This window comes from Streptomyces sp. NPDC042364 (assembly GCF_056437585.1).
On sequence record NZ_JBWKAJ010000037.1, the window covers coordinates 1 to 44,046 of the forward strand.

Genomic DNA, 44,046 nt, shown 5'->3' on the forward strand with positions numbered 1-44,046 from the left:
CGGGGGGCCCGGGCGGGCCGGCGCCCCGGGCGGCGCCGCCCCGCCGGGGGGGGGGGGGGGGGGGGGGGGGGGGGGGGGGGGGGGGGGGGGGGGGGGGGGGGTGGGGGGGGGGGGGGGGGGGGGGGGCCCCCCCCCCCCACGACCCGTCGCGCGCGGGCCCGCGGCCTCGTACCGCGGACGGCACGACGTGTGGGCGATCGCGGGGACGGCCCTCAGCGTTCGCAGCCGTCCTTCAGGTCGCCGTTGTCCCCCGTGCAGGTGTCGGTGCCGGCGTCGCCGAAGGAACGGTCGTTGCCCACGGAGAAGTCACCGGCGTCCAGTCGGTCGTCGCCGTTCCTGCCGAACATGACGTCGTCCCCGGCGCCACCGGTGATGTGGTCGACCCCGCCGCCGCCGAAGATGCTGTCGTGCCCGCCCTGGCCGTTCAGGAAGGTCCTCGCGGTGGCGGTGTGGTCGAGGGTGATGATGTCGTCGCCCGAGCCACCGCTGACGTCGGCGGGCAGGCTGCCGGTCACCAGGACGATGTCCCCGAGGTCCCCCGTGTCGAGCGTGAGGGTGCGGTTGGCGTACGGGCAGGTGACGGTGTCGCGGTCGATCTGCGTGCAGCCCGGGCCGGCGGTGACGGCGTCACCGCCGTCACTGATGGTCACGGTGTTGCCGGAGCGGGTGATGGCGAGGTCGTTCGCCTTTCCGGCCGCGGCGTTGACATGGATGCGAACCGTGTCCGCCCGCACACCGGTGGCAGCATGCGCCTGCCCTGCCGACAGCACCGTGGCCGCGCCCACCGCCACGGCCGTCACACCTGCCTGTACCGCGCCGCGCATGGAGATCTTCAATGCTCCTCCTGTTCCCCCTGATGAAACCGGCTGGTCTTGCCGCGATCCATCCTGGGCCGGGGCGGAGCCGCGGACATGGGGGCCTGGCCCCCAATTACCGCCTGCGCGCCGAGCGGGCACGGGGCGCCGTACGCCTTGCCGGGATCAGTTGGGGGCCGGGGTGAGCAGCACGAAGTCCGCGTTCGACGGGTCGAGGCAGACGGCGAGCCTGCCCACGCCTTCCGCGTCCACGGGCCCCATCTGCACGCTGCCGCCGCTCCCGGTGACCTTGGCGACCGCCGCGTCGCAGTCGGCCACGGCGAAGACCGGGTGCCAGTAGGGCCGCCCGTCCGCCAGAGCGAGATCCTCCTCGGCGACCTCCATGAGGCCGCCCTGCATGCGTTCGTCGGGAAGCCCGGCGGGCGTGATGAGGATGTACGTGCCGTCGCCGCCCGGCATCTCCATCTCGCCGAACCGCCAGTCGAAGACCTCGCCGTAGAACGTCTTGGCGGCCGTGGCGTCGCTCGTGTACAGCTCGGTCCACGACAGCGAGCCGATCTCGTCCGCCAGTTCGAAGCCCGCGTCGTTCCCTGGCTGCCAGACGGCGAACTGGCCCCCCAGCGGGTCGCTGTACTGGGCCATCCGCCCCCAGTCGCCGAGGTCCCTCGGCGCCACCCGCACCGTGCCGCCCGCGCGCTCCACCGTCCGGGTCGTGGCGTCCGCGTCGGTCACGGCGTAGTAGATCATCCAGGCGGAGCGGGCGCCCTCCTCGGTGAGTTTGCCGAGTCCGGCGACGACCTTGCCGTCCTTGCGGAACATGCCGCCCTCCATGTCCTCCCCTTCCGCCTCCTCCATGGGCTCGTACTCCCAGCCGAGCACCGCCTTGTAGAAGGCCGCGGCGGCCCGGACGTCGGGGGCACCGAGGTCGAGCCAGCAGGGGGAGCCCGGGGTGAGGTCGGTGGTGATCACGGCAAGTCCCTTTCTCAAGTTCTTGCGACTCACCCTGACACCCGGCACCGACGTGCGCGCGTCGACGGCCGCCGCGGCCCGCCGGCCGCCGCGGAGGGACCGCAAGGGCCTCCGGCACCCCCGCGGTCCCACCTGGGGTTCGGGGCCGGGGGGAGCCGGTCGACGGCGTCCGGGGCACCCGGCACCCGCCTGCTCGGCGTTGTGCGGGTGCCGGGCCCCCGACGTTCCGCTCGTGTGGTGCCGGCGCGCGTCAGTCCACGGTGACCCCCGTCGCCACTGCCGGGGCCGGTCCGGCGAGGCCGCCGCCGAAGTTCTCCTCGACTTCCGCCTTCTCCGCGGCGTTCGGGTACGGGTTCGTACAGGCGGTGCCCGCGCTGGATCCGGACATCAGGCTCGAGCACGGACCGGGCTTGCGATCGGGGAGGCCCATGATGTGCCCGAGTTCATGGGCGGAGATGCGGATCGTGTTGTAACCCTGTTCGACGGCCTGACGCCCCATGTAGACGGTTCCGTTGCCCAGGGAGGTGGTCAGGGCGCGCGGCCAGCCGTTGTCCGCGACGACCCGGATGTTGGCGCGTTGCCCGGCGGCGGCCGGACGCAGTTCGACGGCGTCGACGCTCTCGTTCCAGATCGCCGCACCCCGGTCGACCGCGCTCCTGAACTCGGCGGATCCGCCGGCGTCATAGGTGAGGACGCGGGCGGCCGTGCGGACTTCCGTCGCGGCGGGGGGAGCGGCCACGGCCTGGCCGCCTGCGAGGGACAGGGACACCATCATGGCCGCGGCGAGGCCGCCGGCCAGCGTACGGATGTGCATGTTCGACCTCCTTGTGGGGGAAGGTAGTCGTGCTCATGACATTCTGAGGGTCACTGCCCGGCGACGATGGCGGTGAATCCGTCAATCCGGGGCGGCATGCGGCAGGATGCGTCCGCACCCCGCCGCCCGCCTTGATCCGGGATGACCTGGGCTGCCGCCGCGCTGATGCACGGCGACCCGGTGGACGGACGGTCACTCACGGCTTCCCCCGTCCCCGGGCGCCACGGCTCCGTGGAGCGCCCCGGCCTTCCTCCGGCCGACGGACCCGGCCCCAGAGGCCGGCCACCTCGGCCGGCCAACCGGCCACCCTCAGCCGAACATTCGGCCCACCCTCGGCCGGGCATTCCGCTATCCGGCTACCCGACCCGTCGAGGCGACTTCCCACGGACGAGGCCCGGTGCCGTCGGTCCAGGTCCGCAGAGCCTCCCGGTCCACGCACACGATCCCGCACCGGTCGGCGTACTCCACCGCCGGCGCAGTGAAGTCGCTGGTCGTGACCAGCACGGCGACATCGGCCTCGTGGACCGTGAAGCACGTGCCGCCGAATCGCTGCAGGTCCTGCGAGCCGACCCGGTTCGATTTGCCGTAGTACTTGCACTGGATGACGACGCGACGCCCGTCCGGGGTGGCCGCCACGACATCGGCGCCCAAGTCACCGGCCCCTCCGACGACTTCGACGTCGGAGCAACCGTCACGCTCGCAGAGCGCGGCGATCGCCTCCTCGAACTCCTCCGGTGTCAGGGACTCGTAGCCGGGATCGACCTCGACAGGCGGGCGCTGGCGGGGAATCATGCCGGCCTCCAGCTCGTCGGCCGCCTCCCGCGCCGCCTCGTCGAGTGCCGCTGCGGCCCGGCGCGCCGCCCGCGCCACATGCAGCCGGCGCCGCAGGCCCATGAGGCCCGCGACGCCCACGACCACCAGCACGAACACCCAGCCGGGCCGCCGTTCGACGGCACCGGCCACCATGCGGGCCGCCAGCCCCAGAACGCCCAGGAACACGGCGAGGATGACGAAGAACAAGGCGGTCGAGCGAAGGTCGAACCGGTGCCGGCCGCGCGCAGCCGAAGTACGACGCGCAGGTACGGTCACGCCATGCCCCCTTGGGAACCGATGGGAAAGATCACTCCCCACCGTCTGCCCAAGATCGGGACCTTCATCGTCCGGTGTGGACCCGGCAGTCGGAGCACCGGGAAAGCCCCACGCAGCGGTCGAACATGGAGGACCCGGGCGGGTGGTGGCGGTACTGGTCCGAACCGACCGCCGGTCAGGGGCTCTTACGGGCCGCCGGCTCGGCGAGAGGACTCGGGTGCAGTCCGATGGCGAGTGGGGCGGCGGTGAAGACGGAGGAGTAGGTGCCGACCGCCAGGCCGATGAGCAGGGCGAGGGCGAAGTCGGTGAGGGCGTCGTCGGCGAGGACGGCGAGGGCGGTGAGGATCAGGGCCGCGCCGGTGCCGGTGTTGACCGTGCGGGGCAGGGTCTGCAGGATCGCCCGGTTGGTCAGGCGGGCCAGGGGTGCGGTGCGGTCGCGGCCGAGGAGTTCGCGGATGCGGTCGAAGAGGACGACGGAGTCGTTGACCGAGTAGCCGATGACGGTGAGCAGGGCGGCCAGGAAGATGCCGTCGACGGGTTTGCCGAGCCAGGCGAACACACCGGTGAGGATCAGCACGTCGTGGCCGAGTGCGCCGACGGCGGCGGTGGCGAACCTCCAGCGGAAGCGGATCGCGAGATAGACCAGTTGGGCGCCGAGGGCGAGGCAGAGGGCGATGAGGGCGTTGCGGCGCAGTTCTTCCCCCAGTGTGGGGCCGATCAGTTCGTCGCGGATCTTCTCCGTGTCGCCGCCGAGCCCGGCGATGGTCTCGGTGACGGTGGTCGTCTCGGAGTCGGTCAGGTCCTCGGCGCGGACCGTGAGTTGGACGTCGCCGGAGGACTGGACGAGTGCGCGGGGGAATCCGGCGTCGGCGAGGGCGGTGCGCGCCCGGTCGGGGTCGACGGGGGTGCTGGTGGTGTATTCGACGAGGCGGCCGCCGGTGAACTCGATGCCGAAGTCGAGGCCGCGCACGAGGATGCCCGAGGCGGTCACGACGAGGAGGGCGGCGGAGACGGCCAGCCAGCGGCGCGGGTGCCGCATCAGGTGCGGGCCGCGGCGCAGCAGACGGTCGCGGACCCAGCCGGTGTGCGCGATGCCGGTGACGCGGGGGCGGTGGTGGACGGCGGGGCGGCTCGCGGCGTACTCGGCGAGCACACGGGTGATCAGCAGGGCGCTGATCACGGAGGCGAGGACGCCGATACCGAGGGTGACGCCGAAGCCGCGCACCGGGCCGGAGGCGAGGGCGAACAGCAGGCCGGCGGCGATCAGGGTGGTGATGTTGGAGTCGGCGATGGCGCTCAGCGCCCCGCGGAACCCGGCGGCCAGTGCCGAGCGGGTGCTGGGGCGGCTGCGGGTGGCGTGCTCTTCGCGGGCACGCTCGAAGACCAGGATGTTGGCGTCGACGGCCATGCCGATGGCGAGGACGAACCCGGCGAGACCGGGCAGGGTCAGGGTCGCTCCGAGGGCGGCCAGCGCGGCGTAGGAGATCAGTCCGTAGCAGGTCAGAGCGAGGGTGGCGAGCAGGCCCATGAGCCGGTAGACGGCGATGACGAACAGCGCGGTCAGCACGGTGCCGATGGCGGCGGCCCAGGCGGCCGCGGTGACGGCCGCGTCGCCGAGGGTGGCGCCGACGGTGCGCTGCTCGATCACCTCGACCGGTACGGGGAGGGCGCCGCCGGAGATGAGCAGGGCCAGTTCGCGGGCCTCGGTGTCGTCGAAGGAGCCGGTGATCCGGGTGGTGCCGCCGGCGATGCCGGCACCGCAGGTCACTTCGGAGGCGACCTGCGGCGAGGAGATGATCTTGTCGTCGAGGACGATGGCGATACGGCGTTGCGGGTCGCCGACGGGGTGGCAGGCGGCCTGGGCGGTGATCCCGGTCCAGCGGTCGCGGCCGGTCTCGGTGAAGTCGACGGTGACGTGCCACCCGGCGCCGGTCTGCTGGTCGAGGCGGGCGTCGGCCCTCTTGACGTCCTGACCGGTCAGGGCCGCCGCCCGCAGGCGAAGGGGCTGCCCGGTCTCGTCCGGCAGCACACGTTCGGCGGTGGGTTCCGCGGAGGACGCCGCCGTGTCGGGGGCCTTGGCCCGGCCGAGGACCGCGTGAACGGTGAGCTGCGCGGTGCGGCCCAGCACGTCGGTGGCCCTCTTGGGGTCCTGCACGCCGGGCAGTTCCACGAGGATGCGGTGGTCGCCGGAGCGGACGAGGGTGGGTTCGGCGACGCCGAGCGCGTCGATGCGGCCGCGCAGTACCTCAACGGTCCGGTCGGTGGCCTCGCGGTTCGCCTCGGCGGCGTGGGTGGAACGGGTCTCCAGCACGATCTGGCTGCCTCCGCGCAGGTCGAGTCCGAGGCGGACCGGCACGGTCAGCGCGATGGCCAGCGATCCGGCGATCACCGCGAGGGCGAGCAGCGCACGGGTGCGCAGCGAATGGGTGTGGCGTTTCAAGACGAGCCTCCGGCGGGCATGCCGCGGCAGCCGTTGCGCGGGCCGCGACGGAAGAAGAAGGAAGGGGTTCGGTCAGATGCCGTCGGTCGCCGGAGGTGCCCGTCCCCGGTCGTGTGCCGACCGGCCGGGGGAAGAGGCCGGGTGTGGGGACGGGGCGGGCGCGTACGTCGCGTCGTCGGTCGGGGGGAGGGCGGGACCGCGGGGGTCCGTGGCGTGGTGGTCCGGGAGTGAGGGGCGCTCGCCTGGATGGTGCTGCCGGGCCCTTGCCTGGACCGCGCAGTCGAGGGCACACGCGGCGTCCGCGCGGGGGTCGATGTGCTGATGCGCGGCGGCCGGGCGGGGCGCGGTGCCGGGACCGGTGTCCGCGGCAGAGACTGCGGGCGCGGGTATCGCCGTCAGCAGGGCGGCGAGGAGCAGCACGAGTGCCGCCGCGAACCTGCCCGGGGCCGGGACGGCGCGGAGTGCCGGGCGCATGCGCCGTCCCTTTCTGGCTGGTCGAAGTCGGGTGACGGTCCGGGGCCTGCTCCCCCGGCGGCCGCGGCGGGCCACCCACGGCGGGCCACCCCGCCCGGCCGTCGTCAGCGCTCCCGTGGCTGAGCGGGTGTCGGCCTCCGTGGCTGAGCAGGTGCCGGTAGGCGGGCCGTCAGGGTTCGATGAGTCCGGCGCGAATGGCGTACCGGGTCAGCTCCAGCCGGTCGCGCAGGCCGAGCTTCTGCAGCAGGTTGGCCCGGTGGCGGTGCACGGTCTTGATGCTGATGACGAGGATGCCGGCGATCTCCTTGGAGGAATGGCCCTCGGCGACGAGCTTGAGCACCTCCTCCTCGCGGGGGGTGAGGAGCTGCTCGGCGTTCTCCTCCCCGTGGCGGACCCGGTCGAGGTAGTTGCGGATCAGTGCCGTGACCGCGCCGGGGTAGAGGAACGGCTCGTCGCGCATCGCGGCGCGGCAGGCGGCGACCAGATCACGGTCGGCGACGGATTTCAGCACGTATCCGCAGGCGCCCGCCTTGAGGGCCTGGAACAGGTACTGCTCGTTGTCGTGCATGGTCAGCATCAGGATGCGCAGGCCCGGCTTGAACGTGGCCAGCGCGCGGGTGGCCTGCAGGCCGGTCATCCGCGGCATGGCGATGTCCAGGACGGCGAGGTCGATGTCCTGGCCGCGGGCCGCCTCGACGGCCTCCGCGCCGTCCCCGGCCTCGGCGACGACCCGCAGGTCCGGTTCCCGTTCCAGGATCAGGCGTACGCCGCGGCGGACGAGGGCGTGGTCGTCGGCGAGCAGGATGCGGATCGGCGTGGCCGCGGCCGTGCGGGGTGCCGATGCCTCGGTGGGCTCAGGAGGCGGGGCCGGGACGGACATGGTCACCGCTTTCTGGGGACGGGGTGGTGAGGCGGATCCTGGTGCCGGTGCCGGGCGTGGAGGTGAGGTCCAGGGCGGCGCCCGCCAGCAGGGCCCGTTCGCGCATGCCGCGGATGCCGGCGCCCTCGCACGGAGCCTCGATGCCGCGGCCGTCGTCGGCGATCTCCAGCACCACCGCCTCGCCCGCGCGGCACAGGCCGACCTCGACGCGACGGGCGTCGGCGTGGCGGGCCGCGTTCGTCAGGCTCTCCTGCGCCACCCGGTACAGGACCAGTTCGGTCTCCGGCCGCAGGGCGGGCAGGTCGGTGTCGAAGCGGCGTACGACGTGCAGCCCGGTGTGGGTGGCGAAGTCCTGTGTGAGGGACGTCAGGGCGCTGACCAGGCCGAGGTCGTCCAGAACGCCCGGGCGCAGGCGGCGCACCAAACGGCGGACTTCGTCCAGGCCGTCCCGGGTGATCTCCTGCGCCTGCCGCAGCTCGTCGCGCAGCGGTTCGTCGGCGTCGTCTGCGGCCCGTTTGAGGACCAGCAGGATCGCGGTCATGCTCTGTCCGACCTCGTCGTGCAGTTCCTGGGCGATGCGGCGGCGTTCCGCCTCCTGGGCGAGCAGCACCCGGGCGCTCGCCGTGGCGCGCTCGTGCTCCAGCCGGTCGAGCATGGCGTTGAAGGTGCGGATCAGCTTGCTCACCTCGCCGCCGGCGCCGGGCACGGGCAGCCGCTGCCCGGGCCGCAGCAGGTCGACGGTGGCCATCAGCCGGGTCAGCCGGTCCAGCGGGGCCAGGCCCAGACGCAGCAGGGCGGCGTTGGCGACCAGCATGACGGCGAGTCCGCCCAGCAGGATGAGCGCCTCGGTCAGCAGCACCGGCACGGAGACGGTCACCGGAGCCCACAGCAGCAGCGCCGTCGCGGTGCCCAGCACCAGGGCGTTGAGCCCGAAGATCCGCCAGAACAACGACACCCGGTAAACGCCTCCCTCCGCGGCCCGGCCTCTTCCCCTCCACTGTCGGTCATCACAGGCCCCGGGCAAAACTCGAAGCCTCTGATTGTGACCACTCCCCACCCACTCTGCCTTGTTTTCCAGGAGGAGGGGAGGGGGAACGGTACCCATATCGGAGGTCAGCAGATACCCATACACATGGATACCGCGGCCCCGGGGAAATGGGTCCGGCGCCCGATGGGCTTCCGGTGGGCGAACGACCAGAGTCGAAGGTGACCGAGCCGCCCGGACGGCCGGCCCGTACGGCGCCACACCGGGCGGCCACTGCTGCGCCCGGCCCCCCTTTCGGAAAGGAACCTTCCCGTGCCTCTGGACACCTCCCGGACCGACCCCCGCCCCGGACGGCTGACCGCCCACGACGCTCGCCAGCGACTCGAGCACGCCCGCAACAGCCGGATCGCCCAGCTCCGGGCGCTCCGCGACGGCGGGCAGAGCGCGGAGGACCCCCTGATGTCCGCGCAGGCCGATGCGATCGGCAAGGTCCTCAAGGAGATCGACGCGGCGTTCGCCCGCATCGACGAGGGCTCCTACGGCACGTGTGTGGGCTGCTCCGCGCCTGTTCCGGTGGAACGCCTGGAGATCCTCCCCTACACCCGGTACTGCGTCGCCTGCCAGCGCCGTGCCGCCGCCTGATCCACCGCGCCGTCCCGCGCGTTACTGTCTCCCGCCCTGCTCACAAGGGGTGAAGTGGTGAACCGTCAGACCGTCCGCGACCGGGCCACGCACCTGTCGCCCGAGGACCTCGCCGCGCTGCAGGAGAACCTGCGCGAACAACTTCTGTTCCGCCGGGAACAGCTGCGGCAGATCGCCGCGGCGTCCCGTGCCGAGGATCTGCTCCGGCGCCGCTGCCCGGCGCAGGACGAGGTCCACGTCAAGCTCGCCGCCTCCGCGCGCATGGTCCTCGCCGATGTCGAGGCCGCGCTGCGGCGTATCGCCGAGGGCCGCTACGGCATCTGCCATCTGTGCCGGCGCCCCGTCGAACGCGAGCGTCTGGTGGTCGTACCGCAGGCCCGCTACTGCGCACGATGCCAGCAGGTACGGGAGGCGGGACGATGACCGTCATCCGCCGCGCCCGCGGCTCCTCCCCGGCCGGGCACCGGCCCTGGCCGCTGTGCCGGCGGTGCTGCGGCCTCGCCCTCGACCTGGGCAGCCTGCGCACCCGCGCCTGGGTCGCCGGCCGCGGCCCGATCCTCGACGTCCCGACCGTCACCCGTCCGGGCGCCGACGCGGTGTACCCGATCCAGCGCGGCACGATCGTGGACGTCCCCGGAACGGCCCGCATGCTCGACCGGCTGCTCGGCCACCGCCTCCCCCGCATCATCCGCCCCCTGGTGGTGGTCACGACGCCCGTGCTGGACGGCCCCGCCTACCGGGAGCGGGCCCGCACCGCCGTACAGGTTCTGCGTCCACGCGCGGTGCTGACCGTCCCCACGGCGCGGGCCGTAGCCCTGGCCGCACGAGCCGACCTGTCGCGCCCGCTGCTGGTCGTGGACATCGGCGCCCATCTCACCGAGGCCGTGCTCCTGTGCGACGGCCTGGTCTTCGACGCCCGCCGTACGGCCCTGGGCACCGCCGACGTCTCCGGTGCCGGTGCCGGTGCCCCCGAGGAGATCGTCGAAGGGGTCACCGCCATGATCATCTCGATGCTCCGGCAGGATCGCACGACCCTCACCGCCGACGCCCTGAGCCGGGGCCCGCTCCTGGCCGGCGGGGGCGCGCTGCGCCCGGACATCACCTATCGGCTCGGTGGCAGCCTGCACACGTCGATGCGAGTGGTCCCCGCACCGCACACGGCCGCCCTGCGCGGTGCCGCGGCTTTCCTGCGGTCCGCGCACGCCCACCCCTCGGCCGGCAGCGCATAGGAACACGGCGGCGGTCTCCCCCTCGTCCAGGGAGAAGGAGACCCAGGGAGAAGGAGACATCGTCGAGGCGCACAGCGGACCGTGCCGTGATCGACGTCCTCGTGGCGATCGCTCCGGCCACGTCTCTGCGTCGGTGCGAGCCGCCCCGCGTCCTCCGGGCGTCGCCGTCCGGGCGCCCGGAGCGGGAGAGGGGGGGCGGTTGCCTGACGTGGCGCGGGTGCCACTTTCGGAGGATCCGGTTCCGGCCTGTCGGCGGGGGTCGTACCGCTGCTCGGCGGAGTGCCTGCCCGTGGGAGCCGGGATGGGATGGACACGCAGGCCAGGACCCCGAGGAGCGCCTGATGGCCCATCCGTCGCAGCGCCTGTCCCGCCTGACGCATTGTCAACGTCCTCGTCCGACCGTACGCAGGAGACACCAGTGAGATACCGGAAGACTCTGCCCTGGCTTGCCGCCGTGGCCTGCCTCGCGACCGCTTGCAGCAGCCCGTCCGCCGACCGCTCGGCCTCGACGTCCGCCGCGGCCGGCCCGTCATCGGACTCCCCCGAGAAGCGGAACAAAGCGCTCGTGCTGCGCCTGTACTCGGAGGGGTTCGACAGGAACAGGACCGACGTGGTGAAGGAGCTCACCGCCCCCGGCTACGTGCAGCACGAGAAGTCGGTGCCGGGCGGAGCCGACGGACTGGTCGAGCAGTTCAAGGATCTGAAGGCGAGAATTCCCGGTGCGGTGGCCACCGTCAAGCACGTGGCGGCCGACCGCGACCTGGTGGCGGTGCACTGGCACGCGTCGGCCACCCCGGAGAACGAGGCGACCGGCGAGGCGAGGGTGGACCTGTACCGGATCGGCAACGGCAAGCTGGCCGAGCACTGGGGCATCACGCAGACCGTCCCGGCGAAGACGGCCAGTGGGAACTCACTGTTCAGCGACAGGTACCGGTACCCGCGGGGGGCACCGGCCCTGTCCGAGGAACAGGAGGAGCGGAACCGGAGGTTCGCAGTCTCCGCGTACCGCAGGCTCTCCGACGGCGACGTGAAGGTGATCGACGAGAGTTGGGATCCGCGGTACTACCAGCACAACCCGGCGGTCACCAGCGGAACGGCCCCCAGTCGCCGACGGGCGGTAGCAGTCCCGCGCAGGGGCCGTGACCGGGGCCGGGCCGGGACCGCTGGGGAGCGGTCGGCCCGGCCGGCGGAGGTGGTTCACCAGGTGTGGGCCACGTCCACCACGAGGCGCCCGTCAAACTGCAGCACCCGGAAGGGGAGACGGGCACGTACCCCGAGTCCGAACTGCGTCTGGCCCTCGAAGGAGCCGCCGAACTTGGCGTCCCGGAACGTGCGGTATCCGGTGAGGTTCACGCCCGGCAGCGGCTTGCCGACCTTGCCGGGGTACGTGGGAGCGCCGGAGTCGTACGCGGGTGCCCTCACGATCACCTCCAGGATGGCGCCGCCGGTGACGGGGATGGGCTCGCCGGTCGGGTCCTGGATCAGCCGGTCGACGTAGTGCACGGTGTACCCGAGCTGGTCGGCCGAGGCGCCCGGAACGTCGACGACGAACCGGTCGTAGCAGTCGTGGCGACCGGTCCTGGCGTTCGTGATGTACTCGCCCGACGTGCTGGACCAGTCCGTCTTGGCGAGACTGCCCCATCCGGTCGGGCACGCGGCCGCAGCTCGGGGAGCGGCGGCCGGAGCGGCCGCGCTCGGCATGGCGGCCGCACCCAGTGCGGCGGTCACCAGGACCGCGGTCACGCAGACCGTCCTGCTTCTAGTCATCCTGTCCCCCCAAGGGTGCGAATGTCCGACATCAGGGGAGACATTCGGACGGGCCGGAAGGTTGCACTCCGCTCACTGGAAAATGGGGAGATCCAAGCCGGCGCTTCCCGGCGCCCGGTGTCTCCTTGCGCCCTACTCCTGTTGACGGCCGTTCCCGCGCCGGGCGAGGAGCAGTGCCACGTCGTCGTCCGGCTCGGGGGTGAGGGCCGCGAGCAGCAGGTCGCAGGTCTCCTCCAGGGGGAGACGGGTGTCGTCCAGGACGCGCAGCACGTTGCGCAGTCCCTCGTCGACGGACATCGCGTGGCTCTCGACCAGGCCGTCCGTGAACAGTGCGAGCAGGGCCCCTTCGGCGAGTTCGTGCTCGCCGACGGTGAAAGGGACACCGCCCACCCCGAGGGGGACTCCGCCGGCGATGTCGAGGAGTTCCGCTCTCCCGTGCGGGCCCACCAGGACCGGCGGCAGATGGCCCGCACGGGAGAGTTCGCAGCGGCCTCGGCGGGGGTCGCAGACGACGTAGAGGCAGGTGGCCAGTGTGTCGGAGTCGCCGAGCGAGGCGGTGAGGCCGTCGAGGTGGTGCAGCAGCTCGGCCGGGGGCAGGTCGAGCCGGGCGAGGGCGCGGGTGGCCGTGCGGAGCTGGCCCATGATCGCCGCCGCGTGCACACCCTTGCCCATCACGTCGCCGACCACCAGTCCGACCCTGCCGTCCCTGAGCGGCAGCACGTCGAACCAGTCCCCGCCCACCTCGCTCATGGCGGGCAGATAGCGCGAGGCCACCTCCATGCCACTGTGCCGCGGGGGTGTCTGGGAGAGCAGGCTGCGCTGGAGGGTGAGCGCGATGTCCCGTTCACGTCCGTACAGCCGCGCGTTGTCGATGGAGATGGCGGCGCGTGCGGCCAGCTCGACGGCGAGGGTGAGGTCCTGGTCGTCGAAGGGCCTGGGGTTGGCGGTGCGGCTCAGGCTGAGGGTGCCCAGCACCTCGCCGCGGGCCATCAGGGGGACGGCCAGATAGGAGTGGACACCGGCCCGCCGCAGGGTCCCGGCGGCGGAGTCGTCCCGCGCGATACACAGTAGCGCCGGATCGTCCACGTGTGCGAGCAGGATCGGCCGTGCCTCCCGTACGCACCGGGTGACCACCCGGGACGGGCTGTACAGGGCGGGGCGGCCGACGGGGTCGGCGGCCTCGGTCGCGCCGGTGGGACGGCTCGCCTTGAGGGCGAGCGCCCAGAAGTCGAGGGAGCCGTCCGTCCGCGGCGCGGCCGTGCCGCCGGGGTTGACCACGGTGTCCAGTGCGTCCACGGCCGCGACGTCGGCGAGCTGGGGCACGGCCACGTCCGCCAGCTCCCGTGCCGTCCGGCGCAGGTCGAGAGTCGTACCGATGCGGACGCCGGCGTCGGCGATCACCGCCAGCCGCTCCCGGGCCCGGGCGACCTCGGCGGCCGCCCGCTGCCGCTCGGTGACGTCCAGTACGGAGATCGCGAGGCCCAGCACCCGCCCGTTCGCGTCCTCGATCCGGTGGTACGACTCCGAGTAGGCGCGGTCCTCGTCGTCGGCGGCCGTGCGGCCCTCGGTCTGCTGGTCCATCAGCGGCTCACCGGTCCGCAGGACGTACCGCATCCGTGACTCGATGGCCTCCACGTCGAGGGCGGGCAGCACCTCGCCGACGCGGCGGCCCAGCACGGCCTCCTCCGGGACGCCGTTGAGGCGTTCCAGCGACGGGTTGACCCGCAGCCATCGCAGGTCCGTGTCGAAGACCGCGATCCCGACCGGGGACTGGCTGACCAGGATGTGGGAGAGCGCCAGGTCGCGCTCCAGGTTGCGGACGGTCTCGGCGTCGGTGCCGAGGCCCAGGGCGAAGATGTCGCCGTCGGCATCACGCAGCTGCATGGTGCGGAACTCGACCCGGCGGGTGGAGCCGTCCTTGTGCCGCACCGGGAAGACCCCCGCCCAGCGCGCCCCCGTGCGTACGCTCCTGAACAGCTCGCGCGCCCGCGTCTGGTTCTCCGGGGCGACGAGCAGGGCGCCCGCGTCCCGGCCCAGTGCTTCAGCGGCGGAGAATCCGAGCAGTGACTCCGCTTCAGGGCTCCACAGCGCGATCCGGCCGTCGCCACCCAGGACGAGTGCCGCCACGCGCAGCACGTCGAGCAGCCCGCCGGGCGCGGCAGTGATGCCGTCCGGCGAGCCGCTCCCGGCCCGGGACTCTGGCTCGGGCATACCGGACGCTCCTTCCGGCGGCAGCTCGGGAAACCGGTCCCCTGCTGCCGGGCCCCCTGTCAGTCATACCTCTGACCCCGCGCCACCGCACGCCATCACCGTCCACGTCAGGCGGGTCGGTCCGGCTCCCCGAGCCGTCACTCACACGGGAGCCGGCAACCGGAGGGGTGCACCATGACCGGGTGTGACGATGCCCCGCGGGCCGCGGGCCCCGGAGACGGTCCGCGCCTCGTCGGCACGCGGGGCGCGAGCGAGGCGGCCGAGGCGGAGACTCGCGCGGCCGGCACAGGGGCGGCAGAACCACAGGGTCCTGTCACACGACGGACGTCCGACCGGTGAGCGGGTCGAAGCCGACGTGGTGGGGGCGACGGCAGGGGCTCCCCCAGGGGCGCGCGCCGTGCTCGACCGGCGCCGCCCGCGTCGCCGCAGGCGGAGAGGGCCGGGCATGGCCCGTCGTCTGCGGTGCCCACCCGCAGGTCGACGCCGGGGCCGGTCACCCGCAGGGGTGCACGGGACGTGATGTTCTCCAGCGTCAGCACGCGGTCCGGCCGTCGGACGTTGCGGACGGTCCGTACGGGCGTCCGGTCGGACGGCCGGCGCGACCGGTGAGTCACCGATGCGGTGGTCGCGGACCAGCGGATCGGTGACGCCGAGGTGGCCGGAAGCCGCTCATGTGCGGAGGTCGAACCGCTCGGTGGCCTTGACCAGGCCGTTCACCTGAATGTCGACGGCGTGCTCCCCGGCGTAGTAGCGGCGGGTCTGTACCTCCTTGACGGGGTGGGACTTCTGCACGGCCCGCCGCTCGCCGGCGGCGAGTCGCAGCGTCGTCAGTTTGAAGACCTTGGGGATGCTGCGGCCGTTCCTGCGCACGTGGTGGACGACGTAGTCGACGGTCACACTGTGCGGCCTGTCGTCGCCGTTCTCCACGGTGAAGTCGATGAGGAGGGTGTCCCCGACGGTCACCGCCCCGGGCGTGACGCGCAGTCCGGACACCTGGACGAGCTCGCCGCCCGTCGCCCCGAGGATGGCCAGGGCCTGCTGGTCGCCCTTCTTCACCAGGGTGCGCAAGGCGTGCTTCACGATCCGGTCGGTCTCGGGGGTGGGGCTCTCCTCCAACCAGCGCAGCGCGGTGGCGAGCGCGATGTCGGGGTTGTCCTTGGAGATGTCGTTGAGGTTGTTGGCGACGGACCTGCGAACGTACTCGGAAGGGTCGCTGCGCAGGGGTTCGAGGATCTCCAGGACGGGCCGGGGGTCCTTCACGAAGAGGTCGAGGGTGCGGGCCCAGGGCAGGCGCGGGCGGATCCCCTCGCTGGCGAGGCGCCGTACGTTGTGGCTCGGGCTGCGGGCCCACCGCGCGACCCGCTTCATCGTCAGCTCGTGGTGGTCCTCGACGAAGGGCCTGACGGCGTACTCCCCGGTGTGGCGCCGGGTGATCTCCTCGATGGCGTCCAGGGACACCTCGGGGTGGTCCCGGCCGTACTCCTCCACGAACCTGGCCACCGGCATGAGGAACCAGCTGGTGTTGAACATGCCCTCGCCCTCGGCGAGTTCGTCACCGAGGATCGACACCAGCACGGCCACGGCCGTGGGGTAGTCCTCGGGGAGCCGGCCGCGCAGTCCCTCGGTCAGGACGAGGACCCGGTCCTTCAGTTCCTTGCCGGGGATGCGCTGTTCGACCTCGGCGGCGTACCCCTCGACGTCGAAGTCGGGGTGTACGGCCCGGACCTTGCCGCCGACGAGGCGCGCGGCCTCGCCGTTGAAGTGTCGCTTCAGTCCGTAGTCGCCGGCCATGGTGCTCGGGCCTCTTCGTCTCGTACGAGTGATGGCTGTCGGTGGTGATCATGGGTGCGGGCCCTGGACATCGGGCGCGCCGGGGTGTCCCTGGGGTCGATGACCAACGCCCCGCCGGCCCGAAACTCCCGTACCGGGCCGTCGCCTCCCGTCCGCGGATGCCCGGCACCCGGCCTTCGGAGGCGATCACATCGGTCCCCCGACGGGGACCCGGCGTCGAGACATGCCAGGAGCATGGCGACCGGTGAGCCGCGCACAGCGGTCGCCCGCAAAAACGGCGTCGTACACGCGATCCCCCGTGTTTCAGTTCAGGCACCCGAAGGGTGATCGGGGCCGGTTCCGGTGCTCGTGGCCGACGGCGCCGATATCGAAGTGAAGGCTATGAGTATCAGTCGACAAAGGTCAAGAGATGGTTAGCGAGGCGCCCATTGAGCAGCACGGCGACATGGCGCAGGAATTCTTTACTCCGAATGTCACGACGGAACATACACGCCCCAAAATCAGCCGACACGCCCGCTTCAGACGGGGAGTTACCGCCCGAGCAATGCTCACGTCACACCCGAGAACGCCGACACCGCAAGCACGCCCGGCGAGCAATCCGGCCCCTTGGAATGAATGTCGCCGGCAAAGGGGTGGATTCCGGGGATACGACCGCTCCCCTCCTTCCGGATCAAATTACCCGGTTGACGTGAACCGAGAAGTCAGAGAATCGAATCGCGCCACACGGTGGCCGAATTCCGCAGGGCGGCTCCGGTCCCGCCGGAAGATCCGCGACACCGGCTGACCGTGTTGCGGTCGGGCGCGGCGTCGGCCGGCCGGCGCGGCGGGAGCCGGTACCCGGACTGCCGCCGGTCTGCCCGGACGGCCGGACGGCTCTGATCAGGACCGTTCGCGAGCACGTGCCGCGATGCGGTCGGCCAGCACGGACAGGGGCACGCTGGCAGCCCAGCTGTAGATGGCGGCGAGGGGCGAGATGCGCGCGATGGGTACCGAGGCCAGGAACACCATCGCCTGGGCGGGGAGCGGGACGGTGCGCCAGTTGGCGCCCGACGGACGGATCACGTGCAGTTCGAGCCCGTACAGCACCAGTGCGGCCGCGCCGATGACAGCACCGTACAGGCCGGGACCGAGGAAGCGGTCGCCGTACGTCTCCAGGACGTGGGTGGGAAACGGGATCAGAGACACCAGCACCAGGAACGCCACATGGAGCCAGAACGCGTACAGGTCGATCCCCTCCGCGTTCCGCACCGCCGCGTGATGGGCCCGCCAGAACAGCGCGATCACCACCGCGCTCAGCACGAAGGCGCCCACCTGTGACTGGACGTCGTCGAGCGCCTCGCGCAGTTCGGCACCCTCGAGCCCGTCGGGCAGATCGATGTCCAGCACGAGCAGCGTCATGGCGATGGCCGTCACACCGTCGGTGAGGGCGAGCATCCTGTCCCTCGGCATGAGATCCGCTGGGGGCCGGGCTCTGCGCCGCTCGGGGCTTGCGTTCATGGCACCTGTGTTAGCAGCCCCGCCCCCGCGCGGGCGGTCAACGACGCGCGGGAAAGTCGAGTCGCCCGCCGGAGGATGCGGGCGTCAGCGGGACACGCCGAGGCCGGGGGTTCGATACGTCCGGCGGACGCATGGAAACCGTCGAAAGCGGCGTCAGCCGCCACTGCCGCCTTGTCGCCAAAGTCAGCGTCAGGTCAGCACCGGTGACGCCGAGTCGGCCTACGATCGCCAGGAAGCGCCAGGACCGACCACGAACCGAGCCCGGACCGGTCTGCGAGGCCGCAGGCCGGGAGGACGGCTGCTCTCTCATCAGGAGGTATCCATGAAAATGCTCATCAACGTCGCGGAGACCGTCGTCGCGGACGCGTTGCGGGGTATGGCTGCTGCTCATCCTGAGTTGACGGTGGACGTGGAGAACCGGGTGGTCGTGCGGCGGGACGCGCCGGTGGCCGGCAAGGTGGCGCTGGTCTCCGGGGGCGGTTCGGGGCATGAGCCGCTGCACGGCGGCTTCGTGGGACCGGGGATGCTGTCGGCGGCCTGCCCGGGTGAGGTGTTCACGTCGCCGGTGCCGGACCAGATGGTGCGGGCGGCGGCTGCCGTGGACAGCGGGGCCGGCGTGTTGTTCATCGTGAAGAACTACACCGGTGACGTGCTGAACTTCGACATGGCGGCGGAACTCGCGGAGGACGAGGGCATCCAGGTCGCCAAGGTGCTCGTCAACGACGACGTCGCGGTCACCGACAGCCTCTACACCGCCGGGCGGCGCGGCACCGGTGCCACCCTGTTCGTGGAGAAGATCGCCGGCGCCGCCGCCGAGGAAGGGCAGCCCCTGGAGCGTGTGGCGACACTGGCCCGGCAGGTCAACGAGAGCTCCCGCAGTTTCGGTGTGGCGCTCAGCGCCTGTACGACCCCGGCCAAGGGCAGCCCGACCTTCGATCTTCCCGCAGGGGAGCTGGAGTTGGGGATCGGCATCCATGGCGAACCGGGGCGTGAGCGCCGTCCCATGATGACCTCCCGCGAGATCGCCGACTTCGCGGTGAACGCCCTGCTGGACGACATGAACCCCCGCAACCCCGTGCTGCTCCTCGTCAACGGCATGGGCGCCACTCCCCTGCTGGAGCTGTACGGCTTCAACGCCGAGGTGCAGCGAGCGCTCACCGAGCGGGGTGTGGCCGTCGCCCGTACGCTCGTCGGCAACTACGTCACCTCCCTCGACATGGCGGGCGCCTCGGTGACGCTGTGCCAGATCGACGAGGAGACGCTCCGGTTGTACGACGCGCCCGTGAGGACGCCCGGGCTGCGCTGGGGGATGTGACCCTCGGACCCAGCACGATGCGTACGGTACGTGCCGTGGGCACGGCCCGTATGGCTCTGTCTGCCGACTCTCTTACCAGGCAAGGAGATTCCGTGCTCGACGCCGACTTCTTCCATCGCTGGATGGTGACCACGGCGGCTTCCGTGGAACGCGAGGCCGAGCGGCTCACGGCGCTCGACTCGCCGATCGGGGACGCCGACCACGGCAGCAATCTGCGCCGCGGGTTCACCGCCGTGGTGTCCGTACTGGAGAAAGAGGCCCCGGACACGCCCGGTGCCGTGCTCGTGCTGGCCGGGCGTCAGCTGATCTCGACGGTGGGCGGTGCGTCCGGCCCGCTGTACGGAACGCTCCTGCGGCGCACCGGCAAGGCGCTCGGGGACGCGGCCGAGGTGAGCGACGCCGAGCTCACGACCGCGCTGCGGGCGGGAGTGGACGCCGTGATGACGCTCGGCGGGGCGGCACCGGGCGACAAGACGATGATCGACGCGCTGGTCCCGGCCGTCGAGGCGCTCGACCGGTCCTTCGCCGCGGCGCGGGCCGCCGCCGAGGAGGGCGCCCTGGCGACCACGCCGCTGCAGGCCCGCAAGGGGCGTGCCAGCTATCTCGGTGAGCGGAGCATCGGGCACCAGGACCCCGGCGCCACGTCCGCGGCGCTGCTCGTCGCCGCGCTCGCCGACACCGCGGAGGCCTCCCATGGATGACGAGAAGCTGGTCGGTGTGGTGCTGGTCTCGCACAGCGCCGCCGTCGCCTCCTCGGTCGCCGAGTTGGCACGGGGGCTCGCGGGCGCGGGCGCCCGGGTGCCGGTCGCCCCGGCGGGCGGCACCGAGGACGGCGGGCTCGGCACCAGCGCCGAGTTGATCTCGGCGGCGGCCGCGGCCGTGGACCGGGGCGCGGGGGTCGCCGTCCTCACGGACCTCGGCAGTGCCGTCCTCACCGTGAAGGCCCTGCTCGCCGAGGGCGACGAACTCCCCGAGGGCACCCGTCTGGTCGACGCGCCGTTCGTCGAAGGCGCCGTCGCGGCGGTCGTCACCGCCTCCACCGGGGCCGATCTCGCGGCGGTCGCCGCCGCCGCTTCGGAGGCGTACGCGTACCGGAAGGGGTGACGACGACGGGGCCTGCCTCCACGCTCCTGGGGACAGGCCCCGCGCCGTGCACTCACCCGTCCGCCAAGAGCTCCGAACAGAAGTGGAGCCCGGCTCGCGACGCCTGGCACGCACGCTCGCCGCGTTGCCGAAAGCCCCTGGTAGCCCCGCTACAAGGAGCTTCCGGCGCCTTGCGATCGCACGCACCAGACGCCGCGAGCCGATCGGACTCCACCTTTGTTCGGAGCTCTAAGGCCGCGCCCTGACCTCGCCCTCCCGGCCCACGAACCGGCGTGCCAGCGCCTCCCCCTGTTCCACCGCCGCCTCGTGGTCCTCGATCGGGAGGACGCGGGTGTCCTCGAAGACGATGTACGTGACTCCGGAGGTGGTGCCGCCGGTGCTCGGGTCGGGGCGGATGCCCAGGCCCTTGGCCGTGGCGTACGAGGCCTCGCCGATGATGTGCTGCGGGCCGGTGTCGCCCACGACGCCGTACTGGACGCGGTCGCCGTGGACGACGGCGGCCACCGAGCCGCCCCTGATGCCGTGGTCGCGGTAGTCCCAGATGCGGCTCGGGGCCGGGAGGACGATGAACGGCAGGTCCGCGGCGTCGAGGTGACGGCCGTCGCGCTGCTGGTAGGAGGTCGTGGGCTGGAACCACGGGTCCGCGCTCCGGTTGCAGCGCGCGCTGGGGCGGCCGTCGCAGTCGATGTCCATGTCGGCCTTCCAGAACACCGCGCCGTCGGTGCCGCAGACCGGGATGACGGCGGGGGCGTCGGCGTCCTTGCGGTAGAACCCGTCGGACACCCGGTCGCAGTCGCGGACCTTCGCCAGCAGTTCGGCGGCCGTCACGGCCCCCTGACGCTGTATGGACTGTTGCTGCTGAGCCAGGGCGGGCAGGGTGGCGGGGGCCAGCAGGGCGGCGCCGGCGGCGGCCAGCGTCAAGGACCGGACATGCACGATAAGGGACCCTCTCCTGGGGGACACTGACGGTCACTCATCACCCCAACGTGAAGGGGGCTGGAGAGAAGGGCCACTGGTAGGGGGCCGGACGGTGCACACCGTGCTTCTCACGAGGACGCGGCCGAGGGCCCGGGCCGGCCTCGGCCCCGGCCGCTCGGCCGCCCTGGTCGGCGCGGGGTGGGCGACGACAGCGGCCCGCACCGTACGACGCGAACCGAGCGCTCTCGCACGCGAGTTCACGCCGCGTCATAGCCTCAGCATACGTAGCCGCGGGCCGGGCCGTGAACCGAGCGGCCACGCCTTCGTCCTGCCCGCACCCTCTTGATGTGCGCGCGTCAGCGTGGCATACATACAGGGGATAGGTACAGACCAATCGCCGATGAGGGCTCCCGCACCAGCGGTCCCACCCGTAATCCGGGAGCCCGTGATGAGGGGGCTGGATCGTGCGACGCGTTCCCGAGCCGGTGCCGTGGCCGGCGTTCCTGGTCTGCGGCGCGTTGCTCCTCGCCGTCTCCTGCGGGCCGCCGCAGAGCCCCGGTCGCCGGCCGCCCCCGGCTCCCCAGGGGGTCACCGCCGCCGCGGGCAGCGCGACCAGCGTGCACGTCATGTGGAACCGGGTGACCGGCGAGCCGGAGGTCGCCGGGTACGAGGTCTACCGCGGCGAGACGAAGGTGGAGGACGTGCCCGGCGACGAGCACATGGTGGACGTCACCCGGCTGCGCCCCTCCACCACGTATGTGTTCACCGTCCGGGCCCGCAGCGCCGCCGGTGACCTCGGCCCGCCCAGCCGGGAGGTCCGGGCCACCACCTCCGCGGGTGGCGCCGCCGACCGCCGGGCCCCCACCCGTCCCGCTCACCTCGAAGGCCGGGTGATCGGCAGCAAGGCGGTGCGGCTGTCCTGGCGGCGGGCCACCGACGACCGGGGCGTGGTGTCGTACGACATCCTCCAGGGCGGCTCGAAGATCCACGGGGTGGGCGGGGAGCAGACGACGGCCGTGGTCACGGGGTTGCGGCCCGGCACCCGGTACTCGTTCTCCGTGCGGGCACGGGACGCGGCGGACAATCTCTCGCCGGCGAGTCGATCCGTGCGGCTCACCACCGAGCGGACCGGGCGGGGGACGGACGACGGGACGGGCGGCGGGGCAGGCACGGCACCCACCGCCTTCCGCGCGAGCACGCGCCTCGCGGACGGCGCCTACTCCCTCGAACTGTCCTGGGTGCCGCCGAGCGCCGACGGGGTGATCACGGAGTACGAGATCCAGCTCGACGGGCGGACGGCGACGACGCTCGTCTGGGGCGGGACCCCGCCGCGAGGGCGGGCTTCGTACGGCTTCTACGCGGGACGGGAGGCCGGCGTGACGTACCGGGTGCGGATCCGGGCCAAGCTGCCGGACGGCACCTGGGGCCGGTTCTCGGCGGAGCGGACGGTGACCACCGGTCCGTGAGTACGTCCCCCGGACGGCGCAATCCGTCACCTGCCCGGGGGCGGTCCGCATGCGGGCGGGGCGTGCGGCACGTTGGCTCGCCCTGAGGCAGCACGGGTCCTCCGATCCTCGGCGGCGCAAGGGATGTGCCGCCGACCGTGCCGCCGGAGGGCAGACCCATGCGTACGTCTCAGCTACTCCTCCGCTCCGGCCTGACCATGGCGGCCGCCGCGCTGCCGATCGCCCTGGCCACGCCGTCGGTCGCCGTCCCCACGGGGATCTCGGTGAGCACCACGGGGTCCTCGGTCACCGTCACCACGAGCGATTGCCCCACCAGCGTCAACGGCACGTTCGGTACGGCCTCGCTGCTCTCCAGCGGGCAGGCCGGCTTCTCCCAGGGGCGTCAGGCGAACCTCGTCGGCACGAGCACCAGCCAGTCGGCCTCCTGGACCAACGTGACCCCGGGCACCTACACCGTGATCGTGGTGTGCCGGGACGGGACCTCGGCGGGCAGCCAGTCCGTCATCGTCACCGCCGCCACGCCCACGATCTCCACGACCGCCTCGCCCTCCCGGGGCGTCATGGGCGGTGTGGGCGGGGCCACCGAGGACTACGGCACCCTCACCCTGGTGGGCGGTGGCGCGCTGGTCGCCACCGGCACGGTGGCAGCGGTCTGGTACCTGCGCCGCCGGGCCAAGCCGCACCGCCTGTGAGCACCGGGCGGGCGGTCGCCGCATGACGCGGTCGGCCGCCTGCTCGCGCCCGCACCTCCGGGCTACTCCCGCTCCCCCGCCGTTCCCCCGCCACTGTCCGGCACCCGGCCTTCGGGCAGTCGTCCTTCGCCGGGTCGGTCTTCCGGCAGGCGCTCGAACTCCGTCAGAGCGTCGCGCAGCCACCGGGTCCAGAAGGTCTCCAGGTCGATGCCGGCCCGCAGGATCAGATGCTGAAGACGGTCCTGGGGGGTGTCCTTTCCGGGCCCGAAGTCCCGCTTCTCGATCTCCTCGTACTCTGCCAACTGCCGCTCGTGCAGGGTGAGATGGCGACGCAGATCGTCCTCCAGGCCGGTGGTGCCGACGACCGCCGCGGCGCGCAGCCGCACGAACAGGGCGTCACGCCACGGCTTGGGTTCCTGGGGTGCGGAGGTCCAGCGGGCCAGTTCCTCGCGGCCCGCCGGGAGGACCTCGTAGCTCTTCTTCTGCCCTCGGGCGGGCCGTTCGGCGGGCAGGGCACGGATGTAGCCCTCGCCCTCCAGCTTTCCCAGCTCGCGATAGATCTGCTGGTGTGTCGCCGACCAGAAGTAGCCGATCGACCTGTCGAACCGCCGGGTCAGCTCCAGGCCCGACGAGGGCTTCTCGAGCAGGGCGGTGAGGATCGCGTGCGGGAGTGACATGGGCTCATCCTAGGAAGGGCCGTTCGACCGGCGGCCCCCGCACGCTCCGCGCGGGTCACCGCCCGGCCCGTCCGCTCTCCTACAGCTCCGCCGCCAGCTCGGTCCCCTGCTTGATCGCGCGCTTGGCGTCCAGTTCGGCCGCCACGTCGGCGCCGCCGATGAGGTGCGCGGTCCGTCCGGCGGCGACGAGGGTGTCGTAGAGGTCGCGGCGCGGCTCCTGGCCGGTGCAGAGCACGACCGTGTCGACCTCCAGGACCTGGCGGACGCCGCCGACGGTGACGTGCAGTCCGGCGTCGTCGATCAGGTCGTACTGGACGCCGGGCACCATGACGACGCCGCGGTGCTTGAGTTCGGTGCGGTGGATCCAGCCGGTGGTCTTGCCGAGGCCCGCGCCGACCTTGGAGGTCTTGCGCTGGAGGAGGTGGACCGAGCGGGGCGGGGCGGGCCGCTCGGGAGCGGCGAGGCCGCCGGGGGCGCGGTAGTCCAGGTCGACGCCCCACTGCCGGAAGTACGCCGCGGGGTCCTCGCTGGTCTTCTCCCCGCCGTCGGTCAGGTACTCGGCGACGTCGAAGCCGATGCCGCCGGCGCCCAGGATGGCGACCCGGTCGCCCACGGGGGCGCCGTCGCGCAGGACGTCGAGGTAGCCGACGACCTTGGGGTGGTCGACGCCCGGCAGGTCGGGGGTGCGGGGGGTGACGCCGGTGGCGACCACGACCTCGTCGTAGGCCGTGAGGTCGTCGGCCGTGACGGGGGTGTCCAGCCGTACGTCGACGCCGTGGGTGTCGAGCTGGTGGCGGAAGTAGCGCAGGGTCTCGTCGAACTCCTGCTTGCCGGGGACCTTGCGGGCGACGTTGAGCTGGCCGCCGATCTCGCTCGCGGCGTCGAAGAGGGTGACCTCGTGGCCGCGCTCGGCGGCGCTCACGGCGCAGGCGAGGCCCGCGGGTCCCGCGCCCACGACCGCGATCCGCTTGCGCAGCCGGGTCGGCGAGAGCACCAGTTCGGTCTCGTGGCAGGCGCGCGGGTTCACCAGACAGGAGGTGATCTTGCCGCTGAAGGTGTGGTCGAGGCAGGCCTGGTTGCAGCCGATGCAGGTGTTGATGGCCTCCGGACGACCCTCGCGGGCCTTGGCGACGAAGTCCGGGTCGGCGAGCATCGGGCGGGCCATGGACACCATGTCGGCGTGGCCGTCGGCCAGCAACTCCTCGGCCAGTTCCGGGGTGTTGATGCGGTTGGTGGTGACGAGCGGGACGGAGACCTCGCCCATGAGCTTCTTGGTGACCCAGGTGTACGCGCCGCGCGGCACCGAGGTCGCGATGGTGGGGATGCGGGCCTCGTGCCAGCCGATGCCGGTGTTGATGATGGTGGCCCCGGCCGCCTCTACCGCCTTGGCCAGCGTGACGACCTCGTCGAGGGTGGAGCCGCCGGGCACCAGGTCGAGCATCGACAGCCGGTAGACGACGATGAAGTCCTCGCCGACCGCCTCGCGCACCCGGCGCACGATCTCCACGGGGAAGCGCATGCGGTTCTCGTAGGAGCCGCCCCAGCGGTCGTCGCGGTGGTTGGTGCCGGCGGCGATGAACTCGTTGATCAGGTAGCCCTCGGAGCCCATGATCTCGACGCCGTCGTACCCGGCCTGCCGGGCGAGCCGGGCGGCCCGTGCGTAGTCGTCGATGGTCTGCTCGACCTCGGCGTCGGTGAGGGCGTGCGGGACGAAGGGGCTGATCGGGGCCTGGAGGGCGCTCGGGGCGACGAGGTCGCGGTGGTAGGCGTACCGCCCGAAGTGCAGGATCTGCATCGCGATACGGCCGCCCTCGCGGTGGACGGCGTCGGTGATCTCGCGGTGCTGCGCGGCCTCGGCCTCGGTGGTGAGCTTGGCACCGCCCTCGGCCGGGCGTCCGGCCTCGTTGGGCGCGATGCCACCGGTGACGATGAGGCCCACTCCCCCGCGGGCCCGGGCCGCGTAGAACTCCGCCATCCGCTCGAAGCCGCGCTCCGCCTCCTCCAGGCCGACGTGCATGGAGCCCATGAGCACGCGGTTGGGGAGCGTGGTGAAGCCCAGGTCCAGCGGGCTCAGCAGGTGGGGGTAACGGCTCATCGGGGCCTCCATGCGTGGCGTCGTCACCAAGGTTGTAGACGACGCCACGCCGTTTTTGCAACTAGTTGCACAATGGCTGAGGGCAAGGCCACACCACGAAGGGTCCTGAGAGCTGCCGGGGGCGAGCCCTGGCGGGTGTGCGCGGTCAGCTGCCGGAGGGTCTGGCTCCGGTCACCACATGGGCGTATCTCTCCTCCGAGACGGCCGTCCCGGCGATGAGCCCGGCGCCGCGGAGGACCTCCACGGCGTGGGGTTCCTGGCGTTCGCTGGTCTCCACGAGGAGGCACCCGCCGGGGGCGAGCCACCGGGGGGCCTCGGCGGCGACCCGGCGCAGGACATCGAGCCCGTCCGCGCCGCCGTCGAGGGCGACCAGGGGTTCGTGGTCACGGGCCTCGCTCGGCAGGAGCGGCACCTCGCCGGTGGGGACGTACGGCACGTTCGCCGCAAGGATGTCGACGCGCCCCCGCAACCCGGCGGGGAGCGCCGCGAACAGGTCGCCCTCGTGGGCGTGGCCGCCGTACGGGGCGATGTTGCGGCGGGCGCAGCGCACCGCCGCCGGGTCGATGTCGGCGGCGTGCAGTTCGGTGCCGTCGAGCGACGCGGCGAGGGCCGCGCCCAGCGCACCGGAACCGCAGCACAGGTCGACGACGACCGAGGCGTGCGGCACGGCGGCGAGCGCCTGCTCGACGAGGAACTCGGTGCGGCGGCGGGGCACGAACACACCGGGGTCCACGGTGATGCGCAGCCCCGCGAACTCGGCCCAGCCGAGGACGACTTCGAGGGGTTCACCGGCGACGCGGCGGCCGACCATGGCGGAGACGTCGTCCGGGGTTCGTGCGGTGGTGAGAATCAACTCCGCCTCGTCTTCGGCGAAGACGCAGCCCGCGGCGCGAAGTGCCGTGACGACGGAGGCGGTGGAGAGAGGTGGCATGACAGCCGAGAGCCTTTCGGTGGGCCGAAGGGCGCTCCCGCGGTGGCCTACCGGCCGTGCACCGCGCGGTGTTGAGGTGAGAGCACCCGACCTGACACTGCGGTAATGGGTCTCACCTCCTTGGTCCCGTGGCGACTGGCCCGGTCACCCTACCCCATGGTCACGACAGACCATCCGGAGCGCCGCGCCCCCGCCCGCACCCGGCCCTCGGCCGCCCCCGCCACACGCCCACCCGCTCCTCCCCCGTCTCCACGGCGGGTACGCGGGCGGCCGTGAAGTGGGTCGTGCGGCGCGGCCGGAAGCACCCATTCCCCTCCGCTGTCACCTGGCCACCGACGTGCTCACGACCGTGGCCGCCCGTGAGCGGCGAGGGAGATCGTGGAGCCGCTGTTCCCGGGCTGCGATGAGTTCATCCGGGCGTAATGATCATGTCCCGCCCCGGGGGTCGGGCATGCCGTCCGGACGCGTACGGTTGTACGGCTCACCCATCGCCGCCGTCGTCACGTTGGACTCGTACATGAACGTCACCCGAGGTTTCACCGGGCGCCCCCGCGTCAGCGATCCGGGGCTGCCGCCCGGCCAGTACGACGCGGGCGACGACTGGCCGGTGCTCTCCGCCGAGGTCACGCCGGACCTCGCGCCCGCCGACTGGTCGTTCCGGATCGACGGGCTGGTGGCCGAGGCGCGCACCTGGGACTGGGACGCGGCGCACGCGCTGCCCGGATCGGTGTACGAGGGCGACATCCACTGTGTGACGGGCTGGTCGAAGTTCGGGGTGCGGTTCGGGGGCGTCTCGCTGGACGTGTTCCTGGACGCGGTGCGGCCCGACGCCTCCGCCACGCACGCGGTCGCGTACGCGCACAGCGGCTACACCACGAACCTCCCGCTCGCCGACCTCACCGGCGGGCGCGCCTGGATCGCCTGGGAGTACGGGGGCGAGCCGCTGCCCGCCGAGCACGGCGGCCCGGCCCGGCTGCTGGTGCCGCATCTGTACTTCTGGAAGAGCGCCAAGTGGATCGCGGGCATCCGGATCCTCGACCGCGACGAGCCCGGCTTCTGGGAGCAGAACGGCTATCACGCGCGGGGCAACCCGTGGGAGGAGCAGCGGTACTCCGGTGACTGAGACGACGGCGGAAGCGGACACGGCAGGGGCCTTGGGGGCGGCCGGGGTGGCCGGTGAGGTTGGTGGGGCGGGGACGACGTCCGGGGTGTTCACGCCGCCCACGCGGTTCGCCGTGCCCGGGCGGATCGCCGTGAGCAACCAGGCGGCGGCGCTCTGGCAGACCGCGACGTTGACGGAGATCCGGCGCGAGACGGCGCGGGTCGCCACCTTCCGGTTCGCGGTGCCGGGCTGGGCGGGGCATCTGCCGGGGCAGCATCTGGTGCTGCGGCTGACCGCCGAGGACGGTTACCGGGCCCAGCGCCACTACTCGCTGGCGTCACCGCCCGATGACGCGGGGCACATCGAGCTGACTCTGGACCATGTGGAGGGCGGCGAGGTCTCCGGGTGGTTCCACACCGAGGCCCGGCCCGGTGACGAGGTGGAGGTGCGCGGCCCGCTCAGCGGGTTCTTCGCCTGGCCCGGGGACCGGCCCGCACTGCTGATCGGCGCCGGTTCGGGTGTCGTCCCGCTGATGTCGATGATCCGCCACCGCCGGGCGCGGGGGCTCGATGTGCCCCTGCGGCTGCTGGTGTCCGCGCGGGGGCCCGGGGAACTGGTCTACGCGGAGGAGTACGGCGCGGAGACCACGCCCGTGTTCACGCGCGCGGCGCCCGAGGGGGTGCCGGTGGGCAGACTGTCGGCGGCCCATGTGGGACCGGTGCTGGCGGAGCGGCCGGCGGGCGGCTGGGAGGCGTACGTGTGCGGCTCGAACGCCTTCGCCGAACACGCGTCGCGACTGCTGGTCGAGGCCGGCCAGCCGGTGGACCGCATCCGCATCGAACGCTTCGGCTGACCACCGGCCCGCACCGATGCGCTCGCCATGATTTCCGGCCCAAACCATGCCATCGCGGCTTCTATCGGGTACACCGGAAGTGCGGACCAGTCCTAACCGGGGTTCTCGTACGAGAGGGCCGTACCGGTGAGGGAGGGTGAGATGCGAGGCCAGGTGTTCGGGTGGCGGTGGCGGCGCAATCCGCTGCGCCGACGCTCGGACGTCGTCGAGGCATGGACGGTGTTGATCGTCCTGATCCTGCTGGTCGTCGGCGCTCCGGCGGCCGGTTTCGCGGTGGGCCGTTGGGCCCACGGGGACGCGCGGGCGCAGGCCGCGGCGCAGCGGGCGGAGCGGGACCTGGTGAGTGCCGTGGTCGTGGAGAACGCCCCGGCCGCGGCGCCCTCGGTGCACGGCGACAAGCCGCCCATGCACTGGGTGCGGGCCCGCTGGACGGAGCCCGACGGGGGTTCGCGCACCGGTGAGGCCCGGGTACCGGCGGGCACGAAGCGCGGCGACCGTGCCGATGTCTGGCTGGACGCGGCGGGCCGCAGTGTGCAGGCCCCGCCGACCGACACCGCCGTCTGGCAGCACACCCTGTCCATGGGGACGTGCGCCACGGCGGGAGTCGCCGTCATCGTGCTGGCCGGGCACTTCACCGTGCGCCGCATCACCATCCGGCGCCGGCTGGACGAATGGGAACAGGAGTGGGCGCGCACGGGCCCCGAGTGGGGACACCGCTGGGCCTGACCGCAGGGTCGCGGCGCACCCGACCGGGGGGCGAGCACGGGACTCACGCGCATGGTGTGCGGTGAATTTTCCGTGCTGGGCCTCGCGCGACCGCGGTCGTGGGCCGGGAGACCATCGCGGACATCGACCACAAGGGCGACGCGGCCGTGCTGCTCCTCGCCGGCGAACTCGGCGGCGAGGTCCTCACGGCGATCGTCTCCGCCCTGGCGTTCGTCACCCTGCTCGCCGTCGCCGCCGGTCTCACGCTCGCAGCGGCCTCGTCGCTCGCCCACGACCTCTATGGCGAGGTCATCCGCAAGGGGAGGGCGAAGGAGACCGAGGAACTGGGTGTCGCCCGGATCGCCGCGCTGTTCATGGGCGTTCTCGGCATGCTGTTCGCGCTGCTCGCCTGGGGTACCAACACGGCCACCCTCGCGTTCCTGGCCTTCGCGATCGCCGCGTCCGCCATCCTGCCGACCATCGTCTACAGCCTGTTCTGGCGCGGGTTCACCGCCCGGGGCGCCCTGCTCAGCCTGTACGGCGGTCTCGTCGCCTCCGTGCTGCCGGTGCTGTTCTCGCCGGTCGTCTCCTCGACCCCGAACTCCATGTTCCCGGACGCCGACTTCGCGTGGTTCCCGTTGCAGAACCCGGGCATCGTCTCGATCCCGGCGGGCTTCCTGCTCGGCTGGCTCGGCTCGCTCCTCGGCCCCGCACAGGAGGAGACGGTGTACGAGGACTTCGAGGTCCGGGCGCTGATCGGCGCCGACCAGCGCTGAGCGGACCACCGCCGGGCGAAGACCCCGTGGCCGTCGCCGACTGCCGTGAGCCGAGGGGCTCTTGGCGGTCCGCGACGGCCCACGTACCGTGTGATCATCCGCACCGAGAACTCAAAAGGTGGTCCTTCATGGCCCTGTTCGACCTGCCGTTGGACGAGCTCCGTGGTTATCGAAGCGCTTCAACGGAGCCCGAGGACTTCGACGCCTTCTGGGCGAAGACGCTCCAGGAGTCCCGCGAGCACGACCTCGACGCCCGTTTCGAGCCGGTCGACACCCACCTGACCACCGTCGACGTGTACGACGTCACCTTCGCCGGGTTCGGCGGCCACCCCGTCAAGGGCTGGCTGGTCGTGCCCGCCGGGGCGACCGAACCGCTGCCCGTCGTCGTGGAGTTCATCGGTTACGGCGGCGGCCGCGGCCTGCCCCACACCCATCTGCTGTGGGCCTCGGCCGGCTACGCGCACTTCGTCATGGACACCCGCGGTCAGGGCAGCGCCTGGGGCGGGGGCGGCGACACCCCGGACCCGGTCGGCGGCGCGCCCGCCTTCCCCGGCTTCATGACCCGGGGCATCGACGCCCCCGAGAACTACTACTACCGGCGTGTCTACACGGACGGCGTCCGCGCGGTGGAGGCCGCCCGCTCCCACCCGCTGACCGACGCCTCGCGCACCGCCGTCCTCGGCTCCAGCCAGGGCGGCGGCATCTCGATCGCGGTCGGCGGGCTGGTGCCCGACCTGGTCGCGGTCGCGCCCGACGTACCGTTCCTGTGCGACTTCCCGCGCTCCACGACCATCACCGACCGGGACCCGTACCGCGAGATCGGCAAGTACCTCAAGACGCACCGCGGTCGCGCGGCGGACGTCCGGCGGACCCTCGCCTACTTCGACGGCGTGCACTTCGCCACACGCGGCCGTGCACCGGCCCTGTTCTCGGCGGCGCTGGAGGACCTGACGTGCCCGCCGTCCACGGTGTTCGCCGCGTTCAACGCCTGGGCCGAGGACGACAAGCACATCGAGGTCTACGAGTTCAACGATCACGAGGGCGGCGGGCCCTACCAGGAGGCGGCCAAGCTGCGCTGGCTGGCCTCGCGCCTGTGAGGGACAGCGGGTCTCGCGGGGCCCACGAGGTGTGTGCGCCGAACGGGTACCCCTGAATGCGCGGTCCGCATCACGGGTACCCGCTGTGCGCAGGCCGCCGAAGAGCGGCGATCACAACGAAAGAGCCCCGTATGGTCATCCCGCTTGGGAAGCAGGCGGCAGATGAGCAGGGCACGGACGAACACGCCACGCTGCGCTCCGGCGCGACCTGGGCCACAGGAGCGGCCCACGCGGCCGATGCCCGGCGTCTGCTGCGCGGCCTCCTCGCCCATGCCCTGCACACCGGCCGCACCCCCGTCCCGGCGCCCCTGGCGCGGGACGCCGAACTCGTCGTCAGCGAACTGGTCACCAACGCCCTCCGGCACGCGCCCGGCCCCTGCGGGCTCGTCCTGCGGCTCACCGGTGACGTACTGGCCATCTCCGTGTGGGACACATCGCCCGCTCACCCCACGGTCAGGAACGGCGACCGGCACCGCGTCGGCGGCCACGGACTCCGCCTCGTCCACACGGTCAGTGACCACGTGGCCGTGGCACCGCATGCCCGGGGAAAGCAGATCACCGCGCGGTTGCGCCTGCCTCGGCGCAACGGTGCCGACGCCGACAGAACGATCGAGTCGACGTCCCTCTCCGGAGCGGCATGAGCGCCGGCGGACCCGCGCCGCCCGTTTCGGCACGGCGCGGCTCCGCCTCGGCCGTACCAGCGTCGGCCGTACGGCCCGACCGTCGACCTGCGGGTCTGCGGTTTGGCCGCTGTGGTGGGGGTTTACCCGCGCCGACGTCCTGCCTGCAGCCGAACAGCGGGGGAACAGCGGGGGCCCGGCGTCCAGCGGCGCCGCGGCCGGTCGGGCCGGCAGCGACGCCCCAGCACGTTGATCACGTCCGGGGAGAGTGCCGAGAACCCCGGCACCTCCGCGGTGGAGACCAGGGAGGCCGGCAACCCCTCCGCGCCCCGGAGCACGCGCACCGGTGACCACGTTCACGGGTTCCCTCTGGTCCGACCAGTCGGTATGTTCAGTGTGCCCGGCTGTCCCGCCCGGGCACGGCCGGTGTGGGAGGGGTGGGTGGGTTCATGTCCCAGGTGCGAGGTCACTGCGACGCACGGTTCGCCGCCGTGCGAACCGCGTTCGAGGAGAACTTCGGGGAGCGCGACGAGCTGGGGGCGGCGGTCACCGTGACGCTGCACGGGGAGACCGTGGCGGACCTGTGGGGCGGCTGGGCCGACGGGGCTCGCACCCGGCCCTGGGAGCGGGACACCGTGGTCAACGTGTGGTCGACGACCAAGGGCCCGACCGCCCTGTGCGCGCACATCCTCGCCGACCGGGGGCTGCTCGACCTGGACGCCCCGGTGGCCGCGTACTGGCCGGAGTTCGCGGCCGCGGGCAAGCAGGACGTCCTCGTACGGCATCTGCTGTCGCACCGGTCGGGGCTGGCCGGCCCGCGTGAGCCGCTCTCGTTCGCCGAGCTGTGCGACTGGGAGGTGACCGTCGCGCGGCTGGCGGCGCAGGAGCCCTGGTGGGAGCCGGGCACACAGTCGGGGTACCACGCGATGACGTTCGGCTTCCTCGTCGGTGAGGTGGTCCGGCGGGTGTCGGGGCTGCTGCCGGGCGCGTTCCTGGAGCGGGAGGTCACCGGGCCCCTCGGGATCGACTTCACGATCGGGCTGCCGGAGAAGGAGGCCGGGCGGGCCGCAGAGCTGGTGCATCCGCGCGCCGTGACGACAAGTGAACAGGCGGCCGTCTTCGCACAGTTGACGCCCACCGCGCTGGCCGCCCTCGCAAACCCGCTGGTCGGCGCGGCCGAGGCCAACAGCGCCGAGTGGCGGGCCGCCGAGGTCCCCGCCGCCAACGGCCACGGCACCGCCCGCGCGGTGGCCGCCCTGTACGGCGTCCTGGCGCTGGGCGGCAGCTGGGGCGGGCACCGGGTGCTGTCTCCGGAGGCCGCCGAGCGGGTCCGCGAGGGGCAGGGCGGCTGCCGTGACCTGGTGCTCGGCGCCGGCTTCGGCCGGGACACGGAAGTGGGGCTCGGGGTGTGGCTGAGCAGCGCGCACGGCTCGTACGGCCCGAATCCCAGGGCCTTCGGCCACGACGGCTACGGCGGCTCCTGCGGCCTCGCCGACCCGGAGGCGGGCGTCTCCCTCGGCTACGTCATGAACCGCATGGGTCCGCACATCGCCGACGACCCGCGCAAGATGGCGCTCGTCGAGGCGCTGTACAGCGCCCTCTGACCCGGCGGCCCCGGCGGCGGCCATCCCCGCGCCCAGGCCGGCACGGCAGGCGGCGATGTGTCGCCGGCGACCCTCCGCACCGCCGCTACGCCCCAGCCGTCCGGTCCGGGCCGGTCGGGCGGGTGGCCACGACCATGCGGCAGCGCGGGCTCCCGTCGGGGCGCCGCCCGAACTCGGGCAGGGCGAACAGTTCGACCCCGAACCCGGCCCGTTCCAGTTCCCGCCGTACGAGGCCGAGGCGGAACGGGCGGTAGTACATGACGAAGGGCGGCCGCCAGACGGCGTTGCGGACCCGCATCGCCGCGTCGAAGCCGAGGGCCGCCCAGTACCGGGGAGAGCGCGGCGGGGCGGGGGCCGGAAGCGGGAACGCGAAGCGGCCGCCCGGGCGCAGCACGGAGTGGACCTGTGCGAAGAGGTCCGGCAGCTCTTCCGGCAGGAAGTGCCCGAACGCGCCGAAGCTCACGGTCAGGTCGAACACAGGCCCGAAGGGCAGTGCGAGGGCGTCGCCTCGCACCCACGAGACGCGGGGGGCCTCGGCGGCCGTACCGCCCCCGGGGACCTCGGCTTCCTCGGCCTCCGGACGGTGGCCGCCGGAGCCCGTGCGGTCCCGGCGGCGCCCGTCGGAGCCGACCCGGCCCCTGCCCACCGCCAGCATCCCGGCGCTGATGTCGACACCGGTGACGCTCTCCCGGCACAGCTCGCGGAGCACCTCCATTCCCGCGCCCGTGCCGCAGCACAGGTCCAGGCCGCGGTCGAAGGGGCCCATCGCGGTCAGGGCCCGTTCCACCGCGTCGAGGACGCCGTCCGGCGTACGGAACGGGGTGTGGTCGAACTTCGGTGCGAGCAGGTCGTAGCCGTGTTCGACGGAGGAGAGTGCCTGGACGGCGAGTTCGCGGAGGCTGGGGCCTTGCGGGGTGAACATCGGCTCAGCTTAGGCCTTGGCTCGGGGCAGCGGACGGCGGGTGCCCTCGCCTAGGGTCACCGGCATGACTTCGCTCCGTCCTGCCCCGACCTGGCTGGCCGACGCCGTCTTCTACCAGATCTACCCGCAGTCCTTCGCCGACTCCGACGGAGACGGCATCGGGGACTTCGCCGGTATCACCGGCAGACTCGATCATCTGTCCTGGCTGGGCGTCGACACGGTCTGGCTGAACCCCTGCTTCGTCTCACCGTTCCGCGACGCCGGCTACGACGTCGCCGACTACCTGAACGTCGCCCCGCGCTACGGGTCGAACGACGACCTGGCGCGGCTCGTCGACGAGGCCCGCCGCCGGGGCATCCGCGTGCTGCTCGACCTGGTCGCGGGCCACACGTCCATCGACCACCCCTGGTTCCGGGCCTCCGCGGACGACCCGGCCGACCACCGCTACATCTGGACCGCCGAGGGCCGTCCCGACGGATTCGTCGACTCCCCCGGCACCCGGCCGGGCGCGTACCTGCCCAACTTCTTCGACTCGCAGCCCGCCCTCAACTTCGGCTACGCCCGCGAGAACCCGGCCGAGCCCTGGCGGCTGCCGGTCGACGCCGACGGGCCGCGCGCCAACCGCGCAGCGCTGCGCACGATCATGGACCACTGGCTGGGCCTCGGCGTGTCGGGCTTCCGCGTCGACATGGCCGCGTCCCTGGTGAAGGACGACCCCGACAGGACCGAGACCGCCCGTATCTGGACGGAGCTGCGGCACTGGCTGGACAGCGCCCACCCGGACGCCGTGCTCCTGGCCGAGTGGGGCGAGCCGGAGGTGTCGATCCCGGCGGGCTTCCACGCCGACTTCTTCCTCCACTTCGGCGGCCCCGGCGACGGCCTGGCCCTCCGCTCGCTGTGGAGCAACCGCGAGGGCACCGTCAACGAGACATGGGACCCCCTCGACTGCTTCTTCGACGCGGACGGCAAGGGCTCGCCACGCCCCTTCGTCGAGGCCTGGCAGCAGGCGACCACGGCCGTCGGCCGCACGGGCACGATCTCCCTGCCGACCTCCAACCACGACTTCTCCCGCCTCAACTGCGGCCCCCGCACGGCCGAGCAGCTTCCCGTGGCCTTCGCCTTCCAGCTGACCTGGCCGACGCTCCCGGCGATCTACTACGGCGACGAGATCGGCATGCGCTATGTGCCCGGTCTCCCCGACAAGGAGGGCAGCGTCCTCGGCCCCCGCTACAACAGGGCCGGCTCCCGCACCCCCATGCAGTGGGACGACACCCCGAACGCCGGGTTCTCCAGCGCCCCGGCCGACCGTCTCTACCTGCCGGTCGACCCGTCACCCGACCGTCCCACCGTCGCCGCCCAACTCGCCGACGACACCTCCCTGCTCCACCTCGTGCGCCGCCTGATCGCCCTCCGCCGCCACACCCCCGAACTGGGTCCCACCGGCTCGGTGGAGGTCCTGCATCTCGGGTACCCGTTCGTGTACGTACGCGGCGGACGGTATCTCGTCGTGCTCAACCCCCGGCGCGACACCGTCGGTTGCCCGTCCAAGCCGGACGTCGGCGCCCACCGCCCCCTGGAGGCGCGGGGCGTGGAGGTCACCGACAGCGGGATCACCGCGCGGGGCTTCGGCTTCGGGATCTTCGAGCTCGGCGGATGACCGTCGGGGCCGGTTGCCGGGAGTCCCGCTCCCGGCAACCGGCCGCCCTGCGACCCGACAGGGCGTCAGCCTGTCTGTGGGGCCGGGGACTTCGCCGGCTTCGGCTCGGTGCCGTAGGCCGTGAGGAAGCGGTCGCGGAAGGAGTCCATGCGCCACACGGGGGCGTCGTCACCGGGCTTCAGGCCGTCGGACCAACCCCAGTCGTCGATGCGGTCCAGGACCTTCGGATCGCGGGCGACGACGGTGACCGGCACGTCGTGGTCGGCACCGTTGCCGCTGACGCTCGCCATGGGCTGGTGGTCGCCGAGGAAGACGAGGACGGTGTTCTCGTCGCCGTACTTCTCGACGTATTCGAGGAGGCTCCGCAAGGAGTACTGGACCGACCTGCCGTACTCCTCCTTCACCTTGACGGGGTCGGTGAAGACGTCCGCCGGGTCCTTGCCGGCCTTCTCGATGGCCCGGTAGACGGAGCCGTCGCCGACCTCGTCCCAGCCGACCATCCTGGGCAGGGGTGCCCAGGGCTGGTGGCTGGAGGTCAGGATGATCTCGGACATCAGCGGCTTGCCGCTTCGCTTCGCGGCCTCCAGGCGCTCGAACGCGGTCAGGGCGTACTGGTCGGGCATGGTGGACCAGCTGAACTTCGGACCGCGGTAGCCGAGGTCGCGGGAGTCGTAGACCTTGTCGAAGCCGTAGAAGTCGCCCTCGGGCCAGTTGTACTGGACACCGGGCACCACCCCGACCGTCCGCCAGGCGCCCGACTTGTGGAAGGCGCCGGGCAGGGTGAGGCGTTCGCCCGCGGTGACCGTGCGGTAGCGGTTCTGGTTGTCGATCCACAGGCCGGTCAGGAAGGTGGAGTGGCCGAGCCAGCTGCTGCCGCCGTAGGTCGCCGAGGTGAGCCAGCCGCTCTTCGCCGCGAACCCGGCCTTGCGCAGCGCATCGTTCCGCTCGTCGAGCGTCGCCGTCACCCCGGGTGCGATGGCCGGGTCCTCCAGGGCGGCGCGGCCGTAGCTCTCGATGAAGGTGATCATGACGTCCTTGCCCCGCAGCCCGGTCAGCAGTCGATCGGCGGGTACGTCGGCGAAGGCGTCCTTCCTGGCCTCCTCGGCGAACGCCGCCTCGTCCGCGAGCGTCTCCCGGGCGCGGGCCCAGCGGTCCTGTACGAAGCCGATCGTGTTCCGGGAGGCGATCGGCGTGTCCTGAAGGGGCGTCAGGCCGAGGGCCGCGCAGGTGATCCACACGGTGCCCGCGACGACCGTGCCCCGCATCGCGCGCTCCCGGTGGCGGACCAGGAGGTTCGAGAGCCGGACCACCGCCAGCGCCATGACGGCGAACAGCGCCACGACCAGGGCCACCAGGCCGATGACGGCGGCCAGCGCGCCGGTGCGGCCGAGGGTGTCCTCCACGTACGACTCGGCGTCGTCCAGCAGCCCCCAGTCGAGCACGATGTTGAAGCCGCGCCCGAGGAACTGGTTGAAGCCGATGTCCAGGGACTTCACCACGATCAGCGCGGCCAGGCCCGCCCCGATGAGGACCGCAAGGGCCAGCCGCGGCCGGCGCGGCAGCGCCATCAGCAGGGCGGCGCCGAGGATGGGCTCCACCGGGATGCGCAGGAACTGCCGCACCGTGAAGTACTCGACGCTGCCCGGCATGAGCAGGGCGAAGAACACGAGGGCGACGGCCAGCGCCGTGATCCCCCACGACACGCTGCGCGCGGCGACCGGATACCTGCGCCGCAACTCCCGCGGGGAACACCGAAGCCGCCGCCACCGGCCGGCACGACCGCTGGAAGCGGTGCTCGATTCGGCGGACGCGTCGCCCGGATCAGCGCAGTGGTGGGCCGGATCGACGGGTCCGCCGCCCGGATCGGCCGGTCCGTCAGCCGGATCGGCGGACGTGTCGCCCGGTTCGGCGGGCCCGTCGGCCGGATCGGCCGGTCCGTCAGCCGGATCGGCGGACGTGTCGCCCGGTTCGGCGGGCCCGTCGGCCGGATCGGGTGACGCCCCGGGCGATGCGGTGCCGGTCGATGCGGTGTCGGTCTCGTCCTCCGTGTTCGTGTGCCTGTCCGTGTCGGTGTCCGGCAGTCGACCGGAGCGCGTGAAGAGCGACACCCGACGTTCCTTCCGTGCGAAGACCGCTGGTGGGACGGCGGTCCTGACTCGGGTGGGAGGGGCCGCCCTCTCCTGTACGGGGGGCCGTTCGGGTCGGTTCAAAGGGTGCTGGTAAGGAAATCGCTAACGTTTGGTGACAGGGAGTGGTACGCTGCGTTTGGCACATGTGTCTCGCCCGGTCCCGGGCGCCGGTGCCACTCTTCTCAGCTCCTGAGATCTCCTCAGCTGAACCGACCGCCCGTCGACGTCCGACCGGCCGTCAGCTTATCCGCACCACCTCGCGCAGGGCTCAGCCGTACCCGCGGGTGTGTGTGCATCCCCTCCCCCTCACCTCATGCGATTTCCCAGGAAGTCCGCGAAAGGATTCCCATGACCACCACCACACTCGACCACACTTCCACTCATCGGCAGGCTTCGGCCCCGGTCACCGGCGTCCTGTCGACCGCACAGGGCGGGCAGGGGTTCCTGCGCACCGAGAGCGGGCTGTCCACGGCCTCCGACCTCCAGGTCCCCGCCGCGCTGATCCGCCGGTACGGGCTGCGCAGGGGCGACACCGTCGAAGGTGTCCGCGAGGGCCGGCGCGCTCTCACCGGGGTCGATCGGATCAACGGACGCGCGCCCGAAGAGCTGCGTGGCCGACCGCACTTCCGCGACCTCACGCCGCTGCACCCCCGTGAGCGGCTGCGGCTGGAGCACCGGGCGAGCGGGCTGACGGGCCGTCTCGTCGACCTCGTCGCCCCCGTCGGCAAGGGACAGCGCGGGCTCGTCGTGGCGCCACCCAAGACCGGCAAGACCGTGCTGCTCCAGCAACTGGCCGCCGCGATCGCCGCCAACCACCCCGAGGCCCGACTGATGGTGGTACTGCTCGACGAGCGGCCCGAGGAGGTGACCGACATGCGGCGCTCCGTGCGGGGCGAGGTGTACGCCTCGACGTTCGACCGCTCCCCCCAGCAGCACATCGCGCTCGCCGAACTGGTCGTGGAGCGTGCCAAGCGCCTCGTCGAGCAGGGCGAGGACGTCGTGATCCTGCTGGACTCCCTGACGCGGCTGTGCCGAGCGCACAACAACGCGGCCGCCGCCGGTGGCCGAACCCTCAGCGGCGGAGTCGACGCCGCCGCGCTGCACGGCCCCAAGCGGCTCTTCGGCGCCGCCCGGCTCACCGAGGAGGCGGGCTCCCTCACCATCCTGGCCACCGCCCTGGTGGAGACCGGCTCCCGCGCCGACCACTTCTTCTTCGAAGAACTCAAGGGCACCGGCAACATGGAGCTCCGCCTCGACCGGGCGCTCGCCGACCGGCGGGTCTTCCCTGCCGTGGACATCACCTCGTCCGGCACTCGCCGCGAGGAACTCCTGCTGACGCCGGGAGAGTTGACCGCCGTACGCGGCCTGCGGCGGGCCCTGCGCCCGAGGGAGGGCCAGGCGAGCCTGGAGACCCTGCTGGAGCGGCTGCGCGCGACCCCGGACAACGCGACCTTCCTGCGGCAGGTGCAGCCCACCCTGCCCGCCGCATGACGCGACGGCATGTGGGGCATCCGGGTGCTCGGTCCGCTCTCCCGGCCCTGGCACCCCGGTCTACGGCGCTACCGTTCCTACGTTTGCGGTATGACCACCGGATCTTCATCCCGCGCTGCTCGCTTCTCCCGTGCGGCCGTCTGCTGCTCCGCCGTCTGTGTGGTGGGCGTCCTCACGATGGCTTCGCATCCCGAGGCCGCCGACGGCCCGGCCGAACCGCGTGCCCAGGACGCCACGTCCTCGCAGGAGCCGACCTCCTTGTACCGGGCAGGGACCCATGTGCGGCCGCGGGCCGGGGCGCCCCGGATTCCCCGTGATGTCTCCGCCGTGGCCTGGGTGGTGGCCGATGCCCGCAGCGGGGAGGTACTCGCCGCGCACAACGCGCACCGCAGACTGCCACCCGCGAGCACCCTCAAGACCCTGTTCGCGCTGACCGTGCTGCCGAGGCTCCCGGCAAGCCTCGAGCACACCGTCGAACACAAGGAACTGGCCGGCATCGGCGCGGGAAGCAGCCTGGTCGGCGTGGAGGAGGACCGCACCTACCGCGTGGCGGACCTGTGGCGTGGCGTCTTCCTCAGCTCGGGCAACGACGCGGTGCGCGTTCTCGCCTCCCTCAACGGCGGCTGGCGGGCCACCGCCGAGCAGATGCAGGACAAGGCCCGCTCGCTGGGCGCCCACGACACCCGGGTCGTCTCCCCCGACGGCTACGACGCCCACGGCCAGGTCTCGTCGGCGTTCGACCTGGCCGTGTTCGGACGGGCCGGACTGCGCAACGCGGAGTTCGCCGCGTACTGCGCCACGGTCACGGCGAAGTTCCCGGCGAGCGGCGGCTCTGGGTTCGGCATCCAGAACACCAACCGGCTGCTGACCGGCGCCGGAGTGGACCGCTATCCGGGCCTGATCGGCATCAAGAACGGCTACACCACCAACGCGGGCAACACCCTGGTCGCCGCCGCCGAACGGGGTGGGCGCACCCTCGTCGTCACCGTGATGCGGCCGCAGTCGGGCGTCGGGTACGCCGTCTACGAGGAGGCGCGTTCCCTTCTCGACTGGGGTTTCCGGGCCGCCGGCCGCGTCGAGCCGGTGGGTTCGCTCCTGCCTCCGCGTCCGGCGGCCGCACCCCAGCCGCGCCACGAATCGCCGCCGCCGGCCCGGGAGAAGAGCCGGGCGGCCGGTCTCGGCTGGTCGGAGACGGGGCTGATCGCGGGCGCCGCCGGTGCCGGCGCGGCGGCCGTGGCACTGGTCCTGCGGCTCAGGTGGCGACGGCTCCCGGATGCCTGACCGGCCGGCAGCCGCAGCAGCAGACCGTGCGGTGCCTCAGCAGCACCGCGTGGGAAGGCAGCAGCCAGACCAGATGGTGAACCCAGGCGATCGGGCTGACCAGGCACGCGGTCAGCCCGGTGAGGGCGAACTCGGCCGTCCAGTCCTCGGCGCGCACCGCCGCGCGGCGCGTCACGCCCAGACGCCGAGGACCGCGAGCACGAGCAGCGCCCAGATCGCGATCCTGGCCGCCGACGCGGTGGCGGCCGCGGCGACGCCGTAGCCGTCCCCGCCGGGGAGAGCGGGGCACGTCGCACGACGGGCAGGACCCGGGGCGTCGGTGGCTCGGGGCCGCGGACGACCTTGCCCAGCAGGGTGCAGGCGGCGATCAGCAGGATGACGCCGACGTACACGCCGACCAGGCCCGGCGGGGTATCTCACGTGTGGCGTGGACCGGCGGCTCAGAAGACCGACAGACCCGTCAGTGTCGTGAAGCGGTCCAGGGCCGCGACGCCCGCGACCGAGTTGCCCCGCTCGTCGAGCCCCGGGCTCCACACGCACAGGGTGCAGCGGCCCGGGACGACCGCGATGATGCCACCGCCCACGCCGCTCTTGCCGGGCAGGCCGACGCGGTAGGCGAAGTCGCCCGCGGCGTCGTAGGTGCCGCAGGTGAGCATGATCGCGTTGATCTGCTTGGCCTGGCTGCGGGTGAGCAGGCGGGTTCCGTCGGCGCGGACACCGTGGCGGGCGAGGAAGGTCGTGGCGAGGGCGAGGTCGGCGCAGGACGCGGTGAGGGAGCACTGGCGGAAGTACTGGTCGAGCAGGACGGGCACGGGGTTGCCGATGTTGCCGTACGACGCCATGAAGTGGCCGAGGGCGGCGTTGCGGTCACCGTGCGCGGACTCGGAGGCGGCGATCTCCCGGTCGAAGTCCAGCTCCGGGTTGCCGCTCTCCGCGCGGAGGAAGGACAGCATCTCGCCGGCCGCGTCGCCGGTACGGGTGAGGAGGCGGTCGGTGACGACGAGAGCGCCCGCGTTGATGAACGGGTTGCGGGGGATGCCGTTCTCGTACTCCAGCTGCACCAGGGAGTTGAAGGGGTTGCCGGACGGCTCGCGACCGACGTGCTCCCAGAGGGCGTCCCCCTCACGGGCCAGGTCGAGGGCGAGGGTGAAGACCTTGGTGATCGACTGCGTGGAGAACGGCTCCCGCCAGTCCCCCACGCCGTACACCGTGCCGTCGAGTTCCGCGACGGCCATGCCGAAGCGGCGCGGATCACGGGCCGCGAGCGCCGGGATGTAGTCGGCGGGGCGGCCGCGGCCCGGGGTCCGCTCGATCTCCTCGGCGATGCGCTCCAGGACCGGCTGGAAGGTGAGGGACGACGTCGTTGTCATGATCACCATTGTGCCTCCTTTGTACCGGTCCCGGAGCATAGCCCCAGGTCAGGGCCGTTCCCGCAGCGGGTCAGGCCCGGAGGGCTCCGCTGCCCGCGAGGACCTCGGGCCGCAGCAGCTGCTGGAGCCGCTCGGCGGGCAACAGGCCCTTCTCCTGGACGAGTTCGGCGACGCCGCGGCCGGTGGCGAGGGCCTCCTTGGCGATGTCGGTGGCCGCCGTGTACCCGATGTGCGGGTTGAGGGCGGTGACCAGACCGATGGAGTTCTCGACGGCAGCGCGCAGTTCGTCCTCGTTGGCTGTGATGCCGTCGACGCACCGCTCGGCGAGGGTGAGGCAGGCGGCGCGCAGGTGGGTGATGGACTCCGACAGGGAGTGCAGGATGATCGGCTCGAAGGCGTTGAGCTGGAGCTGTCCGGCCTCGGCGGCCATGGTGATGGTGACGTCGTTGCCGATCACCTCGAAGGCGACCTGGTTGACGACCTCGGGGATCACCGGGTTCACCTTGCCCGGCATGATCGACGAGCCCGCCTGCACAGGCGGCAGGTTGATCTCGTTGAGACCCGCACGGGGCCCGGAGGACAGCAGCCGCAGATCGTTGCAGCTCTTCGAGAGCTTGACGGCGATCCGCTTGAGCACGCCCGACATCTGGACGAAGGCGCCGCAGTCCTGCGTCGCCTCGACGAGGTTGGCGGCGGTGACCAAAGGCAGCCCGGTGATGTCCGCGAGATGGCGGCGCGCGGACTCGGCGTACCCGGCGGGGGCGTTGAGGCCGGTGCCGATGGCCGTGGCACCGAGGTTGATCTCGTGGATCAGCTCGACGGCCTCGTCAAGACGGGACCGGTCCTCGTCGATCATGACGGCGAAGGCCGAGAACTCCTGCCCGAGCGTCATGGGGACCGCGTCCTGCAACTGGGTACGGCCCATCTTGAGCACGTCGCGGAACTCCACCGCCTTGCGGGCGAACGAGTCCTGGAGGACGGCCATAGCCTTGAGCAGCCCACGTACCGCGAAGACGGTCGCTATCTTGACGGCGGTCGGGTAGACGTCGTTGGTGGACTGGCCGAGGTTGACGTCCTCGTTGGGGTGCAGGAACTCGTACCGCCCCTTGGCGTGCCCGAGGAGTTCCAGCGCCCGGTTGGCGACGACCTCGTTGGCGTTCATGTTGGTCGAGGTGCCGGCGCCGCCCTGCACGACGTCGACCACGAACTGGTCGTGGAGCTTGCCCTCGCGGATCTCCCGGCAGGCGGCGATGATCGCCGCCGCCTTCTCCGGGGCGAGCAGGCCCAGTTCCTCGTTCGCACGGGCGGCCGCCTCCTTGACCGCGGCCAGCGCCTCGATCAGATGCGGGTACGCGGAGATCGGCATGCCGGTGATCGGGAAGTTCTCCGTGGCGCGCAGGGTGTGGACACCCCAGTACGCGTCGGCGGGGACGTCCCGGTCGCCGAGCAGGTCGTGTTCGCTGCGGGTGACTGCGGCGGTCATCGCGGTACGGGTCCTCTTCTTTGAGGTGGATCAGACGTACGAGGTGCTTCAGTCGTACGAGGCGGATGCTCCTATGGATGTCAAGCCGCAGGAGCGAGGTCGGTTTGCGTGATTGGTTCGGTTGGTGTGCTGGTGAGAGCGCGGTAGATCTCGCG

The 44,046-nt window shown here is 72.4% G+C and carries 38 protein-coding genes and 2 pseudogenes; 19 read left to right on the forward strand and 21 right to left on the reverse strand.

The genetic code is table 11. The features are described from left to right. Window positions 1-212 precede the first annotated feature (212 nt). The 8 genes from AC067N_RS37680 to AC067N_RS37715 all read right to left on the reverse strand — a co-directional run bounded on the left by AC067N_RS37680 (window position 213) and on the right by AC067N_RS37715 (window position 8,436). Window positions 213-836, reverse strand: coding sequence for a calcium-binding protein (locus AC067N_RS37680; protein WP_478683462.1), 624 nt, complete (start codon window positions 834-836; stop codon window positions 213-215). A gap of 144 nt (window positions 837-980) precedes the next feature. Continuing rightward, window positions 981-1,784 (reverse strand): VOC family protein, encoded by an 804-nt coding sequence (locus AC067N_RS37685; protein ID WP_478683463.1) that lies wholly within the window; start codon window positions 1,782-1,784, stop codon window positions 981-983. Window positions 1,785-2,034: 250 nt separating this feature from the next. After that, complete coding sequence (locus AC067N_RS37690) at window positions 2,035-2,598, reverse strand: snapalysin family zinc-dependent metalloprotease (RefSeq protein WP_478683464.1); 564 nt, start codon at window positions 2,596-2,598, stop codon at window positions 2,035-2,037. A gap of 348 nt (window positions 2,599-2,946) precedes the next feature. Next, window positions 2,947-3,687: a restriction endonuclease gene (locus tag AC067N_RS37695; protein WP_478683465.1), complete on the reverse strand. Its 741-nt coding sequence runs from the start codon at window positions 3,685-3,687 to the stop codon at window positions 2,947-2,949. A 175-nt stretch (window positions 3,688-3,862) separates the two neighbouring features. Continuing rightward, window positions 3,863-6,127: a protein translocase subunit SecD gene (secD, locus tag AC067N_RS37700; protein WP_478683466.1), complete on the reverse strand. Its 2,265-nt coding sequence runs from the start codon at window positions 6,125-6,127 to the stop codon at window positions 3,863-3,865. Between the two features lie 72 nt (window positions 6,128-6,199). After that, entirely contained in the window at window positions 6,200-6,601 is a 402-nt protein-coding gene (locus AC067N_RS37705; protein ID WP_478683467.1) for a hypothetical protein, read from the reverse strand. Between the two features lie 169 nt (window positions 6,602-6,770). Next, window positions 6,771-7,481 (reverse strand): response regulator, encoded by a 711-nt coding sequence (locus AC067N_RS37710; protein WP_478683468.1) that lies wholly within the window; start codon window positions 7,479-7,481, stop codon window positions 6,771-6,773. After that, window positions 7,456-8,436 (reverse strand): HAMP domain-containing sensor histidine kinase, encoded by a 981-nt coding sequence (locus AC067N_RS37715; RefSeq protein WP_478683469.1) that lies wholly within the window; start codon window positions 8,434-8,436, stop codon window positions 7,456-7,458. Before AC067N_RS37715 ends, AC067N_RS37710 begins: the two co-directional genes overlap by 26 nt. 342 nt (window positions 8,437-8,778) lie before the next feature. Between AC067N_RS37715 and AC067N_RS37720 the strand changes: the two genes are divergently transcribed. The 4 genes and pseudogenes from AC067N_RS37720 to AC067N_RS37735 all read left to right on the forward strand — a co-directional run. Continuing rightward, window positions 8,779-9,108 carry a TraR/DksA family transcriptional regulator gene (locus AC067N_RS37720; RefSeq protein ID WP_478683470.1) on the forward strand — a complete coding sequence of 110 codons (330 nt, stop codon included), beginning with the start codon at window positions 8,779-8,781 and terminating at the stop codon, window positions 9,106-9,108. Window positions 9,109-9,162: 54 nt separating this feature from the next. Continuing rightward, the gene (locus AC067N_RS37725) at window positions 9,163-9,531 is read left to right on the forward strand and encodes a TraR/DksA C4-type zinc finger protein (protein ID WP_478683471.1); all 369 of its coding nucleotides are present in this window, start codon (window positions 9,163-9,165) and stop codon (window positions 9,529-9,531) included. Further along, complete coding sequence (locus AC067N_RS37730) at window positions 9,528-10,337, forward strand: hypothetical protein (RefSeq protein WP_478683472.1); 810 nt, start codon at window positions 9,528-9,530, stop codon at window positions 10,335-10,337. Before AC067N_RS37725 ends, AC067N_RS37730 begins: the two co-directional genes overlap by 4 nt. 301 nt (window positions 10,338-10,638) lie before the next feature. Next, a pseudogene (locus AC067N_RS37735) lies at window positions 10,639-11,214 on the forward strand (nuclear transport factor 2 family protein); the annotation flags it as partial. A gap of 320 nt (window positions 11,215-11,534) precedes the next feature. Here the strand turns inward: AC067N_RS37735 and AC067N_RS37740 are convergent. From AC067N_RS37740 to AC067N_RS37755, 4 genes are all read right to left on the reverse strand, one after another. Next, window positions 11,535-12,104, reverse strand: a complete 570-nt coding sequence (locus AC067N_RS37740; RefSeq protein WP_478683473.1) for an AMIN-like domain-containing (lipo)protein — start codon at window positions 12,102-12,104, stop codon at window positions 11,535-11,537. Window positions 12,105-12,236: 132 nt separating this feature from the next. Next, the gene (locus AC067N_RS37745; protein ID WP_478683474.1) at window positions 12,237-14,315 is read right to left on the reverse strand and encodes a SpoIIE family protein phosphatase; all 2,079 of its coding nucleotides are present in this window, start codon (window positions 14,313-14,315) and stop codon (window positions 12,237-12,239) included. Between the two features lie 669 nt (window positions 14,316-14,984). Beyond that, window positions 14,985-16,106, reverse strand: a complete 1,122-nt coding sequence (locus tag AC067N_RS37750; RefSeq protein WP_478683475.1) for a DNA alkylation repair protein — start codon at window positions 16,104-16,106, stop codon at window positions 14,985-14,987. An 879-nt stretch (window positions 16,107-16,985) separates the two neighbouring features. After that, window positions 16,986-17,603 carry a TMEM175 family protein gene (locus AC067N_RS37755; protein ID WP_478683476.1) on the reverse strand — a complete coding sequence of 206 codons (618 nt, stop codon included), beginning with the start codon at window positions 17,601-17,603 and terminating at the stop codon, window positions 16,986-16,988. 322 nt (window positions 17,604-17,925) lie between these two features. On the opposite strand from AC067N_RS37755, the gene dhaK reads away from it, so the two are divergent. From dhaK to AC067N_RS37770, 3 genes are all read left to right on the forward strand, one after another. Beyond that, a complete protein-coding gene (gene dhaK / locus AC067N_RS37760) occupies window positions 17,926-18,918 on the forward strand; it encodes a dihydroxyacetone kinase subunit DhaK (RefSeq protein WP_478683477.1) in 993 nt (330 codons plus the stop codon). 92 nt (window positions 18,919-19,010) lie between these two features. Then, entirely contained in the window at window positions 19,011-19,619 is a 609-nt protein-coding gene (gene dhaL / locus AC067N_RS37765; RefSeq protein WP_478683478.1) for a dihydroxyacetone kinase subunit DhaL, read from the forward strand. Beyond that, window positions 19,612-20,022, forward strand: coding sequence for a PTS-dependent dihydroxyacetone kinase phosphotransferase subunit DhaM (locus AC067N_RS37770; RefSeq protein WP_478683479.1), 411 nt, complete (start codon window positions 19,612-19,614; stop codon window positions 20,020-20,022). The genes dhaL and AC067N_RS37770 overlap by 8 nt, the downstream gene beginning before the upstream one ends. Before the next feature lie 228 nt (window positions 20,023-20,250). Here AC067N_RS37770 and AC067N_RS37775 read toward each other — a convergent pair whose 3' ends face one another. After that, window positions 20,251-20,958: a glycoside hydrolase family 75 protein gene (locus AC067N_RS37775; protein WP_478683480.1), complete on the reverse strand. Its 708-nt coding sequence runs from the start codon at window positions 20,956-20,958 to the stop codon at window positions 20,251-20,253. A 446-nt stretch (window positions 20,959-21,404) separates the two neighbouring features. Between AC067N_RS37775 and AC067N_RS37780 the strand changes: the two genes are divergently transcribed. Next, complete coding sequence (locus AC067N_RS37780) at window positions 21,405-22,406, forward strand: fibronectin type III domain-containing protein (RefSeq protein WP_478683481.1); 1,002 nt, start codon at window positions 21,405-21,407, stop codon at window positions 22,404-22,406. Between the two features lie 158 nt (window positions 22,407-22,564). Further along, window positions 22,565-23,098 carry a hypothetical protein gene (locus tag AC067N_RS37785; protein WP_478683482.1) on the forward strand — a complete coding sequence of 178 codons (534 nt, stop codon included), beginning with the start codon at window positions 22,565-22,567 and terminating at the stop codon, window positions 23,096-23,098. Between the two features lie 62 nt (window positions 23,099-23,160). Here AC067N_RS37785 and AC067N_RS37790 read toward each other — a convergent pair whose 3' ends face one another. The 3 genes from AC067N_RS37790 to AC067N_RS37800 form a co-directional block, all read right to left on the reverse strand. Further along, complete coding sequence (locus AC067N_RS37790) at window positions 23,161-23,775, reverse strand: PadR family transcriptional regulator (protein WP_478683483.1); 615 nt, start codon at window positions 23,773-23,775, stop codon at window positions 23,161-23,163. Between the two features lie 79 nt (window positions 23,776-23,854). Further along, window positions 23,855-25,870 (reverse strand): FAD-dependent oxidoreductase, encoded by a 2,016-nt coding sequence (locus AC067N_RS37795; protein WP_478683484.1) that lies wholly within the window; start codon window positions 25,868-25,870, stop codon window positions 23,855-23,857. A 145-nt stretch (window positions 25,871-26,015) separates the two neighbouring features. Next, window positions 26,016-26,801, reverse strand: a complete 786-nt coding sequence (locus tag AC067N_RS37800; RefSeq protein ID WP_478683485.1) for a putative protein N(5)-glutamine methyltransferase — start codon at window positions 26,799-26,801, stop codon at window positions 26,016-26,018. A 517-nt stretch (window positions 26,802-27,318) separates the two neighbouring features. On the opposite strand from AC067N_RS37800, the gene AC067N_RS37805 reads away from it, so the two are divergent. From AC067N_RS37805 to AC067N_RS37835, 7 genes and pseudogenes are all read left to right on the forward strand, one after another. After that, window positions 27,319-27,924, forward strand: a complete 606-nt coding sequence (locus AC067N_RS37805; protein ID WP_478683498.1) for a sulfite oxidase-like oxidoreductase — start codon at window positions 27,319-27,321, stop codon at window positions 27,922-27,924. Window positions 27,925-28,009: 85 nt separating this feature from the next. After that, window positions 28,010-28,756 (forward strand): ferredoxin reductase, encoded by a 747-nt coding sequence (locus tag AC067N_RS37810; RefSeq protein WP_478683499.1) that lies wholly within the window; start codon window positions 28,010-28,012, stop codon window positions 28,754-28,756. A 141-nt stretch (window positions 28,757-28,897) separates the two neighbouring features. Further along, complete coding sequence (locus AC067N_RS37815) at window positions 28,898-29,482, forward strand: Rv1733c family protein (protein ID WP_478683486.1); 585 nt, start codon at window positions 28,898-28,900, stop codon at window positions 29,480-29,482. A 39-nt stretch (window positions 29,483-29,521) separates the two neighbouring features. Further along, window positions 29,522-30,237, forward strand: a pseudogene (locus AC067N_RS37820) (sodium:solute symporter family transporter); the annotation flags it as partial. 128 nt (window positions 30,238-30,365) lie between these two features. Continuing rightward, a complete protein-coding gene (locus tag AC067N_RS37825) occupies window positions 30,366-31,334 on the forward strand; it encodes an acetylxylan esterase (protein ID WP_478683487.1) in 969 nt (322 codons plus the stop codon). Window positions 31,335-31,465: 131 nt separating this feature from the next. Then, window positions 31,466-31,975 carry an ATP-binding protein gene (locus AC067N_RS37830; protein ID WP_478683488.1) on the forward strand — a complete coding sequence of 170 codons (510 nt, stop codon included), beginning with the start codon at window positions 31,466-31,468 and terminating at the stop codon, window positions 31,973-31,975. A 428-nt stretch (window positions 31,976-32,403) separates the two neighbouring features. Further along, window positions 32,404-33,558 (forward strand): serine hydrolase domain-containing protein, encoded by a 1,155-nt coding sequence (locus AC067N_RS37835; RefSeq protein WP_478683489.1) that lies wholly within the window; start codon window positions 32,404-32,406, stop codon window positions 33,556-33,558. A gap of 85 nt (window positions 33,559-33,643) precedes the next feature. Here AC067N_RS37835 and AC067N_RS37840 read toward each other — a convergent pair whose 3' ends face one another. Continuing rightward, window positions 33,644-34,480 carry a class I SAM-dependent methyltransferase gene (locus AC067N_RS37840; protein WP_478683490.1) on the reverse strand — a complete coding sequence of 279 codons (837 nt, stop codon included), beginning with the start codon at window positions 34,478-34,480 and terminating at the stop codon, window positions 33,644-33,646. A 64-nt stretch (window positions 34,481-34,544) separates the two neighbouring features. Between AC067N_RS37840 and AC067N_RS37845 the strand changes: the two genes are divergently transcribed. Next, on the forward strand, window positions 34,545-36,137 hold the full coding sequence (locus AC067N_RS37845; protein WP_478683491.1) for an alpha-amylase family glycosyl hydrolase: 1,593 nt from the start codon (window positions 34,545-34,547) through the stop codon (window positions 36,135-36,137). Between the two features lie 65 nt (window positions 36,138-36,202). On the opposite strand, the gene AC067N_RS37850 is transcribed toward AC067N_RS37845, so the two are convergent. Continuing rightward, entirely contained in the window at window positions 36,203-38,245 is a 2,043-nt protein-coding gene (locus AC067N_RS37850; protein ID WP_478683492.1) for a sulfatase-like hydrolase/transferase, read from the reverse strand. Between the two features lie 369 nt (window positions 38,246-38,614). On the opposite strand from AC067N_RS37850, the gene rho reads away from it, so the two are divergent. Both rho and AC067N_RS37860 read left to right on the forward strand, forming a co-directional pair. Next, window positions 38,615-39,757 (forward strand): transcription termination factor Rho, encoded by a 1,143-nt coding sequence (rho, locus tag AC067N_RS37855; RefSeq protein ID WP_478683493.1) that lies wholly within the window; start codon window positions 38,615-38,617, stop codon window positions 39,755-39,757. A gap of 90 nt (window positions 39,758-39,847) precedes the next feature. Continuing rightward, complete coding sequence (locus tag AC067N_RS37860; protein WP_478683494.1) at window positions 39,848-41,038, forward strand: D-alanyl-D-alanine carboxypeptidase family protein; 1,191 nt, start codon at window positions 39,848-39,850, stop codon at window positions 41,036-41,038. On the opposite strand, the gene AC067N_RS37865 is transcribed toward AC067N_RS37860, so the two are convergent. From AC067N_RS37865 to aspA, 3 genes are all read right to left on the reverse strand, one after another. Continuing rightward, window positions 41,010-41,213, reverse strand: coding sequence for a hypothetical protein (locus AC067N_RS37865; RefSeq protein ID WP_478683495.1), 204 nt, complete (start codon window positions 41,211-41,213; stop codon window positions 41,010-41,012). The genes AC067N_RS37860 and AC067N_RS37865 overlap by 29 nt on opposite strands. A gap of 265 nt (window positions 41,214-41,478) precedes the next feature. Then, a complete protein-coding gene (locus AC067N_RS37870) occupies window positions 41,479-42,417 on the reverse strand; it encodes a glutaminase (protein ID WP_478683496.1) in 939 nt (312 codons plus the stop codon). A 61-nt stretch (window positions 42,418-42,478) separates the two neighbouring features. After that, on the reverse strand, window positions 42,479-43,891 hold the full coding sequence (aspA, locus tag AC067N_RS37875) for an aspartate ammonia-lyase (protein WP_478683497.1): 1,413 nt from the start codon (window positions 43,889-43,891) through the stop codon (window positions 42,479-42,481). Window positions 43,892-44,046 lie beyond the last annotated feature (155 nt).

Coding starts and splice junctions, on each gene's coding strand:
- AC067N_RS37755 (WP_478683476.1), bottom strand. CDS start 17,603: ATGAACGCAAGCCCCGAGCGGCGCAGAGCCCGGCCCCCAGCGGATCTC.
- AC067N_RS37795 (WP_478683484.1), bottom strand. CDS start 25,870: ATGAGCCGTTACCCCCACCTGCTGAGCCCGCTGGACCTGGGCTTCACC.
- AC067N_RS37745 (WP_478683474.1), bottom strand. CDS start 14,315: ATGCCCGAGCCAGAGTCCCGGGCCGGGAGCGGCTCGCCGGACGGCATC.
- AC067N_RS37805 (WP_478683498.1), top strand. CDS start 27,319: ATGAACGTCACCCGAGGTTTCACCGGGCGCCCCCGCGTCAGCGATCCG.
- AC067N_RS37690 (WP_478683464.1), bottom strand. CDS start 2,598: ATGCACATCCGTACGCTGGCCGGCGGCCTCGCCGCGGCCATGATGGTG.
- AC067N_RS37845 (WP_478683491.1), top strand. CDS start 34,545: ATGACTTCGCTCCGTCCTGCCCCGACCTGGCTGGCCGACGCCGTCTTC.
- AC067N_RS37740 (WP_478683473.1), bottom strand. CDS start 12,104: ATGACTAGAAGCAGGACGGTCTGCGTGACCGCGGTCCTGGTGACCGCC.
- AC067N_RS37870 (WP_478683496.1), bottom strand. CDS start 42,417: ATGGTGATCATGACAACGACGTCGTCCCTCACCTTCCAGCCGGTCCTG.
- AC067N_RS37835 (WP_478683489.1), top strand. CDS start 32,404: ATGTCCCAGGTGCGAGGTCACTGCGACGCACGGTTCGCCGCCGTGCGA.
- AC067N_RS37710 (WP_478683468.1), bottom strand. CDS start 7,481: ATGTCCGTCCCGGCCCCGCCTCCTGAGCCCACCGAGGCATCGGCACCC.
- AC067N_RS37830 (WP_478683488.1), top strand. CDS start 31,466: ATGGTCATCCCGCTTGGGAAGCAGGCGGCAGATGAGCAGGGCACGGAC.
- AC067N_RS37860 (WP_478683494.1), top strand. CDS start 39,848: ATGACCACCGGATCTTCATCCCGCGCTGCTCGCTTCTCCCGTGCGGCC.
- AC067N_RS37815 (WP_478683486.1), top strand. CDS start 28,898: ATGCGAGGCCAGGTGTTCGGGTGGCGGTGGCGGCGCAATCCGCTGCGC.
- AC067N_RS37750 (WP_478683475.1), bottom strand. CDS start 16,106: ATGGCCGGCGACTACGGACTGAAGCGACACTTCAACGGCGAGGCCGCG.
- AC067N_RS37770 (WP_478683479.1), top strand. CDS start 19,612: ATGGATGACGAGAAGCTGGTCGGTGTGGTGCTGGTCTCGCACAGCGCC.
- AC067N_RS37840 (WP_478683490.1), bottom strand. CDS start 34,480: ATGTTCACCCCGCAAGGCCCCAGCCTCCGCGAACTCGCCGTCCAGGCA.
- AC067N_RS37705 (WP_478683467.1), bottom strand. CDS start 6,601: ATGCGCCCGGCACTCCGCGCCGTCCCGGCCCCGGGCAGGTTCGCGGCG.
- AC067N_RS37730 (WP_478683472.1), top strand. CDS start 9,528: ATGACCGTCATCCGCCGCGCCCGCGGCTCCTCCCCGGCCGGGCACCGG.
- AC067N_RS37785 (WP_478683482.1), top strand. CDS start 22,565: ATGCGTACGTCTCAGCTACTCCTCCGCTCCGGCCTGACCATGGCGGCC.
- rho (WP_478683493.1), top strand. CDS start 38,615: ATGACCACCACCACACTCGACCACACTTCCACTCATCGGCAGGCTTCG.
- dhaK (WP_478683477.1), top strand. CDS start 17,926: ATGAAAATGCTCATCAACGTCGCGGAGACCGTCGTCGCGGACGCGTTG.
- AC067N_RS37825 (WP_478683487.1), top strand. CDS start 30,366: ATGGCCCTGTTCGACCTGCCGTTGGACGAGCTCCGTGGTTATCGAAGC.
- AC067N_RS37790 (WP_478683483.1), bottom strand. CDS start 23,775: ATGTCACTCCCGCACGCGATCCTCACCGCCCTGCTCGAGAAGCCCTCG.
- AC067N_RS37800 (WP_478683485.1), bottom strand. CDS start 26,801: ATGCCACCTCTCTCCACCGCCTCCGTCGTCACGGCACTTCGCGCCGCG.
- aspA (WP_478683497.1), bottom strand. CDS start 43,891: ATGACCGCCGCAGTCACCCGCAGCGAACACGACCTGCTCGGCGACCGG.